This window comes from Microtetraspora malaysiensis (genome assembly GCF_001528665.1).
Taxonomy (GTDB): domain Bacteria; phylum Actinomycetota; class Actinomycetes; order Streptosporangiales; family Streptosporangiaceae; genus Microtetraspora_A; species Microtetraspora_A malaysiensis.
In genome coordinates, this window is the sequence record NZ_BBYJ01000017.1 from 372,690 (window position 1) to 427,351 (window position 54,662).

Below are 54,662 nucleotides of genomic sequence, written 5' to 3' on the forward strand. Positions count from 1 at the left end.
TGGGCACCGGGGTCGGCGGGTTCGTGGGCGCCCGGCTGGGCCGCAGACTGCCCGCCCCGGTGCTGCGCGCCGTGATCGTCTGCATCGGAGTCGTGGCGATCGCCAAGCTGCTCACGTGATCGTCAAGCTGCTCGCCTGATCGGGGGGCGCTCGTCGTATCGCGGGGCGCGGTCGCGCCGGCGAGAGGTCAGCGCGCCTCGCGGCCCAGCTCGGCGCCGACCTCGGCGGCGGTCCGCTTGAGCGCCTCCGCGAGCGGTGAGCGGGTGCCCTCGGGAACGGAGGCGGTCGTCCCGACGATCGCCATGGCGGCGACGAGCGTGTTGCCGCGGAACAGCGGCGCCGCGATGCTGCGTACCCCGTTGACCGACGGGGTGTTGGCCGAGATGTTGTTCCGCCGGATCTTCTCCAGCTCGCGGCGCAACTCGGCGTTCGCCTGCACGTCCTCCGCGAGCCCCGGCACCTCCTCCTCCGGCAGGAACGCGCAGAAGACCCGGCCCTGGGCCGATTCGGTGCGCGACAGCCGAGAGCCGGTGCGCACGCTGACCCGGATGATCCGGTCGGTGTTGTCGTCCACCCGCACCACGACCGCCGTGTCGCCGTCCCAGACGCTCAGCACCACGGTCTCGTCGATCTCGCGCACCAGCCGCTGCATGTACGGCCCGGCGATGCCGACGACCGGCATCCCGGCCCGCGCGGCGGCTGACAGCGTCAGGATCTGCGGGCCGAGGGAGTACAGCGCCTCGCGGTCGTCGTAGCGCAGCAGGTTGCTCTCGCGCAGCGCCTTCGTGTACCGATGCGCGGTCGCCTTGCTGGTGCCCAGGCTGCTGGTGATCTCGTTCAGGCTGAGCTGGGGGCGGCTGACCGTGAACGCGCTGAGGATCAGTGCGGCACGCTGGACGGTCTGGATGGCCGGAGCCGCCTTCGCGTCGGCGGAGTCCTCATGAACGGGCCTGGCGGCATCACCCATGTCAGTTCACCCCGGTCGGTGCGGTTTGTCGTTCGTTGCGTTCTGCGAGACAGCATCCTGTCATCCAGAATATTTCCTGTCGACGGTCGTCGGTCCGATCCGCCGGATCGCACAGGTGATCGATGGTTGTTCGCCGGGTATGTACTTCTTTGTGAAGGGCGACCGGGTAGAAATAGTCATCGATGCGGGCGGCACCCCCCGCACCTACGAAGTGGTCGCGACCAGGGCGGGCAGGCGGGTCGAGATCACCACAGGCCGCGGCATCGTCGAGGTCAGCGAGGTCACGCGGACCGGCACCCCCGTCCGCACCGCGCGTTTCATGTCCAGCCGCATCCTCGCGCTGGTCGAGCATCCCGTGGACGAACGCCGTCCCGACGACTGAGAGGGCCCGGCCGTCACGGCGCGGGGCGGACCTGCACGATGCCGTCCCGGCGGAGGCGAGTCTGGAACGCGGGCTGCCGCGCGGTGGCCGGGCCGTGCGCCACGGTGCCGTCGGAGACGCGGAAGACGCTGCCGTGCCAGGGGCACACCACGCACGCCTCGCCCTCCTCCATGACGAGGCGCCCCTGATGCAGCGGCCCGGCGAGGTGGGAGCAGCGGTCGGCCAGCACGCTCACGCCGTCGCCGAGCCGGAGCACGAACAGGTCGATGTAGCCGAGCCGCCGGGTCACCGGCCGGCCGTTGGGCAGGTCCTTGAGCGCGCACAGGTCGTGCCAGCCGAGCGGTACGAGGTGGCTGAGCGACTCGGCGTGGTTGGCGCCGGCGGCCTGCCGATACGCGAGATGCCCGCCCAGATAGGCGCCTCCGAACGCGGCGCCGAGCCCGGCGAACGAGAGGATTCGGCCCGCCCGATCCTTGCCGGCCATCCGCAGGAGCAGCGACGCGGTGTAGAGGCCGGTCGCGGTCGCGTTCGTCAGCGCGTGGACGAAGCCGACGCGCTGCTGCTCGCGGTGGAGGGTGGACCAGTCGGTCAGGCCGGCGGCCACCGCCGGCAGTGCGGTGCCCAGCCCCGCGGCCACCAGCACCTGGGCCGCCCGCTCGTCCGCGTCGGCCCAGTCGACCACCGCCGCCCCCACCCAGCAGCCGATGGTGATCGTGGCCAGCGAGGGGTGGAGGGGGTGCCCGATGGGGACGCCGTGCAGCAGGTCGCGCACCGGCCCCGGGCCCAGCTTGCGGCGAACGGCCTTCGCGATGACCCGGATCGGCCGGTCGAGGGCCGTGGTGTGCTCAAGTCCGTCGAGGATGTTCCCCGGCGGGATCTTGCGCGCCAGCCGGATCGCCCGTCGCGATCTGGTCGTCTTGTCCATTTTCGCCCCCTTGTACCAGCACTTACCCCCGGCCTGGAGAGGCGAACACCGGTGGACGCTCAGGGGGCGAGGTGCCCCCGGGCGACGGACGACTCGACCATCCGGGCCGCGTAGGCGCCCAGCGTGGCCGAGCCCTCGTGGATGATCCGTACGCTGTCGGCCAGGTGGCGGGCGGTGACCTTGTAGAGGGCCCAGGTCCCTCCCTCGTTGTGGTGGTTGGCCAGGATGGGGGCGAGCCGGTCGAGCGCCTTGGCGAACCGGGCCTCCTGCGTCCGCCGCTCCTCGAACTCGTCCCACAGCGCGCGGAGCCGTACGCGCTGGTCGTGGGGGAGCAGGCCGAAGATGCGGGTCGCCGCGGCGAGCGTGTCCGGGCCGGGGCCGTCCTGCTGGAGGCCGGGCCGCGTCTCGCCGGGCACGTCGTGACGGAAACAGTCTCCTGTGTCTATCTCCACCAGGTCGTGGACGAGCAGCAGGGCGACCACCCGCTCCAGATCCGTTCCGGGAGGGGCGTGCTCACCCATGGTCATCGCCAGCATGCCGACGTGCCAGGAGTGCTCGGCGCCGTTCTCCCGTCGCGACCCGTCGATCAGCGTGTTGCGCCGGATGACGCGCTTGAGCTTGTCGATCTCCATGGCGAAGCTGATCTGTGCGTGCAGGCGATCCTCTTGGGTTGCGATGGTCACCTTGGCAAGCCTAACCTTCGTGATCAACGTACGCCCGGCCCTCAAGCGCTTGTTTACATATCGCGGTCGTATGGTGACCCTGTGCATCCATTGGCGTGATGACGTGGGACGACGATCCGACTGTCGCGCGGTGCCCGGGCGTGGCGTCGTGAGGTTCGGGGTGCGGCGGCGCAATGCGGTCGTGGACACGGGAAAGCCCCGAAGCGAGGCCCCCCAAGCTTCGGGGCTGGCTTGTCCGGCCCTGTCGCGCGGTTACGCGCGCGGCGCGGCCCCCTCAAGTTCGAGCACGAGGTCGAACCGGGGGTCGCGGTAGTGGCGGGCGCCGAATCCGGTACGGGTGACCGTCCAGCCGAGGCGGTGAGCCCACCAATCCTGGTCGACGCAGAGATCCCGGTCGGCCTGGCCGGCGAGGCCGCCAAGCCGGGCCTTGATTCGTAAGAGCCGATTGGTACCGTGGAAATGCATAGGAGACTCCCCTTTCGCCGCTTCGATGAGGAGCTCTCGTTTGTCCGCCGGGTCGGGCGGTGGCAGCCTTCCGGCCCGGCTCTTCTGTGTCTCGATCACTCCCCTGAGTACCCCTGTTGGTTCGATCGTGACGCCGGAGCGATTTCCTTGCAATACTCAACGTAAGGAAACTTGCAACAAACTTCCCGAGATGCGCCGCATGTAACGGTGCAAATTGCATTACGATGCTCGGAGTAGGGGTGTCCGCCCTCGTATGCCTCCACTGCGGGTGAGGAGGTCGACCGAGTTGTCCGAACGCGGGAGTCCTACCCTCCGTCGGCGCAGGCTCGGACAGGAGCTTCGCCGCCTCAGGGAGCGTGCCGAGCTCACCGGGGACCAGGTCGCCGCGCAGCTCGGCTGGTCGGCGGCGAAGGTCAGCCGCATCGAGACCGCCAAGACGTCGCCACGAAAGGCGGACGTCGAGGCGCTCCTGGAGACGTACGAGGTCGATTCGGGTCAGCGCCAAGAGCTGCTCGACCTGCATCGGGACGCCGCGCGAAAGGGCTGGTGGGAGGACTACCAGAGCTCCTTGCCCCATGGGTACACCACTCTGCTGGGGCTGGAGGTGGAGGCCACCTTAGCGCGCAACTGGGAACCCCAGGTGGTGCCCGGCCTTCTCCAGACCGAGGACTACGCTCTCGAGGTCGTCCGGGCGGCCCAGCCGATCACGCGGTTCGCGCAAGGGGGTGTGCGCAGCCGGGTCGAGGCGAGGACCGCCCGGCAGCAGATCATCATGCGCGAGGACGAGCCACTCACCCTGTGGGTGGTCATGGACGAGTCCGTTCTCCTGCGGGGCCTTGGGGGCGCCGCGGTGATGCGGGACCAGCTCGGCCGGTTGGTGACCGTTTCCCGGCAGCCCAATATCCGGATTCAAGTGCTTCCGCTCGACGCCGGACATCCGGTCAACACCGGGTCTTTTCTTCACCTGAAGTTGCCGGAGTTTCGCGACGTCGTGTACCTGGAGTCCCTTTTCGATGCACGCTTCGTCGAAGAAGAGGAGACCGTGTACGGCTATGAGATCGCCTTCGACCGGCTGCAGGCCGAGGCCCTCGACGTCGACGCCAGTCGGGAGCTTATCAAACAAACTATCGAACGCTGGAAGTGAATCTTCCCTGCATCGCCTCAGTGCATCGCCTGAGGGGAAAGACCATAAATGTATTCGATCGATCTCTCCGGTGCGGAATGGCGTAAGAGCATCCGCAGCGCCGGTAACGGAAACTGCGTCGAAGTGGCGGCGCTCCCCGAGGGTCATGTCGGGGTCCGTGACAGCAAGGACCAGGATGGTCCTGTCCTCGTCTTCACACCCGGCGAGTGGGACGCCTTCGTCGGGGGTGTCAAGGACGGCGAGTTCGACCTCTGACCCCATGTGGGTCCACGCCGATCCGGTGAACCGGATCGGCTGAAGCGGCCCGTTCGAAGCGCCGCCGAGTACCCGACCGGCGCGCGGGGCGGGTCCCGCCAGACGAAACCGAGGTCCCCGGCGCAGATCCGCCGGGGACCTCGGTCTTCGGGTGCGTTGCCTTCCTCTCCTGCGTGTCCCTATTCCGGACGCCGTATCCCCGAAGAGTTGAAGAGATAAGCTTTTTTAGATTTACAAGTTTGATGGCGAGAAGATGGCCTATTCCCCAGATATCGCCAAGAGATGGCATGCTCAGATTCCGTGAAGATTCGCGTCGCCGCTTTGGTCGCCCTTACCCTCCTGGTCGCCGCCTGCACGGCCGCGGAAGGTGAGCCCATCCCGGAGGCGTCCAAGAAGACCGGCGCCACAAAAGCCTCGCCCACGCAGGCGGAGCCGGAGCCGACCCCTGAGCCGTACACGATCTCGTTCGCCGGCGACGTGCACTTCGAGGGCGTGCTGCGGACCCGGCTGAACAACGACCCGCGCACCGCGCTCGGCCCGATCGCGAACGTGCTGCGCCGGTCCGACCTGACCGTGCTCAACCTGGAGACCGCGATCACCACGGGTGGCACGCCCGCGCCGGGCAAGCAGTTCACCTTCCGCGCGCCCCCCACCGCCTTCAGCGCGCTCAAGGCCGCCGGCGTGGACGCCGTGACCATGGCGAACAACCACGGCATGGACTACATGGAGAGCGGGCTGCAGGACTCGCTCGCCGCGATCAAGCGCACCAAGTTCCCCGCCATCGGCATCGGGAAGAACGCCGCCGAGGCGTACCGGCCGTTCCGGGCCACCGTGAAGGGCAACCGGGTGGCGGTCATCGGCGCGACGCAGGTGCTCGACTCCGAGTTCATCCAGGCCTGGACGGCCACCGACGACAAGGCGGGCCTCGCCTCCGCCAAGAACGAGCCGCGCCTCCTGCAGGCCGTACGCCAGGCCCGCAAGAACTCCGACACGGTGATCGTGTTCCTGCACTGGGGCGCTGAGCTGGTCAAGTGCCCGACCGATGTCCAGCGCGACCTCGCCACCAAGCTGTCGGAGGCGGGCGCCGACGTGATCGTGGGCAGCCACGCGCACATCCTGCTCGGCGGCGGCTACTCGGGCCGGAGCTACGTTCACTACGGCCTGGGCAACTTCGTCTTCTACAACTGGGGCCCCGAGACCGGGAAGACCGGCGTGCTCACCCTCACGATCAACGGCAGGAAGGTGCTCAAGGACCGGTGGACCCCGGCCCGCATCAACGGCGGCGTGCCCATCCCGGTGATCGGCGAGGCCGGCAAGCAGGCCCTGGCCGAGTACGCGTCGCTGCGCCAGTGCACGGGGCTGACCGCCCGCCCGTCCGGCGAGCAGTGAGACGGCCGCCGGCGCTCCGGGTCGAGGCGCGGCCAGGAAATCGAGTGACTGTCCGGGAGGGGACTGACCGGAAGGCACTGAACGGGCAATATGGAGGGATGTCCACTCAGCTTGAAGAGGACGTCGACCCCGCCGATCCCGACCCGCTCCGCCGTCGCCCGTCCCAGCGCCGCAGCGCCCGGCGCGTCGAACGGATGCTCGACGCGTGCGCCGAGCTGCTGGACGAGATCGGCTACGAGGCGCTCACCACGACCCGCATCGCCGAGCGCGCCGGTGTCGCGATCGGATCGGTCTACCAGTTCTTCCCGGACAAGCGGGCGATCACCCAGGCGCTGACCCGGCGCCATGTCGAGCTCTTCGTCGCCCGGGTGGGCCGCCGGTTCATCACGGAGGACTACACCGGGTGGTGGGACGCCGTGGACGCCATCATCGAGGAGTACGTCGAGATGCACCGGGCCGTTCCGGGGTTCCGGTCGCTGCATTTCGGCGACATCGTGGATCTCAACCTCATCGACTCGGTCGCGGACAACAACACGGTGATCGCCGGACGGCTCCGGGCGCTGCTGCTCAAGGAGTTCGGCCTCGCCGACAGCGAGGAGCTGGACCGCGCCATGCTCGTCGCGGTCGAGGCGGGTGACGCGGTGCTGAAGCTGGCCTTCCGGCGCGATCCCCACGGTGCTCCCGACATCGTCGCCGAAGCGAAGCAACTGGTGCGCGGCTACCTCTCCCGCCAGCTCCGCGCGGGCTGATCCGGCGGTCAGTCGTCCTGACGCGGGCGGAGCCGATCCTCCTCGTCGGACAGGGGGTCGGAGAGCGGCATCAGGCGATAGCGCACCTGGACGGGGACGGCGTGCTTGCGCTTCAGCGGCCGGGCGATCAGGCAGGAGGCGGCGACCGACCGCATCGAGGCTCCGGTGGAGTACATCTCGGACTGCAACCGCGTCAGCTCGGCGCTCGCCCGCTCCAGGGCTTCGGACCTCGCCGTGGCATAACCGACGAGGCCGGGGATCACGGCGGAGAGCGCGATCGCCGAGGCGAAGGTCATACTGACCTGCCTGAACATCCGGATCACCGCCCCCCGCTTGCCATGCGCCATGGCAATATGCCCGATTACCCCCCTCCAAACACACTTCGTAGTTAATCGAGCGCAATTCGTGATATGGGGAATGCGGGCGGATGTCCGGCGAACAGGTGGGCCGCCTCGATAGCCTCGCCTTGTGGCGCATGTGACACATGAACAGCTGGATCGACTGCTCGACCAAGCACTGCTGCTCGACGACCACGGCGCTCTGGCACGCCGGCTCGACACGCTGGCCCGGCTCTACGAGTCCGGAGAGATGTCACGGGCGGCGATACTCGTCATGGCGGCGGAGGAGTGGCGGCAGACGGGCCAAGCCGAGGTGGCCCTCGATCGTTTCCGCGAGGCGGCGCGAGACGGCGGAGAGGTCCTCGTGGACCCGCGCTCAGGCATCGCCGACACGCTCTTCGAACTCGACCGCCTCGACGAGGCGCGAGAGGTCATCGCCGAGATCCGCGACAGCGTCTGGAACCCCGCCACCGCGCTCACCGTCGCCGAGACGCTGGTCGCGTACGGGGACCTGGCGGGCGCGCACGAGTGGGCGACCGAGGGGGCCGCGGCCTGCCCGCCCGACACCACGATGCGGGAGGCCCTGTTGCGCACCAGGTACCGCATCAGGGTCGATCTCGGGCTGCCCGAGGACGACCTGGACGCCTCGCTCGACATCGCCCGCTGACCGGAACATGACGAAGGGGCCGCGACCGCGGCCCCTTCTCGTTTCATCGTCCCCGCCCCCCCGGTGGGCGGACGCGTACGGCCCGCCTATGGCAGGACCGTGGTGTCGATCAGGCGCTTGGCGATCTTGGCGACCGCTCCGTCCTTCTTGGCCGGCCGTGTCTCCGGGGCCTTCGGCGTGTTCTGCGCCTTCGTCGGCGGGGCCGCCGGCTCGGCCTTCGCCCGCGCGGCCCGCTTCGCCGCCTTGCCCGGCTTCTGGTGGGCCGGCTGCGTGGTGCCCGGGACCGGCTGAGCGGTGGGCTGTGTGGCGGGCTGCGTGGCTGGCTGGGCGGACTCGCCGGCGGCGGCGTCGGGCCGCGTGGGGATCGCGGGCAGCGCCGGAACGTCCGGCAGCTCCGGGATCCGCACCGGTACAGCGAGCGGGCTCGGCAGGCCGGACGTCACGGCGGAGACCGACGGGAAGCCGGGCAGGCCGGGGAAGCCCTGGCCCGCGGCCGCGCCGCCCGCGTCGGCGATGCTCAGTACCCCGGTCGCGGAGGAGAGGCCGGGCAGTCCGGCCGCGCGGGCGACCCTGTCGATCGTGATGAGGCGCGCGGCCCGGGCCGGGCCGTTCGCGGTGACGGCCTCGCAGGCGGCGCGCGTCGCACCCGCTGTCGTGCCCGTGCACGGTTCCGCCGCCGCGACCGCCTGACCGCCGGCGAACCAGCTCACGCCGGCGGTCACGGTGGCGAGCGCGGCATGACGCGCTCGGACGCTTCGCGATGCTCCTGACATCGAGTCCCCCCTGATTACGTTGCGTGTCATTACGAACACCGAACGTACCGGCGGGGGCATTCCTAGGGGCGCGCTTGCCGCAATGGTGAGGGATTCCTTACCGAACGGCCCGCACAGCCAGCGTGTCGCCGGCCTCGTCGAGCTCCACGACCACGTCGTCGCCGTCGCGGATCTCCCCGGAGAGCAACGATTTGGCCAGCGTGTCGCCGATCGCCGACTGGATCAGCCGCCGGAGCGGGCGTGCGCCGTACACGGGGTCGTAGCCGGTCATCGCCAGCCACTCACGGGCACCCGGAGTGACGCTCAGCGTGAGCCGGCGGTCGGCGAGCCGCGCCGCCAGACGCGACACCTGCAGGTCGGCGATCTGCGACAGCTCCTCGGTGCCGAGCGCGTCGAACACGATGACGTCGTCGAGCCGGTTGAGGAACTCGGGCTTGAAGGCGCCCCTGACCGCGGTCATCACGGCCTCGCGCTTGGCGCCGTTCTCCATCTTGGGATCGACGAGGAACTGCGACCCGATGTTGGACGTGAGGATCAGGATGGCGTTCCGGAAGTCCACCGTGCGGCCCTGGCCGTCGGTGAGCCGGCCGTCGTCCAGCACCTGCAGCAGCACGTCGAAGACCTCGGGGTGCGCCTTCTCGACCTCGTCGAGCAGCACCACCGTGTACGGCCGGCGGCGGACGGCCTCGGTGAGCTGGCCGCCCTCCTCGTATCCCACGTATCCCGGAGGGGCGCCGACGAGCCGCGCCACGCTGTGCTTCTCGCCGTACTCGCTCATGTCGATGCGGGTCATCGCCCGCTCGTCGTCGAACAGGAACTCGGCCAGCGCCTTGGCCAGCTCGGTCTTGCCGACGCCGGTCGGGCCGAGAAAGAGGAAGGAGCCGGTCGGGCGGTCCGGGTCGGCGATGCCCGCCCGGGCCCGCCGTACCGCGTCGGACACGGCCTGCACGGCCGTGCGCTGGCCGATCAGACGCCCGCCGAGCTCGTCCTCCATCCGCAGCAGCTTGGCGGTCTCCCCTTCGAGCAGCCGGCCGGCCGGGATGCCGGTCCAGGACGAGATGACGTCGGCGATGTCGTCCGGGCCGACCTCCTCCTTCACCATCGGCGGCTCGTCGGCCTCCTCGGCCTCCTCCGCGGCCCTGGTCGCCTCGGCCAGCTCCTTCTCCAGCCGGGGGACCTCGCCGTACATCAGGCGGGACGCCTCTTCGAACTTGCCGTCGCGCTGGGCCCGCTCGGCCGCGCCGCGCGCCTCGTCGAGCTGCTTCTTCAGCTCGCCGACCTTGTTCAGCCCGGCCTTCTCGCGCTCCCATCGGCCGACGAGGCCGTTGAGCTCCTCCTGGCGGTTCGCCAGCTCCTCGCGGAGCTTCTCCAGTCGCTGGCGGCTTCCCTCGTCGGTCTCCTTGACGAGGGCGAGCTCCTCCATCTTGAGCCGGTCCACGATGCGCTGGAGCTCGTCGATCTCCACCGGCCGGGAGTCGATCTCCATGCGCAGCCGCGACATGGACTCGTCGACCAGGTCGATGGCCTTGTCCGGGAGGAACCGCGCGGTGATGTAGCGGTCGGAGAGCGTCGCCGCGGCCACCAGCGCGCTGTCGGAGATCTGCACCTGGTGGTGGGCCTCGTAGCGGCCCTTCAGACCGCGCAGGATCGCGATCGTGTCCTCGACGGTCGGCTCGCCCACGTAGACCTGCTGGAACCGGCGCTCCAGCGCGGGGTCCTTCTCGATGCGTTCGCGGTACTCGTCGAGCGTCGTCGCGCCGATCATGCGGAGTTCGCCGCGCGCCAGCATGGGCTTGAGCATGTTGCCGGCGTCCATCGCGCCCTCGGCCGCGCCCGCGCCCACCATGGTGTGCAGCTCGTCGATGAAGGTGACGATCTGGCCGTTGCTCTCCTTGATCTCGTTGAGCACGGCCTTGAGGCGCTCCTCGAACTCACCGCGGTACTTCGCGCCGGCGACCATCGAGCCGAGGTCCAGCGCGACGAGCCGCTTGTTCCTGAGGCTCTCCGGCACGTCACCGGCGATCATCCGCTGCGCCAGGCCCTCGACCACCGCGGTCTTGCCGACGCCGGGCTCGCCGATCAGCACCGGGTTGTTCTTGGTCCGGCGGGAGAGCACCTGGATGACCCGGCGGATCTCCGTGTCCCGGCCGATGACCGGGTCGAGCTTGCCCGCCCTGGCCCGCTCGGTGAGATCGACGCCGAACTTCTCCAGGGCGCGGTAGGTGTCCTCGGGGGTCTCGCTGGTGACCCGGGCGTGCCCGCGCACCTTCTCGAACGCGTCGAGCAGCGCGCTCGGCGTCGCGCCCTGCGCCTTGAGCAGGTCGGCGACCTGGCCGCCGTCGGCCGCGAGGCTCACCAGCAGGTGTTCGGTCGAGACGTACTCGTCCTCAAGCTGCTTGGCACGCTGGGCGGCGGTGTTCAGCACGGTGAGGAGCTGCCGCGAGCTCGACGGGGCGCTCACCGTGGCGCCCTGCGCCTTGGGCAGCGCGGCGAGCAGCTCCTCGGCCTTGGTCCGGAGCTGCTTCCAGTCCGCGCCCACCGCCTCCAGGAGGGGAACGGCGGTGCCGCCCGTCTGGGCGAGCAGCGTGGTGAGGAGGTGCACGGGGGCCACCTCGGGGTTGCCCTCCGCGGCCGCCCGCCGGACCGCCCCTGCCAGGGCCTCCTGGCTCTTCTGCGTCAGCTTGTAGTCCATGGTGGTTCGTGGCCTCGCTTCGCTCAGCGGGCACGCGAGACCGGCGCGGCGGCTGTTCCTCAACGCCGGACGGTCAAGGGGCGCTGCGCTCCCCGAACCGCTCGGCGCGATCACCGCCGCGCGTCACGCGGGCCCGTGAATTCCCGGATCAGGCTGGTGGAAGTTCGTATCTGACCAGCGCGCGGATCATGGTCAGCTCGCTGCGGAGCCGTCCCACCTCGTCGCGCAGGCGCAGGGTCTCGGTTTCGAGTTCGAGGATGCGTTTGATCCCCGCGAGGTTGATGCCGTCCTCCTGGGAGAGCCGTTGCACCTCGCGCAGCAGCACGATGTCTCGCGTCGAGTAGAGCCGCCCGCGACCGGCCGTGCGTCCCGGACTGACCAGGCCGAGCCGGTCGTACTGCCGGAGTGTCTGCGGATGGAGGCCGGAGAGCTGGGCGGCAACCGAGATGACGTAGACCGGTGTGTCGTCGGACAGATCGAAGAAGTTGGCATCCATACGCTCACTCGCTTCTGGCCTGCTTGATCAGCTCTTCTCTCAGGTCGATGCCCTCGGTGGCGTCGCGGAACTCCTCCAAAGCTGCCCGCGCCTTGTCATCGAGGTGCGGCGGCACCGTCACCTGCACAGTGACGAGCAGGTCGCCCTTGGTGCCGTCCTTGCGGGGGGCTCCCCGGCCGCGCACGCGGAACGTGCGCCCGTTGGGCGTGCCCTCCGGGATGCGCAGGGTGACCGGCATGCCCTTCAGCGTGGGCACCTTGATCTCGGCGCCGAGCGCCGCCTCGGGGAACGTGACCGGCACGATCACGGTGAGGTTCTCCCCCGTACGGCCGAACACCGGGTGCGGCTTGACGTGGACCTGGACGTAGAGGTCGCCGGCGGGACCGCCGTTCTCGCCGGGCGCGCCCTTGGCCTTGAGCCGGATGCGCTGGCCGTCGGCGACCCCCGCCGGGATGCGGGCCTGGATCGTGCGGGTGCTCTTGCCCCGGCCGCTGCCCTCGCAGACCGGGCACGGGTCGTCCACGATGAGACCCCGGCCGCGGCAGTCGCGGCACGGCTCGGAGAAGGCGAAGTTCCCCAGGTTGCGGCTGGCCGCGCCGGTGCCCTCGCAGGTCGGGCAGACGCGCGGCGTGGTGCCGGCCTTGGCGCCCGTGCCGCTGCACGCCCCGCAGGCGGACGAGCTGGTCAGCCGCAGCGAGACCGTGGTGCCTTCGACGGCCTCGCCGAACGACATCGTGACCTCGGACTCGATGTCCTGTCCGCGGCGCGGCCGGGTGGCGCCGGTCGCCGTGGAGCGACCGCCCCGGTTGAACAGGCCGCCGAACAGGTCGCCGATGCGGTCCCCCGCATTGCCGCTCTGCCCGGTGCCGGAGAACAGGTCGCCGAAGTCGAAGTTGAAGCCGCCGCCCCGCGACGCGCCCGTGCCGGCGTATCCGCCGAGCCCGGACCCGAAGAGGGTGCGCGCCTCGTCGTACTCCTTACGGCGCTTGACGTCGGAGAGCACGTCGTAGGCCTCGGAGACCTCCTTGAACTTCTCCTCGGTCTCGGTGTTGCCCTTGTTGGCGTCCGGGTGGTACTGCCTGGCCAGCTTCCGGTACGCCGTCTTGATCTCGGCGGCGGTGGCGGACTTGGGCACACCAAGGACGGCGTAATAGTCCTTCTCCAGGTAGTCCTTGGTGCTCATCTATCGCTTTCCTCCGCGCAAGGGGGTGTGTCTCGGTTTCTCTCCCGATCCTGCCGGATCGGGAGAGAAACCAGGGGTTTCAGTTCTGGTTGGATTCACCGGAATCCGCGGAGTCGGCGGCGCCCGCCGCTTCGGCCGCGGCGGTCTCGTCCGGCTCCGCGACGGCGACCCGGGCCGGGCGCAGGATCTGCTCGCCCATGCGGTAGCCGGGCTGCAGGATCTCCACGCACGTCGGCTCGGAGACGTCGGCGGAGTAGCTGTGCAGGAGCGCCTCGTGCACGTTCGGGTCGAACGGGTCGCCCTTCGCGCCGTACCGCACCAGGCCGAGCTTGCCGAGGGTCGCCTCCAGCAACTCGCTCACCTTGGCGAACCCGCCGGTGAGCTCGCCGTGGTCGCGGGCCCGGCCGATGTCGTCGAGCACGGGCAGCAGCTCGGTGAGGGCACCGCCCACGGCCTGCTCTCGGACGGCGGACCGGTCCCGGTCCACCCGCCTGCGGTAATTGGCGTACTCGGCGTGCAACCGCTGCAGGTCGGCGGTGCGCTCCGCGAGCAGGTCCGCACCGTTGTCGCCGCCCGCCGCGGCCGGCGCCTGCTCCGCCACGGGAGCTCCGGCGTCCTGCCCCGCCCCGTCCGGGGCGGCCGCGCCGGAGGGCTCTCCGGCGCGCGCCGTCCCCGTCTCCGGGTCGATCTTGCGGTGGTCGCGGATCACCGGCTCCTGCTCGGAACCGTTCTCGCGCGCGGTCACTTGTTGCCGCCCTCCCGCTTCGGCTCGTCGTCCACGATCTCGGCCTCGACGACGTCCTCGTCGGCCTTCGCCTGGCCGTCACCGGAGGCCGCCGCGCCTTCGGCGCCGGGCGTGGCCTGGGACTGGGCGTAGATCGCCGACCCCATCTTCTGGCTGACGGTCGCGAGCTTCTCGGCTGCGGCGCGGATCGCGGCCGAGTCGGTGCCCTCAAGGGTCTTCTTCAGCTCGGCGAGCGCGTCGTTGACCTCGGTCTTGACGTCGGCCGGGACCTTGTCGTCGTTGTCGTGCAGGAACTTCTCCGTCTGGTAGACCAGGGCGTCCGCGTTGTTGCGGACCTCGGCCTCCTCGCGGCGCTTCTTGTCCTCTTCGGCGTAGGAGTCCGCCTCGCGCATCATGCGCTCGATGTCGTCCTTGCCGAGCGCGGAGCCGCCGGTGATCGTCATCGACTGCTCCTTGCCGGTGCCGAGGTCCTTGGCGCCGACGTTGACGATGCCGTTCGCGTCGATGTCGAAGGTGACCTCGATCTGCGGGACGCCGCGTGGGGCCGGGGCGATGCCGGTCAGCTCGAACGTGGCCAGCTTCTTGTTGTACGCCGCGATCTCGCGCTCGCCCTGGTAGACCTGGATCTGCACCGACGGCTGGTTGTCCTCGGCGGTGGTGAACACCTCCGACCGCTTGGTCGGGATCGTGGTGTTCCGCTCGATGATCTTGGTGAAGATGCCGCCCTTGGTCTCGATGCCCAGGCTCAGCGGGGTCACGTCGAGCAGCAGGACGTCCTTGACCTCGCCCTTGAGCACGCCGGCCTGGAGCGCGGCGCCGATCGCCACGACCTCGTCCGGGTTGACGCCCTTGTTCGGCTCCTGGCCGCCGGTCAGCTCCTTGACCAGGTCGGTCACGGCGGGCATGCGGGTCGAGCCGCCGACGAGCACCACGTGGGCGATGTCGGAGACCTTGATGCCGGCGTCCTTGATGACCTGGTGGAACGGGTGCTTGCAGCGCTCGAGCAGGTCGGCGGTGACCCGCTGGAACTCGGCGCGGGTCAGCTTCTCCTCGAGGTGCAGCGGGCCCTCGGCCGAAGCGGTGATGTAGGGCAGGTTGATCGTCGTCTCAGTCTGGCTGGACAGCTCGATCTTGGCCTTCTCCGCGGCCTCACGCAGACGCTGGAGGGCCATCTTGTCCTTGGACAGGTCGACGCCGTGCGCGTTCTTGAAGCGGGTCACCAGCTCGTCGACGACGCGCTGGTCCCAGTCGTCGCCGCCGAGGTGGTTGTCACCGCTGGTGGCGCGGACCTCGACGAAGCCGTGGCCGTCCTCCTGGCCGACGTCGAGCAGGGACACGTCGAAGGTGCCGCCGCCGAGGTCGAAGACCAGGATGGTCTGGTCCTTCTCCTTGTCGAGGCCGTAGGCCAGGGCGGCCGAGGTCGGCTCGTTGATGATGCGCAGCACATTGAGGCCCGCGATGGTGCCGGCCTCCTTGGTGGCCTGCCGCTGGGCGTCGTTGAAGTACGCGGGGACGGTGATCACCGCGTCGGTGATCTTCTCACCCAGGTAGGCCTCGGCGTCCTGCTTGAGCTTCTGCAGGACGAAGGCGCTGATCTGCTGGGGAGTGAACTTCTTGCCGTCGATCTCGACGGACCAGTCGGTGCCCATCTCTCGCTTGACCGAGCGGATCGTCCGGTCGACGTTGGTCACGGCCTGACGCTTGGCGACCTCGCCGACCAGCACTTCGCCGTTCTTCGCGAAGGCGACCACGGACGGGGTGGTCCGAGAGCCCTGCGCGTTCGCGATGACGGCGGGCTCACCGCCCTCAAGGATCGAGACGACGGAGTTGGTCGTCCCAAGGTCGATACCTACCGCACGTGCCATGAGTTCGTCCCTGTGGTCAAAGTTGAGTCGGTACGACTCAATATTGGGTCGCCCAACAAGCTTTGTCAAACGACTTGAGCCTAGTGGACTCAACCTCATGGTGCGCGGGCGGAATGCCCGAATCCGCTCCGATCCGTCGAGGGCGTGGGCCGTGCGGTCAGCGCACCGCGCCGTCGACCACCTTGCGGTCGCCGAGCGGGGCCCTGAGCTTCACGATCGTGCTCTTCCGGACGGCGATCATCACGCACATCTGCGCGTCCTTGCCCCGGCCCTCGTAGAGGGTGACCGTGACCTGCTTCCTGGTCTCCTTGACGCGCACCCGGTCGAGCACCGTGCAGGGCTCGACGCCGGACCACCAGGTGACCCGCAGATATCTGCCGTTCCGGATCGGCTTGGCGGACGTCCATCTGACCTTGCGCGGGTCGACGGTGCCGCCCTTGGGCTTCACCGGGGCCGGGGTGCCGGCCGAGGCGGGGAGGTGGGACGCGGGTGTGCCGGAGGCGGGGCCGATGGACGCGGACGCCACGGAGGCCGAGGCCGTTCCGCCGATCGCGATCAGGAGGGTCGCGGCCATCGCCGCGGTTCGTCGAATCGTACGCATGACCGTATTGACGGAGCGGTCTTCCGGCCGGTTCATCATTTGGCGCCGTCGACCACCTCGCGGCCGTCGAGCGGGGCGGCGAGCCGCGCCGTGGTCGTCTTCTCCAGCGCGATGGCGATGCAGGCGGTGTCGGGGTGGCGCGGGTCGCGGCCCTCGTAGAGGGTGACCGTGACCCGCGTGGCGCTCTCCTCCACCTCGACCCGGTCGAGCACGGTGCACGGGGCGACGCCCGACCACCAGACGACCGCGAGCGACCGGCCGTCCGCGGACGGCGTCACGCTGGTCCACGCGATCTTCCGGGGGTTGAGTGTGTGACCCATCGGCGTCTGCGGCGCGGGACTCCCGTGCCCGGGTTCCGTGCCCGCCGGCGCGCTGGTCGGCTGGTCCGCGTCGTGCCCCCCGGGCGGCGGCGCGGACGATGAAGACGATCCGGACGGCGGTTGCCCGCACGCCGCCGCCATGAGCAGGAGCGTTATCGCCAAGAACCTTCGCATATCTCATTAAACGAGATGGCCGTCCGGTCGGTTCGACCCCCTGTTGACGGCGCCCGCGACGCGGGTTTAATTTCAACGCATGATGAATTTACCCGGACCGGCGATCGCCGTACGCGACCTGCGGGTCGTACGGGGCGGGGCCGAGGTCCTGCACGGCCTCACCTTCGAGGTGCCGCGCGGGCAGGTGACCGGCCTGCTCGGGCCCAGCGGATGCGGGAAGACGACGCTGATCCGCTCGATCGTCGGCGTGCAGATCGTCACGAGCGGTGAGGTGACGGTGCTCGGCGAGCCGGCAGGCGGCCCCGCCCTCCGCCGAAAGATCGGTTATTCGACGCAGAGTGCCGCCATATATCGGGATCTGACGGTGCTGGAGAACCTGCGCTACTTCGCGGCGGTCCTCGGGGCGGGCAAGGACGACGCCGAGCGCGTGCTGGAGGAGGTCGGCCTCGCCGGCGCGGGCAGGCAGCTCGCCGGCTCGCTCTCCGGCGGCCAGCTCGGCCGGGCCAGCCTGGCCGTCGCGCTGCTCGGCTCGCCCGAGCTGCTGGTGCTCGACGAGCCGACCGTTGGCCTCGACCCCGTGCTGCGCCAGGACCTCTGGGGGCTCTTCCAGAGCCTCGCGGAGCGCGGTGTGACCCTGGTCGTCTCCAGTCACGTCATGGACGAAGCGGCCCGATGCCAGCGGCTGATCATCCTGCGGGAGGGCGAGATCCTCGCGGACGGAAGCCCCGACGGGCTGCGCGAGCGCGCCGGGACCACGGATTTGGAAGAGGCGTTTCTGCGCCTCGTCAAGGAGAAGGCGGAGCGCGTCCGATGAGCCTGACGATCACCCTCGCCACGGCGGGCCGGATCCTCGCCCAGCTCCGCCACGACCGCCGCACGCTCGCGCTGCTGGTCGGCGTGCCGAGCGTGCTGATGATCCTGCTCAGGTACGTCATCGACGACCCGGCGTCGTTCGACCGGCTGGGGCCGACGCTGCTCGGCATCTTCCCGTTCATCGTGATGTTCATGGTCACCTCGATCACGACCCAGCGTGAGCGGGCGACCGGCACGCTCGAACGGCTGATGGCCGGGCCGCTCGGCCGCTTCGACCTGCTGCTCGGCTACGCCCTCGCGTTCGGGGCGGTGGCCGCGGCCCAGGTCGCGGTGGTGCTCGCCATCTCCCTGACCTGGCTCGGCCTGGAGGTCGCCGGCTCCGTGTGGCTGCTGGTCCTGGTGGCCGTGCTCGACTCGCTGCTGGGCATGGCGCTCGGCCTGTTCTTCAGCGCCTTCGCCCGCACCGAGTTCCAGGCGGTGCAGTTCATGCCCGCGGTCGTGCTGCCGCAGTCGCTGCTGTGCGGGCTCGTCGTCCCCCGTGACGCCATGGCGTCCTGGCTGGAGCGGCTCTCCGACGTCATGCCGCTCTCGTACGCGGTGGAGGCGATGCAGGAGGTCGCGCGGACCGGCGATGTCACCGGCGTGCTGGTCCGCGACATCCTGATCGTGGCCGGGTGCGCGGTCCTGGCGCTCGTCCTCGGCGCGGCCACGCTGCGCCGCCGTACGCCGTGACCTGCGCGCGCCGGGCGCGCCGCCGTCGTCGGTAAGCTGCGGGCGGATGTCCCTACCAGCGAGGAATGGTCATGATCGCGATTCTCGGCACCGGCAAGATGGGCGAGGCGCTGCTCTCCGGGCTGGTTCGGGCCGGGCTGCCGCCGAACGAGATCATGGCGACCGCGCGGCGCGAGGACCGGGCGGCGGCGCTGCGCGAGAGTTACGGCGTGCGCGTCGTCTCCAACGCCGAGGCGGCCAAGGCCGCTGAGACGATCATCCTCGCGGTCAAGCCGCAGGACATGGGGACCCTGCTCGCCGAGATCGCCCCGTACGTCCCCGCCGACCGGCTGGTGATCACGGTGGCGGCGGGGATCACCACGGCCTTCGTGGAGTCCAGGCTGGGCGAGGCGGTGCCGGTGGTCCGCGTCATGTCCAACACGCCGGTCCTGGTCGACGAGGCGATGAGCGTCATCTCGCCCGGAGCGCACGCCGGCGAGCGCCACCTGGAGCGCACGGAGGCCCTGCTCAAGCCGGTCGGCAAGGTCCTGCGCATCCCCGAGTCGCAGCAGGACGCCGCGACCGCGCTGTCGGGCAGCGGCCCGGCCTACTTCTTCTACCTGGTCGAGGCCATGGTGGACGCCGGGATCCTGCTCGGCATGCCGCGCGCCGCCGCCCTCGACATGGTCACCCAGTCGATCGTCGGCGCCGCGATCATGCTGCGCGACTCGGGGGAGCACCCGGTGATCCTGCGCGAGGCGGTCACGTCGCCGGGCGGGACGACCATCGCCGCCATCGCCGAGCTCGAACGCCACAAGGTCCGGGCCGCCTTCCTCGACGCCATCGAGGCGGCCAGGGACCGCAGTCGTCAGCTCGCCTCCGGCTGATCCCGCACAGGTCGTGACGGCCCTCACCGGCAACACGCCGGGAAAACCATTAGGAAACCTTCCGGTCCGGACGGCATGATTCCGCTGCTGGCATCGGGGCGTGAGCGGTGAGGTCGACGTGGCGGGAGCCGTACAGGCGGTGGCGGGGGTGGGGCGGCGACCGCTCTGGACGCCTGATTTCGGGTTCTACTTCACCGGGCGCGCGGTGTCGATGCTCGGCGACACCATGCTGCCCGTCGCGATCTCGCTGGCCGTGCTCGGCGCGGGGTACGGCCCGTCCGGCGTCGGGTTCGTGCTCGCGTCGTGGATGGCGCCGTTCGGCGCGCTGATCCTCTTCGGCGGCGTCTTCGCCGACCGGTTCACCGCCCGGCGGATGATGATCGCCGCCGACCTGGTGCGGCTGGTCAGCCAGTCGGTGATGGCCGCGGCCTTCGCGGCCGGAACGCCGCGGCTGTGGCAGATCGTGGCCCTGTCGGCGATCAGCGGCGCCGCCGCCGCGATGTTCCAACCGGGCGTGAGCAGCATGGTCCCGCACGTGGCGTCGGACCTGCAACGTGCCAACGCCACGCTGCGTGTGGCGGACGCGATCGCCCAGCTGCTCGGCCCCGCGCTGGCGGGCGTCCTCGTCGGCCTCGGCGGCGCCGGGCTGGTCTTCGTCGTGGACGCGGCGACGTTCGCGGTGAGCGCCGTCTGCCTGCTGCTCATGCGCGTACGGCCGCTGCCCAGCACGGAGCCGGGCTCGTCGATGCTGCGCAACCTGCGCGAGGGGTGGGACGAGTTCCGCTCCCGCACCTGGATGTGGAGCGTCATCATCATCTGGTCGGTCTACGGCGTGCTCGTCTTCGGCCCGCTCATCCCCCTGGGCGCGGCGCTGATCACGGAGGGCCACGGCCGCGGCGCGTACGGCTGGATCATGTCGGCGGCCGGGGCGGGAACGGTCGTCGGCGGCCTCGTCGCCGTCTGGTTCCGGCCGTCGCGTCCGCTGATGGCCGGGGCGATCGCGATGACGCTGTACTTCTTCGAGCCGCTCTCCCTCGCCCTGCACATGCCGCTGCCGGTGCTCGCGGCGGCGTTCGCGGTCACCGGATCGGTGTGGGGGTTCTGGTCGGTGATGTGGGCGACCAGCGTGCAGACCCAGGTCAGCCAGGACGTGCTGAACCGGGTGACGGCGTACGAGGTGGCGGGGTCGGTGCTGAGCCTTCCGCTGGGTCAGGCGCTGGCGGGTCCGGCGGCGGAACGGCTCGGCGCGGAGAACGTGCTGGCGGCCGGCTTCGTGGTCGGGCTGGTCGGCATCGCCTTCCTGCTCGGCGTCCCCGCGATCCGGGGCCTCCGTCGCGCCGCCCCGGTCGGGGAGACCGTCCGCTCATAGGCGCTGGGGGAGGAGGCCGGCCTTCCGCGGCGCCACCGCTTTTTGCCGATATTTCGGTACAACTCGGGATGAGTGGCGTATGTCACGAGGGGGCGGAGTCACGGCCGGGCCCGTACGGTAGCGTCACGATCGTGCGGCGAGGAGGCGGCGGCATGATCGAGAGTACCGGCGGGCAAGGATGCGGCTCCGTCCGCGTGCTCTGGGACGACGCGCTGACGTCGTACGACTTCGGCCCCGGCCATCCGCTCGCCCCCGTACGGGTGGAGCTGACCATGGCGCTCGCCCGCGACCTCGGTGTGCTCGACCGCGTCGAGGTGGCCGGATGCGCCCCGGCGAGCGACGACGAGATCGCGCTGGTCCACCGCCGCGACTACATCGAGGCGGTCAAGGCGGTGTCGAAGACCGGCCGGCCCGATCTCGGCTGCGGACTCGGCACGGCAGACAATCCCGCGTTCACCGGGGTTCACGAGGCGTCCGCACTGATCACGGGGGCGTCGATCGAGGCCGCGAGGTCGGTGTGGGCGGGAGAGTCGGCGCACGCCGTCAACGTCGCGGGCGGTCTGCACCACGCGATGGCGGGCATGGCCAGCGGGTTCTGCGTCTACAACGACCCCGCCGTCGCGATCGCCTGGCTGCTCTCCCAGGGAGTGGAGCGGGTGGCGTACGTGGACGTGGACGTCCACCACGGCGACGGCGTGCAGGCCGCGTTCTACGACGACCCCCGGGTGCTCACGATCAGCCTGCACGAGAGCCCGCGCACACTCTTCCCCGGCACCGGCTTCCCGAGCGAGACCGGGGCGGACGGCAGCGCGGTCAACGTGGCGCTGCCCGCGGGGTGCGGGGACGCCGGCTGGCTGCGCGCCTTCCACGCGGTCGTGCCGCCGCTGCTGCGCGAGTTCGGCCCCGAGATCCTCGTCACCCAGCACGGATGCGACAGCCACGCCCTCGACCCGCTGGCCAACCTCATGCTCAGCCTGGACGGCCAGCGCACGGCCTACGCCGCGCTGCACCGGCTCGCGCACGAGACGGCGGGCGGCCGGTGGGTCGTCACCGGCGGCGGGGGATACGAGCTGGTCCAGGTGGTGCCGCGCGCGTGGACCCACCTGATCGCGGAGGCGTCCGGGCACCCCGTCGAGCCGTCCACGCCGACGCCCGCGAGCTGGCGGACCCTGGTCACCGAGCGGACCGGCGAGGTGCCCCCGCTGTCGATGACGGACGGCCGCCACCCGGCGTACTCCGACTTCCGCGACGGCTACGACCCGGCCGACCCGATCGACCGGGCCATCGTGGCCACAAGGAAGGCCGTCTTCCCCCTCCACGGATTGGATCCTCTGCCATGACGGGAATCCCGGCCGCGCCAGGAGCGCTGTGGCACCTGTGAACGCTCCCTCCCGCACCGATCTCCGTGACCACCTGATCAGGACGCGTATCGCGGGCGACGTCGCCACGCCGCGCGAGAACAACCTCGACAACTACCGCTCCCTGGCCAACCGCGACCCCCGCTACACGTTCGGCCTCTCGTTCTCCGGCGAGTGGACCTTCCGGGACGTGCTGGAGCAGATGGCCAAGTCGGTGGGCGTCGCGGCCGACCCGGAGCACCGGGAGGGCCAGGACACCATCGACCCCGACCTCACCATCGACGCGATCGAGGCGATGGGCGACCGCGTCGGCCAGGTGCTGGACAGGGGGAACCCCCGTATCGTCATCGCCACCGGCCACCCCACGGGCCTGCTCACGATCCATCTCGCCCTCGCCCGGTTCGCCCGCTCCCACGGCGCCACTCTCCTCACTCCGGCCGAGAGGTGGAGCTACATGGGGAACGGGCTCGGACGCGTACGGCGGATCCGCTATCTCGACAACGTCGCGATGCTGGACGACGGCGCCGCCCTGGTGCACACGCACGACCCCGACCCGATGCGCGCCATCCTGGCCGAGGCGCGGCCCGACTTCGTGATCGCCGATCACGGCTGGGCGGGCGCCGCGGGCGAGGCGGGCGTCGAGACGGTGGGCTTCGCGGACAGCAACGACCCGGCCCTCTTCATCGGCCAGGCGGAGGGGAAGATCGCTGTCGCGGTGCCGCTCGACGACAACGTGTTGCCGAGATATTACGGTCCGCTGACGGACTACCTCGTGGCCAGGATCGCGTCTCACCTCTGATCGCGCTGCGGACCGTCCGTTTCGCGTATTTCGCACTCCCCTTTGTCGCGCTCTGCCCCACCTTTGCCGACTCTTTCGTGTGCCGGGGCGACTCTTGTGGGAGAGAAGTTGGCTCGTTCCGCGGCCGGGGCAGGGGGCATTTCGCCGTCCGCTACCAGCCACTTTCTCCATATTGGCGGCATAGGGTCGCGGTGACTGATGAAATGGGGGGTTTGCCTTCTCGCAGTCCCGACTTACGCTGACGGAAGTACACGTGCGTGAGCGATGGCACCAGTGGGGATAACCCGGAAACACGTGCGGAAGAGGCGTCCGATGGGTGCAGGCGAAAGACCTCTCAGCGAGGTGAAGTTCCTGACGGTGGCGGAAGTCGCCACGGTCATGCGAGTGTCCAAGATGACGGTGTACCGGCTCGTCCACTCAGGTGAGCTGCCGGCCATCCGTGTCGGCCGATCCTTCAGGGTGCCCGAACAGGCGGTACACGACTATCTCAGAGAGGCGTTCATCGAGGCTGGATGACACGCCGAGGCGGTGCGGACCCGCGCTGACCAGGCGCGGGATCCGGCATCGGCCACGCGGTGTCCCCCAGGGGGCGATCGACCGTGGATCGCCGGTAGTCTGTTGTGCCGGTGTGCGCTCGCGCATCGGTCTGGCATTCTCTACCTTCACCTGGGGGTCCCGTGGGCTCTGTGATCAAGAAGCGCCGCAAGCGCATGGCCAAGAAGAAGCACCGCAAGCTGCTCAAGAAGACCCGCATCCAGCGGCGTAACAAGAAGTAGTAGAAGTACGGAGCGCGCACCGGTCCCGCGGGGCCGGGCGACCGTGAACCGTTATTCCCCCACCAGTCCCCCAGTGAGGCGACGATGACCCACACCGTGCTGGTCACCGGGGTCTCGCGCCACATCGGAGCACGGGTGGCGAGTGCGCTCGCCGCCGAACCGGGCGTCGGTCGGGTCATCGGGGTGGACACGGTTCCACCTCCGTCGGCGGCCCGAGACGGCGGCTGCCATGCCGGTCGCACCGAGTTCGTCCGCGTCGATCTGCGCAGTCCCGATATCGCGCAGGTCATCGCGGCGGCGGACGTCGACGTCGTCGTGCACGTGAGCCTGATGAGCGGTTCCTCGCGGAGCCGTTCCGCCGCGAAAGAGCACAACGTCATCGGCACGATGCAGCTGCTCGGCGCGTGTCAGCGCTCGACGACTGTGCGCAGGGTGGTGGTGCGGTCCACGACCGCCGTCTACGGCTCGGCGCCGAACGACCCCGCCGTCTTCACCGAGGACGGCGAGCCCGTCGAGGCGCCGCCCTCGGGGTACGCCAAGGACGCCGGCGACGTCGAGGGCTACGTCCGGGGCCTCGCCAGGCGGCGTCCCGACGTGGTCACCTCGACGCTGCGTTTCGCCGACTTCATGGGACCCGGGGTGGACACGCCCCTCACCCGGTACTTCACGCAGCCGGTCCCGCCGACCGTGCTCGGCTTCGACCCCCGGTTGCAGTTCGTCCATGAGGACGACGGGGTCGAGGTGCTGCGCCGGATGGCCCTTGAGGACCACCCTGGCACGTTCAACGTGGCGGGCGACGGCGTGCTTCTGCTGTCGCAGTGCCTGCGGCGGGCGGGGCGGTTCTCGCTGCCCGTTCCGTCGCCGCTCTTCCGCCTCCTGGGAGAGGCGGCGCGAGCCGCGGGCCGGGTGGACTTCTCACCCGAGCAGCTCGCGCTGATGTGCCACGGCCGGGTCGTGGACTGCGGGCGGCTCGTCCGAGAGCTCGGATGGCAGCCCAAGTTCGGCACGGCCGCGGCCTTCGAGGACTTCCTCCGTTCGCGCGGCGGCTCCGGCGGGCTCACCGCCGCGCTGGCCGACCGGCTGTCCGATTTCGCGCCGGGGCGGCCGGCTCCGTACAAGGACGAGCAGTAAGGCGTGTGTGACGTGACGCGTACCTCCGAGGAGGGCTCACCCGGCGTTCCCGGGGACGCACGGGAACGGCCCGGCGAGGAGCGGCTCGCCGAGCTGCTGGCCTTCCTGCGCCGCCGCGTCACCGGCGAGTACGAGGTGGACGAGTTCGGGTTCGACCCCGAGCTCAACGACAAGGTCCTGCTCGAACTGCTCCGGCCGTTCTACCGGCACTGGTTCCGGGTCGAGACCAGCGGCCTCCAGAACATTCCCGCCGAGTCGGGGGCGCTGGTCGTCGCGAACCACTCGGGGACGCTGCCGGTCGACGCGCTGATGCTGCAGGTCGCGCTGCACGATGAGGCGCACCGGCCGGTCCGGCTGCTCGGGGCCGACCTCGTCTACCAGCTCCCCGTCCTCGCCCATCTGGCCCGCAAGAACGGGCACACGCTCGCCTGCCCCGAGGACGCCGACCGTCTGCTGCGCAAGGGCGAGCTGGTCGGCGTCTTCCCCGAGGGGTTCAAAGGCGTCGGCAAGCCGTTCTCCGATCGGTACAAGCTGCAGCGGTTCGGCAGGGGCGGCTTCGCCGCGTCGGCGATCCGGGCCGGTGTGCCGATCATCCCGTGCGCGATCGTCGGCGCCGAGGAGATCTATCCCAAGGTCGGCGATGTTCCCGCGCTGGCCCGGCTGCTCGGCCTGCCGTACCTGCCGATCACGCCGTTCTTCCCGTGGCTCGGGCCGCTCGGGCTGGTGCCGCTGCCGTCCAAGTGGCTGATCGAGTTCGGCGAGCCGATCATGACTGACCACTACGACCCCATCGACGCCGATGACCCCATGCTGGTCTTCAACCTCACGGACCAGGTGCGCGAGACGATCCAGAGCCGGGTCGACGCGCTGCGGCTGCGCCGTGGCCCCGCCTTCCCGTCGTTCTTCTGACATGACAGCGGATCACGCGCTGCCCTAGTGTGGATCGGGAAGCGCCGGTGCTTCGCGAGGCTTTCCCCATTCCAGCACCGCCATTCGACGGGGGCGTACGGATGACGGCATCAGATGGTCTGCAGCCAGGCGATCCCCCGTCCATCGGTCCCTACCGGCTGATCCGGCGCCTCGGGGCCGGAGGGCAGGGCATCGTCTATCTCGGGACGGACGGCGGAGGGGCCGCCGTGGCGGTCAAGATTCTCCGACCAGAGATCGCCCACGACGACACGACCCGCGAGCGCTTCGCCCGGGAGGTGACCGTCGCGCAGCGGGTGGCCTCCTTCTGCACCGCCCAGTTCCTCACCGCGGACCTCTGGTCGAACCCGCCGTACATCGTCACCGAGTTCGTGGACGGCCCGTCCCTCCAGGACGACGTGAACCGGAACGGTCCGCGAAGCGGGGCGGCCCTGCACCGGCTCGCCGTCGGGACCGCCACCGCTCTCACGGCCATCCACGAGACGGGGTTGGTGCATCGGGACTTCAAGCCCGGAAACGTGCTGCTCAGCCAGGACGGCCCACGAGTGATCGACTTCGGGATCGCCCGAGCCCTCGACGCGACGGCCACGGTCAGCAGCCAGGTCATCGGAACTCCGGCGTACATGGCGCCCGAGCAGATCGCCGGGGCCCCGATCGGTCCCTCGGTCGACGTCTTCGCCTGGGGAGCGGTGGTCGCGTTCGCCGCCACGGGGCGCTCTCCCTTCGCGGCCGACTCGGCTCCCGCGGCCCTTTACCGGGTGATCAACGCCGAGCCCGAGATCGACGGGGTGCCGGAGCCGTTGCGCTCCCTGGTGCGCCGGTGCCTGGCCAAGGAACCGGCGGAGCGTCCGGCCATGCAGGAAGTGCTGATGCGGCTGCTCGGGTCGGCCGAGCCTACGGCCGCCTCCGCCTCCGCCTCCGTGCCGCGGGACGCGTCACGCTCCGCCGAGAGTCCCGCCGGGCGAAGGCAACGGGCGGGTCGGGTCAATCGGGGGTACGTCCTCGCCGGCGGCGCCGCCGTTCTCGCGCTCGCGGCGGGAGCCGCCTTCTGGCTCACGAGGGTGCCCGCCGGGACCGGGCAGGCCGCGAGCGTCACCGGCGGCACCGTCCCCCCCACTCCCGCGGCAGCGAAGGCGTCCGCGTCCGCGGACCCGGCGACGTACCGCTTCTCCCGTGCCTTCGAGGGCGTGTGGAAGGGGGCGCTGGCGCAGAGCAACGGCAAGACCAGGCCCATGGTCGTGACCATCCGGACCGGTTCCCGCACGGCGGCCGTCAGATATCCGGACCTGGGGTGCAGCGGGGGTCTCGTCCTGACCGGCCGCGCCCCGGACGGGCAGTTCACCCTGCACGAGACCATCACCGAAGGCGCCAGGTGTAGCCAGGAGGGCGACTTCACGATGAAGGCGAGCCGCCAGGCCCTCGCGCTGACGTACATTCCGCAAGGGGACCGCGACGCCACCTACACCGCGAACGTCACTTTGTTCCGCGCCTCCGGCCTCCCGGCAGATGACTCCGGCTGACGCCTCGGGCCTCTGATCTGGCGATTTTTACCCGGGCTTATGGGTCCATGGGGCTAACAATGCCAGCTACCGGTCGCTATGGTGTTCCTCACCAAGAGGAGCACATCATGCACCAAAGCGGGATAAAACGGAAAGTACTGCTCGCCGGCATGGCACTGGGGTACGCCGCCGGAGTCGTCCGGCGGCGGGCGGAGACCGTACCGGACGTGGTGGACGACTCCCGGCTCGGCTGCCTCGTGGGCAAGCCGATGACCGTGATCACCGATGATGGTGTGCACCTCGCCGCCGACGTCGACGAGCATCCGGATCCCGAGGTGGCCGTGGTGTTCGCGCACGGCTGGATGATGAACCGCCACTGCTGGCACCTCCAGCGCGAGGCCCTGGCCGGCCATCCGGCCACGCTCGTCTTCTACGACCAGCGCGGGCACGGCGCCTCCTCCGCCGGGCCGATCGACGACTGCACGATCGACCGGCTGGGCGACGACCTGGCGGCGGTCATCGAGCAGGCCGTACCCGAAGGGGTGCCGGTGGTGCTGGTCGGCCACTCGATGGGCGGCATGAGCATCATGGCGTTCGCCGCCCGGCATCCGGAGCTGCTCGCCTCCCGGGTGAAGGGTGTCGCCCTGCTGAGCACGTCGTCCGGGGACCTGTCCCGGCACGCGTTCGGCCTTCCTTGGCCGGTGGGACGGATCGCCGGGCTGATCACCCCGATCGTGTTCGACGGCATGCTCGCCCGCGCGGACTGGATCGACCGCAGCGTGGCGCTGAAGACCCGCGCCCACACGCCGGTCGCGCGGTTCATGGCGTTCGGCGGCGGCGCGCGCCCCGACCACGTGCGGTTCGTCACCGACATCGCGGCGGCGACGCCGACCGAGGTGATGGTCGGCTTCTTCCGCGGCCTCCGCGTCCACGACAAGCTGGCCGCGCTCGCGGCGCTCCGTCCGATCGAGACGCTCGTCATGGTCGGGGAGGACGACCGCGTCACCCCTCCCTCTCACAGCCGCAGGATCGCCGAGTCGCTGCCCGGCGCGCGGCTGACGATCGTCCCCGGCGCCGGTCACATGATCGGGTTCGAGCGGCCGGACGTCGTCAACGAGGTGCTGGACGACTTCCTCGACCGGACCGCCCGGCTCGCGTCCTGGTGACTCTTCGCCCCTGAACGACGGTCAGGACGAGCGGTAGTGCTTGCGCAGCGCGATGCCGGCCGCGATGCCCCCCGCCACCGCGCCCGCCGTCGCGGCGATCGGCAGGCCGATCAGCGTCGCCTTCCGCCCGGTGCGGAAGTCGCGGATCCGCCAGCCGTTCTCCTTCGCGTGCTCGCGCAGTTCGCTGTCGGGGTTGACCGCGCAGGGGCTGCCGACCAGCGACAGCATGGGCAGGTCGTTGGCCGAGTCGCTGTAGGCCGAGCAGTGGGACAGGTCGAGGCCCTCCCTGCGGGCCAGCGCCCGAATCGCCTCCGCCTTGGCCGGGCCGTGCAGCAGGTCGCCGACGAGCCTGCCGGTGTAGACGCCGTCCGCCGTCTCGGCCACCGTGCCGAGCGCGCCGGTCAGGCCGAGCCGCTGGGCGATCACCCGGGCCAGCTCGACCGGGGTCGCGGTGACCAGCCACACCCGCTGGCCCAGATCCAGGTGGGCCTGCGCCAGCGCGCGGGTCCCGGCCCAGATGCGGTCGGACATGACCTCGTCGTAGATCTCCTCGCCGAGGTGCACCACCTCGTCGACCTTGAGACCGGCGACGAAGGCCAGCGCCGTCTCCTTCGCCTTGGCGATGTGGTCGGGGTTCTCGTTGCCCCGCACCCGGAACCAGGCCTGGCCGAGGGCGAACCGCACCAGGTCGTTCGTGGTGAACAGACCGCGCGCGGCCAGGCCGCGCGCGAAGTGGTAGATCGAGGCGCCGCGCATCATCGTGTTGTCCACGTCGAAGAACGCCGCCGCCGTCGGGTCCGGCTCAACGCTCGGAGTGGGGACCACCGCCGCGGCCGCCACCTCGCCCGCGATCTCCGCCGCTTCCCGTCGTCGCATTAGCCGCCTCATAGGGCCTCAGCTTAACCGGCCGGATGCCGGATGACGGTGTACGCGGTGTTAGCACCGAGTGACCGTATTCCATGGTGATTCCACACGACCGGTATCACTGGACGGGAGTGCTGAAGGTGTCGATATAGGTGAGGTATTTGGTCGCCTTGTCGCGGTTCTCCTGATCGAGCTTAGGAAGGATCGGCTCCACCATCGTCCGCTGCTCGCGGGCGAACCGCCCCACCTCCTTGTCGGGCTTGTCGCCGCGCGGCTTGACCCGGCCGAGCGCGGACCGGGTCGTACGCGCCATGTCGTCGAGGGCCTGGGTGATGAGCCGGTCCCGGTCGGGTCCCTCCGCGCCGGCCAGTGTCGCCGCCTCCGCCGCCCGCTGCCGCGCGGCCGTCATCTCCCGCCTGGCCAGCTCGGCGTCGCTCACCGCCAGCCGCAGCACGGTCGCCTCCGCCGCCCGCTTCAGCGGGTAGAGCAGGTCCCCGGGCACCGAGTCGTACGCGCGGGCGCCGGTGGCGAACATCACGCCCAGGAGCACGGAGAACACCGCGAGCGGGCGGAGCCGTACGAGGAGGGAGGGGCGGCGGCGCGGCTCGGGCCGCTCGGCGGGGGGCTCGGCGACGGGCCCGCGCTCGGCGGCGTGCGCCTTCATCAGGTCCGCGCGGAGGCGGGCGCGGAAGTCGGGGCGGGGGCCGTCGCCGGCCCGTGAGCCGGCGTCGGCGATCCGCGCGGCGACCCGGTCGGCGGCACGCCCCGTCCGCCTGGCCCGTCGCCGGCGCCCCGGCCGCCACCAGCCCATGAACGCTCCCGAGATCCCCCGTTGCCGATCCACGCCTGTGCCCTGCCCAACGAGGTGACCGGGCCAGGGTTACGGCACGTGAGCTAACCGAGATCTTTGGGCAGCGCGCGGGCCAGGGCCTTGATCGCGCGGAACTGGAGCGCCTTGATCGCGCCGCTCTGCTTGCCCATGATCATGGCGGTCTCCGCAAGTGACATACCGTGCAGGAAGCGCAGCACGACGCACTCCTGCTGCTCGGGATTGAGTCGTTTGATCGCCCGGAGCACGTGCTCGTTCACCATGCTGGCGACGACGGCGTTCTCCGGGATGTGCTGGCCGTCGAGGGGGGTGTCCTGGATTTCGGCCGTACAGACTTCGAGCCGGCTCCGTCCGGACTTGAAGTGGTCGGTGACCAGGTTCCTGGCGATGGTGACCAGCCAGGCGCCGAAGTCGCGCCCCTGCCAGGTGAAGTCGGCGATGCCGCGCAGGGCGCGCAGGAAGGTGTCGCTCGTCAGGTCCTCGGCGAGCGCGTGCGAGCCCACCCGGAAGAAGACGTAGCGGTAGACGAGGTCGACGTAACGGTCGTAGAGCACACCGAACGCCTCGGTGTCGCCGGTCTTGGCGCGCAGGACCAGCGTGCGCATCTCGTCGTGTTCGAGCTGCGCCGCCGCGGGGGCGGCGGGGGGCGCCAGCCGCACCACTCCAGCGGCTGGAGGGGAGAGCCCGGCGAACGGCCACGATGTCGGCATCCGGTTATCCCATTGGGGGAGGGGAGTCGGCGTGCTCGAACACTCTAGAAATCATCGCGAGATAACACAATCCGCCGCTAACCGTAATCACTTCGCGTAACGGGGCGATCCATCGGCTACCAGTCGGCGCGCGAAGTCCGGCAGCATAAGGTCCACCATGGAAGTCCTTGTCGCTGTCATCGCGTTCGCCGGCGCCGTTCTCGCCGCCATCACCACCGGCGTCGTCGTCGGTCGTATCCGCGAGAAGCCGTCGGGATGGCTGGTCGCGTGGGGTGTCACCACGGGGGCGACATGCCTCTCGCTGGGATTGATCGCCGTAGGCCAGTTGCTCGGGTACGGGGTCGTGATCTTCCGGTTGTTCCAGATCACCGGATCGCTCGTCGCCCCGCTCTGGCTCGCCGTCGGCATCGCCCAGCTCATCGCCAGGAAGCCGTTCCCCCGTTTCGCCGCATGGCTCTTCGGCGGCGCGTTGACGGGCCTGGGCGCGGTCATCATGCTGATCGACCCGGTCACCCAGGCGTTCACGAAGGAGTTCCCGGCGGCCGATGTCTTCTGGGACATCTGGCCCGAGTGGCTTCTGCGCGCCGTCCACATCGGCGTCATCGGGATGCTGGTGATCTGGCTCGTGATCGCGGTGCTGCGCGGGCGCAACGGCGACGACTACGACCTCGACAACATGAACGCGACGGTCGCGCTCGCGCCGGGCGGCATCGCCGTCTCCGCCGCGCTGGAGTTCACGCTCCCCGGGATCGTCGTGGTCGCCGCGATGGCCGCCACCGTCGGAGGCGTCTGGTTCGCTCTCGCCCGGCCGCTCGCGCCGTACGAGGACGAGGAAGAAGACGCCGGGGCCGAGCAGCCGGAGGACGGCTGGTCGCGGCGGGGCGCGCGGGGGGCCGAAAGCCGGGCCGAAAACCGGGCCGAGCCGTCGGCGTCGGCTCCTCCGCGACGCTCCGGGCTCGGGGACCTCGTCGCCGAATATCGCGCGGGCGAGCAGGGCGACGTCGACTACGCGGCGCGCATGCAGCCGTCGGACGGGTTCGCCGCCCGGCCCGCCGGCCCTCAGGCCGGGCAGGACGCGTACGGCGGCGCGCGCGGACGGGAGTACACGATGCCGCCCCAGGCGGCGGAGGCCGACCGCCCGGCGCCCCAGGGCGGGCCGGAGTACACCATGCCGCCGGGCCCCTCGGAGCACGGCCGGCCGCAGGGTGGCCGCCCCGAGTACACCATGCCCGCCACCGGCACGATGCTCCCCGGCGCGGACCCGGCGGCCGGCATGGGGGCCGGCATGGCGGCCGGCTTCGCCGGCGCGGCCGCCGCCTCCCGGGGACAGGGCGGCTCGGTCCGGCCGTCGCCCAATATCTACGGCCTGCTCACCGTGTTCACGCTGATGGACGGGGCGGGTGACGCGTTCGACAAGCTCGCCGAGGAGACGGTCGAGGCCGTGCTGCGCAACGAGCCGGACACGCTCGTCTTCGTCTGCCACAGCGTGAAGTCGGCGCCGCTCCAGCGCATCGTGTACGAGCTCTACCGTGACGAGGTGGGATACACCGAGCACCAGCGCCAGCCGCACATGGAGCGGTTCGCCACCGAGCGCACCGCGCTGGTCCTGGCCGCCAACGTCATCGAGCTGAGCGTGAACGCCGCCAAGGTGGTTCCTCTCCCGACCGCGTTCAGGTAGGCGGGGGAGCGGCTGCCGGTACTCACCTTCGGGACGCGCCCGGATCCCCTCGTCCCGAAGGTGTGACCGTCAGGCGGTCAGCGCCGCGCGCAGGCGGGCCTCGTCCACCCGCCAGAAGTCGTGCTGGACCCCGTCGACCAGGGTGACCGGGATCATCTCCCAGTACTTGGCGTAATCCTCCTCAGAGGCGGTGATGTCCCGCTCCTCCCACGGCACGCCGAGTTCCGCGGCCACGCGCTCGATGACGGCGCGCGCGTCGTCGCAGAGGTGACAGCCGGGTTTGCCGAGGAGAGTGATCCGATGCTCGCGGGGTGCCATGCGGCCAGCCTATTGGGCGCTCCCCGCGGTCCTTTCGCGATGCTGTGCCCACGCCGAGCCCACGCCGAGCCCGTGCCGTGCCGCTGCCGTGCCGTGCCCGGCGACGGCGCGGTGCGTGCGCGGGGCAGAGGCGACCTCAGGGCGAGTTGGAGACCGCACACCTGCTTTGGGACAGTGAACGGGACACCGACTTTGTGCATCTCTTCACAAAGGCACTAACCTGTAGGAACGCGAAATCGGTTACATCCGCTCGTACGGCCGGGGGGCGTCCTCCGGCAGTCCGTCCCCCTGGAGCACCGGCAAGTGACCCGCCGTATCCCTCAAGCGCGTGAGCGTGGCATTCCCGATGCGACGGTCGCGAGACTGCCGCTCTATCTGCGTGCGTTGAACGGGCTCGCTGAGCGCGGCACCGCCACAGTGAGCTCGGAGGACCTGGCGGTCGCGGCCGGGGTGAACTCGGCGAAGCTCCGCAAGGACCTCTCCCACCTCGGCTCGTACGGCACGCGCGGGGTCGGATACGACGTCCAGTACCTGATCTACCAGATCTCCCGTGAGCTAGGTCTCACCCAGGATTGGGCCGTCGCCATCGTGGGGGTGGGTAACCTCGGGCGAGCGCTCGCGAACTATGGGGGGTTCGTGTCCCGCGGCTTCCGGGTCGCGGGCCTCTTCGACGCCGACCCCGCGGTGGTGGGTGAGCGCATCGCCGGGCTCGTGGTGGAACATGCCGACGGCCTGGAGTCAGTGATCAGGAAGCGCGGGGTGTCCATCGTGGTGATCGCGACGCCGGCGACGGCGGCGCAGCAGGTCTGTGACCGCGTCATCGCCGCAGGGGTCACCAGTATTTTGAACTTCGCCCCCGTGGTGCTGACGGTGCCGGATGACGTTGATGTCCGTAAAGTCGATTTGTCCATTGAACTGCAGATTCTTGCGTTCCACGAGCAGCGTAAGGCGAGTGGAGGGCCCATGATGGGCGATGAGTGGCCCGATGAGGTGGTCGTAGTGAGTGAGCGCGGGGCGGCGCTGGGCGAGGCGAGCCAATGAGCATCCTCGTCGTCGGCCTCAGCCACCGCACGGCTCCGGTGGCCCTCCTCGAACGCGTCTCCGTGAGCGGGGACGCCCTCGTCAAGCTGCTCCTCGACGTGCGCGACGAGGCCACCGTGTCCGAGGTGATGGTCGTCTCGACCTGCAACCGGGTCGAGATCTACGCCGACGTGGACCGCTTCCACGGAGCGGTGACGGCCGTCACCGACCTGCTCGCCAACCACTGCGGCATCCCGCAGGAGCAGCTCACCCCGCACCTCTACGTGCAGTACGAGGACCGCGCCGTGCACCACCTGTTCTCGGTGGCCTGCGGCCTCGACTCGATGGTCGTCGGCGAGGGGCAGATCCTCGGTCAGATCCGCGTGGCGCTCAAGCTGGCCCAGGATCAGGACACCGTGGGCTCGATTCTCAACGAGCTCTTCCAGCAGGCCCTGCGCGTCGGCAAGCGCGCGCACGCCGACACCGCCATCGACCGGGCGGGCGCGTCGCTCGTCGGCGTCGGCCTGACCCTCGCCGAGCGCGAGCTCGGCCCGATCACCGGGATGCGGGCGCTGGTCGTCGGGGCGGGCTCGATGAGCGCGCTGGCGGCGGCCACCCTGGTCCGTTCCGGCGTGACCGACATCGTCATCGCCAACCGCACCTACGAGCGCGCCGTACGGCTGGCCGAGTCCGTCGCCGGGCGCGCGGTGCGCCTGGACGACGTCGCCGCCGAGATCGCGGAGGCTGATCTCGTCATCTCCTGCACCGGCGCCGGGACGTGCCTGATCACCCCGGACACGGTCGCCGGCGCGGTGGGCCGCGGCCGCGACCTGTTCCTCCTCGACCTGGCCCTGCCGCACGACGTCGACCCCGACGTACGGGCGCTGCCCGGCGTGACGCTGGTCGACCTGGAGTCCATGCAGCAGGCCGGGGTCGCCGACGACATCGGCGACGGCGGCCGGGCCGAGGCCATCGCGGCGGTTCAGGCGATCGTCACCGAGGAGGTGGCCGCCTACCTGGAGGCCGCGCGCGCGGCCCGGGTGACGCCCACGGTGGTGGCGCTGCGCAGCAAGGCCGCCGAGGTGGTCGAGGCCGAGATGGGCCGGCTGATCTCCCGCGTCCCCGAACTGGAGGGACGTCTGCGCGACGAGGTCACGCAGACCGTCAACCGGGTCGTGGACAAGCTGCTCCACGAGCCGACCGTACGCGTGAAGCGGCTGGCGTCCTCGCCCGGCGGCGACCAGTACGCGGACGCGCTCCGTGAGCTGTTCAACCTGGACCCGTTGAAGCCCGAGGCCGTGTCACGGATGGAGGTCGAGTCATGACCGCTCCTTTGAGGATGGGTACCCGCAAGAGCGAGTTGGCCACGACCCAGTCGGGCCTGGTGGCCAAGCGGCTCACCGAGCTGACCGGGCGCGCGGTGGAACTCGTCGGCATCACCACGTTCGGTGACGTCTCCCGGGCGAACCTCACCCAGCTCGGCGGCACCGGCGTGTTCGTCAGCGAACTGCGCAACAAGCTGATCGACGGTGAGATCGACTTCGCCGTCCACTCGCTCAAGGACCTCCCGACGGCCGACGATCCCCGGATCACGCTCGTCGCCACGGCGCTGCGCGAGGATCCGCGTGACGCGCTGGTGAGCTCCGCCAAGCTGGCCGACCTGGCGCCCGGCGCCAGGGTGGGCACCGGGTCGCCGCGCCGTGTCGCGCAGCTCCGTGCCCTGCGGCCGGATCTCCACTACGTCCCGATCAGGGGAAACGCGCCCACACGGATCGGCAAGATCGCCGCCGGTGAGCTGGACGCCGTCGTGCTGGCCACCGCCGGCCTGCGCCGTCTGGGGCGCGACGGCGAGATCTCGCAGATCTTCGAGGTCGACGAGGTGCTTCCGGCGCCCGGTCAGGGGGCGCTCGCGGTCGAGTGCTCGTCCGACCGCGCCGACCTGATCGAGTTGCTGGGCGTCCTCGACGACCCGCGAACCCGCACGGCGGTTACCGCGGAGCGCGCCGTGCTTTCCGCCCTCGAAGCCGGTTGTGCGGCACCAGTAGGTGCTTTCGCCTCGGATGACGGGCACATTCTCAACCTGACCGCGACCGTCGTCGCCATCGACGGCGTGCGGTCAGTGCGCAAGTCCACCTCCGGACCCCGTCTGGCGGCCATGGACCTCGGCCGTGATCTCGCGGCCGCCATGATCGCCGAGGGGGCCGGCACATTGATGGGGGAGCAGGCCCATTGAGCCCCAATACCGTTCCAGAGCCCCGATCGGGTTTCGTCGCCTTCGTCGGCGCCGGCCCCGGTGACGAGAACCTGCTCACATTGCGTGGCGCCGACCTGCTGGGCAGGGCGGACGTCGTTGTGCTCGACCAGCAGGCGCACGCCCCGCTGCTGCGGCACTGCCGCGAGGGCGTCGAAGTGGTGGACATCTCCGCGGACGCCGCGGAGAACTCGATATCGCTGAAGACGCTGCAGGACGCCAAGTCCGGACGGACGGTCGTGCGGGTGTGCCCGGGCGACCCGTCGTTCTTCTCCTCCGTGGTGGAGGAGGTCGCGGCCTGCGCCAAGGCCGACGTGGACTTCGAGATCGTTCCCGGGGTCCCGCCGGCGACGGCCGTGCTCACCTACGCGGGCATCCCGCCAGCGGTGGCCGTCTCCGAGTTCCGCATCGTCGACGCCGCCCAGGTGGACGACTGGGCGCGGCACGCCGGGTGCGAGGGCACCCTGGTGATCTACAACGGCGTCGCCGAGGCCGTGCCGATCGCCAAGGCGCTGATCGCCGCGGGCAAGCCGGACACCACGCCGGTTGCGGTGACCAGCGAGGGCACCACCACCGAGCAGTTCACCGTCGTGTCGTCGCTCGGCCGCCTCGGCCCCGACCTCAAGCACGCGGGCATGACCGAGCCGGCGCTCATCGTCGTCGGCGACGCGGTCGGCATGCGTGACCGCCTGTCGTGGTTCGAGACCAAGCCGCTGTTCGGCTGGCGAGTCCTGGTGCCGCGCACCAAGGAGCAGGCCGAGGGCCTGTCCGAGCAGCTCCGTTCGTACGGCGCGGTACCGGAGGAGGTGCCGACGATCTCCGTCGAGCCGCCCCGGACGCCGCAGCAGATGGACCGCGCCATCAAGGGCCTGGTCACCGGCCGCTACGAGTGGGTCGCCTTCACCAGCGCCAACGCGGTCAAGGCGGTGCGGGAGAAGTTCGAGGAGTACGGCCTGGACGCGCGGGCGTTCGCCGGGCTGAAGGTCGCCGCCGTCGGCGGCGCGACGTCCCGGGCCCTCGTCGAGTTCGGCGTGAGGCCCGACCTGGTCCCGACCGGCGAGCAGTCGTCCGAGGGCCTGCTCGCGGAGTGGCCGCCGTACGACTCGATGCTCGACCCGATCAACCGCGTCCTGCTGCCCCGGGCGGACATCGCGACCGAGACGCTGGTCGCGGGCCTCACCGAGCTGGGCTGGGAGTGCGACGACGTGACCGCGTACCGCACGGTGCGCGCGGCGCCGCCGCCGGCCCCGATCCGGGAGGCGATCAAGGGCGGCGGCTTCGACGCGGTGCTGTTCACCTCGTCGTCCACGGTGCGGAACCTGGTCGGCATCGCCGGCAAGCCGCACAACGTGACCGTGATCGCCGTGATCGGGCCGCAGACGGCCAAGACCGCCGAGGAGTTCGGGCTGCGGGTCGACGTGATGGCCGACAGGCCGTCCGCCTCCGCGCTCGCGGCGGCCCTGGCGGAGTACGGTGCCAAGCAGCGGCACGCGGCCATCTCGGCCGGTGAGATGCCGCGCAGGCCCTCACAGAACCGCAGAGGGGCGCGCCGGCGCTTCAAGTGATGTCACCTCGCCGGTGACCGCGCCGGCGCCGGTCCGGGTCCGTCCAGTCCGAGTGGAGAAGACGATCGTGAACGCTGAATTTCCGGCGGCCCGGCCGCGTCGGCTGCGCCGTACCGCCTCGATGCGCCGCCTGGTCGCCGGGACGCGTCTGCACCCGGCCGACCTGATCCTGCCCGTGTTCGTCAAGGAGGGCGTCGCCGACCCGCAGCCGGTGGCGTCCATGCCGGGGGTCGTCCAGCACACCCGCGACTCGCTGCGCAAGGCCGTTCACGAGGCGGCGGAGGCGGGCGTCGGCGGGGTCATCCTGTTCGGCATCCCCCTGCACAAGGACGCGCGCGGCTCGGCGGCCGACGACCCGCAGGGGATCGTCCAACTCGCGCTCGCCGATCTCGCCTCCGAGATCGGCGACGCGCTGGTCCTGATGACCGACACCTGCCTCGACGAGTACACCGACCACGGCCACTGCGGCCTGCTGACCGACTCCGGCGAGGTGGACAACGACGCCACGCTGGAGCGGTACGCCTCCGCGGCCGTCGCCCAGGCGCGGGCGGGGTCACGGGTGATCGCGCCGAGCGGCATGATGGACGGCCAGGTCGGCGCGATCAGGCGGGCGCTCGACGCCGAGGGCTTCGCCGACGTGCCGATCCTCGCCTACTCGGCGAAGTACGCCTCCGCGTTCTACGGGCCGTTCCGCGACGCCGCCGAATGCGCGCCGCAGTTCGGCGATCGCAGCGCGTACCAGCAGGACCCGGCCGGACCGGTCGGCGAGGCGCTGCGGGAGGTGCGGCTCGACCTCGCCGAGGGCGCGGACGCGGTGATGGTCAAGCCCGCGCTGCCGTACCTGGACATCCTCCGCCAGGTGCGCGACACGGTCGAGGTGCCCGTGGCGGCCTACCAGGTGAGCGGCGAGTACGCGATGATCGAGGCGGCGGCGGCGAACGGCTGGATCGACCGCGAGCGGACCATCATGGAGTCGCTCGTCGCGATCCGCAGGGCCGGCGCCGACATGATCCTGACCTACTGGGCCACCGAGGTCGCGCGGCGGCTCCGGGCATAGCGCGCGTTCCACGGGGGGTGGCGCTGCGCGCGCTGATCCGTCAAGGGCATTATCAGGTACAGCAAACGAGCATCCGTGGGGGAGGAGCACGATGGTGGGGGCACCGCTGGTCCGCCGTACGAAACGACGTGCGCATCGAAAGCCACGGAAAATCACATCTGTACTTGAATACGCCCAGCTCGGCTGGGCGAGCTGTCTTGGCGCCCACCCGCTCAGTGAGGGTGGGCGCGCCTGTTCCTGCGACCGGGTCGGCTGTCCCGACCCGGGCGCGCACCCGCTGTCCCCGGCGTGGCAGATGGAGGCGACGGTGGACTCCGCCCGCCTCACGCGCTGGTGGGAGCACAACCCCGACGCGAACGTGATCCTGCCCACGGGCCGGGTGTTCGACGTGTTCGACGTACCGTCCACCGCCGGAATGGCGGCCCTGGCCGCCATGGACGCCACCGGACAGGCCACGGGCCCGGTCGCCGAGAACGGCGACCGGGTCCTTTTCTATGTGGCCACCAGGGGCGCCCCCGAGGACGAGGACGAGTGGTGGTCCTGCCACCTCGACTGCGACCCGGCGACGATCGAGGCCTCCCCGGGACTGCGCTGGCACTGCCGCGACAGCTATGTGCTCGCCCCGCCCTCGACGCTGCTGAGCGGCGCGACGGCGAGCTGGCTGCGGCCGCCGGACGGGCGTCCCCTCCCCGACCCGCTCCGCGTCCTGGACCTGCTCGTCGACGCCTGCGAGTGAGAGGTCGTCATGCGCCGCCCGTAGGCTGGGAGGCGTGAGCCGTACGGAGAAGTCAGCGGAACTGTTCGAGCGGGCGCGGCGGATCGTGCCCGGTGGCGTCAACTCCCCGGTGCGCGCGTTCGGCGCGGTCGGGGGAGTGCCGAGGTTCATGGCCTCGGGCCAGGGGCCCTACATCACCGACGTGGACGGCAACCGCTACGTCGATCTGGTGTGCTCCTGGGGGCCGATGATCCTCGGCCATCGCCATCCGGCCGTGATGGAGGCCGTCGAGGGCGCGCTGGCGCGGGGGTTGTCGTTCGGTACGGCGACCGAGGGCGAGGTCCTGCTCGCCGAGGAGATCGCCTCCCGGGTCGCCCCCGTGGAGAAGGTCCGGCTGGTCAGCTCCGGCACCGAGGCCACCATGTCGGCGGTGCGGCTCGCCCGTGGCTTCACCGGCCGATCGAAGATCATCAAGTTCGCCGGCTGCTACCACGGGCACGTGGACGCCCTGCTGGCGTCGGCGGGCTCGGGGCTGGTGACGTTCGGCCTCCCGGACACGCCCGGTGTGACCGGCGCGTCGGCCGCCGACACGATCGTCCTGCCGTACAACTCGGTCGAGGCGGTCGAGGAGGCGTTCCGCGCGTTCGAGATCGCGTGCGTCATCACCGAGGCGTGCCCGGCCAACATGGGCGTGGTCCCGCCGCTGCCCGGCTTCAACCAGCGGCTGCGCGAGCTGTGCACCGAGCACGGCGCGCTGCTGATCATCGACGAGGTGCTGACCGGTTTCCGCGTCTCCGCCGCCGGTTGGTACGGCCTCGACCCGGTCGAGGCCGATCTCATGACGTTCGGCAAGGTCATGGGCGGCGGGATGCCGGCCGCGGCCTTCGGCGGCCGGGCCGAGGTGATGGCGCTGCTCGCGCCGGAGGGGCCGGTCTACCAGGCGGGGACGCTCGCCGGCAACCCGCTCGCCTCCGCCGCCGGCCTGGCGACGCTGCGGGCCTGCGACGCGAGCGTGTACGAGCGGGTGGACGCCGCCGCGCTGGCCGTCGGTCAGGCCGCGTCCGACGCGCTGGCGGCCGAGGGCGTGCCGCACAGCCTGCAGCGGGCCGGCAACCTGTTCTCGATCTTCTTCACCGACAGGCCGGTGCACGACTTCGCCGCGGCGAAGGTGCAGAGCGCGGAGGCGTACCGGGCGTTCTTCCACGGGATGCTCGACCAGGGCGTGTACCTCCCGCCGTCGGCGTTCGAGGCGTGGTTCCTGTCCGCCGCCCACGATGAGGAGGCGCTGACCCAGGTCGTCGAGGCGCTGCCGCTCGCCGCCAAGGCCGCCGCCGCCACGCTGTAAAGCGACAGTTCAGCGGCACCGGGCTAAAACCGCCTCAACCGTTTAGACTGACTTACATGTTGGACCTGAACCGGTTGAAGGCGCTGCACGCGGTGGCCGTCTACGGTTCCGTGGCGGCCGCCGCCGAGGCGCTGATGGTGACCCCGTCGGCGATCTCGCAGCAGCTCGCCAAGCTCGAACGCGAGACCGGGGCGGTCCTGGTCGAGCGCAACGGGCGCGGCGTCAAGCTCACCGACGCGGCCGGGCTGCTCGCCGACCACGCGGAGAAGATCCTCGCCCTGGTCGAGACGGCCGAGGCCGACTTCGAGGCGCTACGCGGCGCTGTGGTGGGGCGGCTCGTCCTGGCCGCGTTCCCGACCGCGGCCCGGGGGATCATGCCCCAGGCGCTGGCGACGATCAAGCAACAGCATCCCGACCTCGACGTGGTCATGTACGAGCGCGAGCCCGAGCGGCAGATGCGCGAGGTGACCCGGGGCGAGATCGACCTCGCCGTGGTCCAGGACTGGATGAACCGGCCGATGGCCATCCCGGACGGGCTGTCCCGCGCCCCGCTGCTCGACGACATCGCGGACGTGGCGGTGCCCGCCGGCCACCCGCTGGCGGACAAGCGGGAGATCGAGCTGGCCGACCTCCCGGGCGAGGGCTGGATCAGCAGCTCGTCCGGCACCGTCTGCCACGACTTCCTGATGTTCCTGCTCAGGTCCGCCGAGAAAGAGCCGAAGATCGTCTGCATGGCCGACGAGTACCCGACGCAGCTCGCGCTCGTCGCCGCGGGCCACGGATGCGCCCTCATCCCCCGCCTCGGACGCGGCCGGCTGCCCGAGGGCGTGCGCGCCATCCCCGTCGTGCCCCGGCTCCAGCGCCGCATCTACGCCCTGTGGCGCACCGACGCCGCCCGCCGCCCCGCCATCAGGGCCGCCGTGGACGCGCTGATGCGCGCCGCGTGCGCCGCATGACCGGCGGGTAGGCTCACCTGCCATGACCGAGACCACCGTCGTCCACCTGCTCCGTCACGGCGAGGTTCACAACCCCGAAGGCATCCTGTACGGCAGGCTGCCCGGCTACCACCTGTCTGAGAACGGCCGCCTGATGGCCGAGACCGTCGCCAAGGCGATCGGCGGGCGCGACATCGTCGTCCTGCGCAGCTCCCCGATGGAACGGGCCCAGGAGACCGCGGCGCCCCTGGCGGCCGTCCTCGACCTGGAGGTCGTCCTCGACGAGCGGCTGATCGAGGCGGCCAACGTCTTCGAGGGGATGCGGGTGGCCGGCGGCAACGGCGTCTTCCGCGACGTGCGCGCCTACCGCCACTTCGTGAACCCGTTCCGCCCGTCCTGGGGCGAGCCGTACGACGAGGTGGTCCGGCGGATGAAGGTGGCCATCGACGACGCAAGGGCGGCGGCCCGAGGGCACGAGGCGCTGCTGGTCAGCCACCAGCTGCCCATCTGGATCATCCGTCTGGCGGCCGAGCGGCGGCGGCTGTGGCACGACCCGCGCCGCCGCCAGTGTTCCCTCGCCAGCCTCACCAGTTTCACGTTCGAGGGCGACCGGCTGGCCAGCATCGGCTACAGCGAGCCCGCCGGGGCCCTGCTGCACGACAATCCTGTTCCCGGAGCGTGAGCCCCGCGACGGGAGCACCGGATCCGCTGGGTAGAGTTACAGCTCTACCGGTTGTAGTTTTAGGAGATACTCCCGCGTGTCCGCCAAGAGTTTGTCTCTGATCGCGGCGAGCATCGCTCTGGCCGTGACAGCCCTCGCGGGTTGTGCCGGGAACCAGGAGGCGCAGCCGCAGTCCGGTGACACCCGCTTCGTCCCCGGTGACGGCAAAGTCCAGGTCTTCGACGCCGCGAGCCGCACCACGGCGCCGGCCATCGAGGGCACGACCCTCGACGGCGCGACGGAGAAGCTCGGCAGCGGCAAGGTCTACGTCCTGAACTTCTGGGCGTCCTGGTGCGCGCCGTGCCGCGCCGAGGGGCCGGTGCTCAAGGACATCGCGGCCAAGACCAAGGAGAAGGGCGTCCAGTTCCTCGGCGTCAACTTCAAGGACCAGAAGGCGGCCGCCCAGGCGTACGACCGCTCGCTGCAGCCCGGATATCCCAGCATCTTCGATCAGGCGGGCCGGGTCCTGCTCTCCTTCCAGGGCACGGTCCCGCCCGCCGCCATCCCGTCCACGCTGATCATCGACGGGCAGGGGCGGATCGCCGCCCGGGCCCTCGGCGCGGTGAAGTACAACGACCTGCTCGCCGCGATCGACAAGGTCAGCGATGAGCGCGGCTGACCTGGCCTCCACCGTCGCGTCCGGCTCGCTGCTGGTCGCGGTGCCGATCGCGGTCGCGGCCGGCGTGGTGTCCTTCCTGTCGCCGTGCGTGCTGCCGCTCGTGCCGGGCTACCTGTCGTACGTCACGGGCATGAGCAGCGATCCCAGGCGCGGGCGGATGGTGCTGGGCAGCGCCCTGTTCGTCCTCGGGTTCGCCGCGGTGTTCGTGCTCGGGGGCGCGCTCTTCGGCGGCCTCGGCGGTGTCCTGTTCGGCAACATGGAGCTGATCACGCGGGTGCTCGGCGTGGTCACGATCGTTCTCGGGCTGGCCTTCATCGGGCTGGTGCCCGGCCTCCAGCGCGACGTCCGCATCCACAAGGTGCCCTCCGCCGGGCTCGCCGGAGCACCGCTGCTCGGCGTCGTCTTCGGCCTCGGCTGGACCCCGTGCATCGGGCCCACGCTCGCCGTGGTCCTCGCGCTCTCGGTCGACCAGGGCAGCGCGGCCCGCGGCGCCGCGCTCGCTTTCGCGTACGCGCTGGGGCTGGGGCTGCCCTTCGTGCTCGCCGGGCTCGCCTACCGCCGGGCGCTGCACGCGTTCAAGGCGGTCCGCCGCCACTCACGGCTGATCACCAGGATCGGCGGCGCGATGCTCGTGGCCGTCGGGATCCTCCTGGTGACCGGGCTCTGGGGTGACCTCATCGCCGGCCTGCAGGTGTGGGTGGGCGGATTCAAGCCGGTGATCTGAGATGACCAAGAAGAACGAGACGACCGAGGCGACCGAGCCGAGCGATGCGACCGGGGCCACCGAGGAGCGGGAGACGCGGCCCGTCGGGCTCGGCGTGGTCGGCTGGCTGCGGTGGGGCTGGCGGACGCTCACGTCCATGCGCACCGCCCTGATCCTGCTGTTCCTGTTCGCGCTCGGTTCGGTGCCCGGGTCGATCTACCCGCAGCGGAGCGTCGATCCCGGCCGGGTCGCGCGGTACTTCCAGAACAGCCCGACCGAGGCCGAGTGGCTGGACCGGTTCTGGATGTTCGACGTCTTCACGTCGCCCTGGTTCGCCGCGATCTACCTGCTGCTTTTCCTCTCGCTCGCCGGATGCGTCTTCCCGCGGGTGGTCGTCCACTTCAAGGAACTGCGCAAGAAGCCGCCGGCCGCGCCGCGCAACCTGCGCCGGCTCCCGCAGAACGCGGCCTTCGACGGCGACCTGACCGTCGAGGAGGCGGCGGCGCGGCTGCGCCGCGACCGGTTCCGCGTGGTCACCGGCCCCGACTGGGTCGCGGCCGAGAAGGGCTACCTGCGTGAGACGGGCAACCTGCTCTTCCACGTCTCGCTGCTCGCGCTGCTGTTCGCGGTCGGCGCGGGTGCGCTGTTCGGCTACCGGGGCAACGTCCTGGTCGTGGAGGGCGAGGGCTTCTCGAACACGGTGGCCGCCTACGACCGCTTCATCCCGGGACAGCAGGTGTCGGCCGAGTCGCTCGAGCCGTTCTCGTTCACGGTGCAGGACTTCCAGGCGACGTACATCGCGTCGGGGGAGAAGCGGGGCCAGCCGCTCGACTACTCGGCCACGCTGTCGGTGCAGGACACACCCACCTCGGGCCCGCGTGACGTCGAGCTGAAGGTCAACGAGCCGCTCGACGTGAACGGCACGCTGACCTACCTCATCGGCCACGGCTACGCGCCCACGTTCAAGGTCGTCGACGGCAAGGGCAACACGGCATTCGAGGGGCCGGTCCCCTGCCTGGCGGGCGACCAGATGACCTACACCTCCGAGTGCGTCATCAAGGTCCCGGACGCCCAGCCCGACCAACTCGGCTTCCTGGTCCGCTTCCTGCCGTCCACCGTGCCCAACGGCAAGGCGTGGGTATCGGTCTTCCCCGGCGCGGCCAACCCGACCGTCCAGATCTTCCCGTTCTCGGGTGATCTCGGATTGAAGTCCGGGCAGCCCCAGTCGGTCTACCAGCTCGACACCAAGAGCCTGAAGCCGCTGGGCAAGATGTCCGCCCAGCCCACCCCGCTCAACGTCGGGGACACCAAGGAACTCGCCGACGGCGCCGGGACGATCCAGTTCACCGGCGTCAAGGAGTGGATCAGCCTGCAGATGGCCTACGACCCGGGCCGGCTGCCCGCCCTGATCGCCGCCGCCCTGGCCGTGATCGGCCTGGTGCTGTCGCTGACCGTGCAGCGCCGCCGCGTGTGGGTGCGGATGAAGGGCCGACAGGTCACGGTGGGAGGATTGACCCGCACCGAGGGCGGTGGAGCGAGCTTCGCGGAGGAGTTCGCCGAGATCGTCACGAAGCTTCGCGGTGCCACCCCCTCCGGGCCCTCCGAGCACCCTCAGCCGGAGGACCGGTCCGAGGACGTCTCCGCGCCCGACCGCGAACCCGTTTCGCCGAGCACTCGCTCGTCCGAGGAGTAGAAGATGCCGCCCGCCCAGGTCAACGAGGGCCTCGCCACGCTGAGCGACCAGCTCATCCTGGTGACCGTCCTGCTCTACCTCGCCGCCATGATCGCCTACGCGCTGGAGCTGGCCTTCGGCAGGGCCCGCACGGCCGTCGCCCCGGCAAAGAGCCGCCGGCTCGTCGCCGTCGGCGCGGGAGCGGACTCCTCCGCCCCCGCAGAGCCGGCGGACGAGGACGCCGGCCCCGCCACGACGGTCCCGCCCGCGGGCTGGGCGATCAAGTCCGGCGCGGTCGCGGTCGCCGTCTCCTGGCTCGGCTGGGCGACCAACCTGGGCGGCATCCTCACCCGCGGCATCGCGGTGGACCGCTGGCCCTGGGGCAACATGTACGAGTTCGTCGTGGCGCTGTGCTTCGCCTCGGTGACCGTGTTCCTCATCCTGCTCACCAGGCAGCCGATCCGGTTCCTCGGCGCGTTCGTGACGGTGGCGGCGGCGCTCGGCCTCGGCTTCGCCGTCCTCTTCCTGCACGTCCAGGCGGGCCCGGTGATGCCCGCGCTGAACTCGTACTGGATCGCGATCCACGTGACCGCCGCCGTCATCGCGGGCGGGCTGTTCCTGGTCTCCGGGGTGAGCGCCGCCCTCTACCTGGTGCGCAACGACGGGCGGCTGTCGGTGCTGCCGTCGAAGGAGCAGCTCGACCGCATCGCGCACCGTGCGATCGTGATCGCGTTCCCCATCTGGACGTTCGCCGTCATCGCGGGGGCGCTGTGGGCCGACCGCGCCTGGGGCCGTTACTGGGGCTGGGACCCCAAGGAAGTCTGGTCCTTCATCACCTGGATCGCCTACGCGGCGTACCTGCACGCCCGGGCGACCGCCGGATGGCGCGGCAAGGCGGCCATGATCGTGTCGCTGGTGGCGTTCGGCTGCCTGCTGTTCAACCTGGTCGGCGTCAACATCTTCTTCAGCGGGCTGCACTCCTACGCGGACGTCCCCAAGTAGGCGGCGGCCCCGCCGCACGCGGGGCCGGGCCGCCCGGCCCCCGCGCAGCTCACCCGGTCTCGGGTCAGTCCTCGTTCCGCAGCCGGCGCTCCAGCGCGCGCAGGAACTCCGGGTCGTCGTCCGGCCCCCGTGGCGCCTCGGCGCGCGGGGGCCGCTGCCATGTCTCGTCCCGCCCTCCGGACGGCACCGCTCCGCCCAGCACGGCGTCGCCGCTCCTGGGACGTCCGAGGGCCAGCCAGAACACGCCACCGAGCGCGGCCAGGAACAGCACGATCAGCACCCACAGAAGTTTGGGGAGGTTGCGCGCCGCGTCATCCGGTGTCGTGATCACGTCGAACAGGCAGTAGAGCCAGAAGGCCAACAGCGCCAAACCGAGAATCACGCTAGGCATGCCCACACGGTAAGCCATGCCGCCGCTTGATCGGGCCGCGTCGCCGTAGCGGTAGGGGTTTTCACGCGCGACGGACGGCCTTACCGGGGGGATGACGAGGCCCGGACCCGCAACGTACGGTGGACCGGTACCGCGCCCCCCGGATCACACCCGGGCCCGGCGCGGCGGTGGGCACCGCCCAGAGCGAGGGACGGGTGAGCACATGAGCACCGTAGGCGGACTGATCCCGCCGGGGCGCGAGACGGAGGGGGCGCCGCACAGGGCCGCTCCCGACGAGGCGACGGGCGGGGGCCATGGCGCAGTCGGGAGATAGGGGCCGCCACCGGCGCGGCCCGCGATGGTGGCAGCGCGGCGGGTACACGCAGCAGGGGCGGGGCGCGGACGCGCCGGAGCGTTCCCCTGAGCGCGTGCGCGAACGCCTCCAGGAGCGCTTCCCGGAGGGACGGGAGCGTGTGCAGGAACGCTCCCCCGAGCGGCTGGCGGAGCGTGTCCACGCGGTCACCGCCCCGGTCGTGGACCGGCCCCAGTACACGTGGGGCGACTTCGAGCTGGACGACGCGCCCACGGCGCGACCGCACCGGCCGGACGCCCCGGACCTGCGGGACGGCCGACGGCACTGCGGGCCGCTCGAACGCGTGCTCCACCGTGAGTGGGACGCCGCCGACGGCCCGCCCTCGGCGGACGCCGTACGGGCGGTGGAGAGCCTCGCCCGACTCCCGGAGAACCTCAAGTTGATGCTCGCCACGACGCTGGACGGCATCTACGTGGGCCGCGGCGGCGTCCCCGACCTCGACGACATGGGCTACCTGCGTGGAGCCCCGCTGCCGTCCGGCCGGGCCACCTGGGACGCCTGCGCCGGCGCGTACGGCGATCGCAAGATCGTGGTGGGCGATCGCCCGTCCCCGACACCGGACGTGATGATGCACGAAGTCGGCCATGCTCTGGACGACGTGGGCGCGCATCCGGGAGAGTGGGTCTCCGACTCACCCGAGTTCGCCGCGCTGTACGAGGAATGCTTCCCGCTGTTCGCCTCGGCGTTCCACCGGCAGCCCGGTGGGCTGGGGCGCAAGGAGTTCTTCGCCGACGCGTTCGCGGCGATCGCATCCCGGCAGCGTCCGGCCCTGGTCGACATGCTGGGCGGTGACACGCGTGCGGCGCTGAACGTGATGCTGTTCTTCAACCGGCGCTATGGAATCTAGGTGATCGTGGATGTACGTGATCCGGCTCACTGACGGGACACTGCGCGTGCCGCAATCACTGACGAGCGACGACGGCCGCCTGATCGGCAACGCGTACGTCGACGTCGTCCCGGGGGAGCCGGACTACGAACGGTGGCTCGCCGAGTCGGTCACCGAGGAGGAGGACGCCGAACGGCGGCGCCGGTGGCGTGAGGAGAACGACGACCTGGAGCGGGAGTTCCTCGCTTTCAAGGCCGATGCCGAGGCGTCAACCGGCGGCGATGAGCAGGAGATCGCCGACCCCGAGGGGACCGGACCCGCGCGTCGGGAGAACACGCGCCGAGGCCACGCGGATGGGCAGGACGTGCGCTGAGAGGCGCGATGGCGCCGCGTGGCGTACGAAGGCGAGGCATGACGCCATGAGAACGGCGCCGGGAGGACAGGCACCAGCCTGCGGGCCCGGGAGAGCGGCCCAGGGGAAGGTACTGACTCGGGTGACCCTGCGGCATCCGGGTGGCACGCAGGATCACCTGGTCGGTGTATCAGACCCGAGGTGAGTCGCCGTTCGGCCGTTCGGCCGTCAGAACGTCCTCTCCACGGAGGAGGGCGTGCACTTCCGACTCTCGGAACCGCCGATGCCCCCCGGGGGTACGGATGCTGCTGATTCGTCCCGCCGCGGCCCAACGTGTCACGGTCTTCGGGTCAACCCGGAAGAGGGCGGCAACCTCTCCAGGGGTCAGCAGTCGCTCGCTGCTACTCTCCACAATCTCTCCCCCTCGCATCCCGCGTCCTGCAGCGGGCGGACAGGTAACCAGTGTGCCGAGCGAAGCCTGATTTATCCGTGGTTTTCGTAGAAGATCACGGGTTGTTATCGGCTCAGTGCCCGATTGTTATATGATAGAGCCTCTTTGGGGTGCTCATGGGTGTTTCTTTACAAAAGGCCCCTCTTGGGCACACTAGCAGCGGTCGCACGGGATGCGAAGAGAGTCACTCGCCTCCGTGGCGTAACCTCGACGGTGTGCGTCCGGTTGTCGTTTACACGCTCTCCCGCCTCGGCCTGTTCGCCGTGGCCCTCGCGGTCCTGTATCTGCTCGGGCTGCGCACGTTCTGGCTGCTGATCGCGGCCTTCGTCGTGAGTGGCCTGGCCAGCTACGTGCTCCTGTCCAAGCAGCGTGACGCTGTCAGCGCCCAGATGGCGCAGAAACGTCACCCGCCATCTGGAAACTAGGGCATCGGGAACATACCGACCCGGGCATGGTACTCATGCCCGAGCTTCGTCGTGTCACTTCCCACCAAAAGGCCGCTCTTTGTCGTCAGGAACGCCTTTACTCCGATTCCCCGGGTGCGTGTGGGGTTCCAGGCGAGGGCCTTGCCGGTGGTCGGGTGGATCGCGCCGATGCCCGGCCTTTGGACCGCTCCAGAACCGGCGCTGTCAGCGCCCTTGGGGTTGTCGAGCCAGCGCTGGTGGCCGCCCACGTAGACCGCCGCGCCGGTCACCGCGACCGAGTAGAGCGAGTCGCCGCCGGTCAGGTTGACCCAGGTCGGCCGCACGTCGTTTCCCTTGGTGTACGTCTCGAACCTGGCGGCGGAGTCGCACAGCTTCCCGGTGTCCGGGGCCGGGCCGCCCGTCGTGACGACGACGAAGAACTTGCCGTCCGGTGAGAAGTCGAGGCCGCGCACGTACCAGGGGAACACCGCCATGCAGGACGGCGCGTACGCCTCGGTGCGCCAGTCGGCCACCCGGCCGCGGGCCAGGTCGATCAGCGCGACCTGCGGCCGGCGCAGCCCGTTCACCGTGGTGAACGAGCCGTCGATGGCGAGCCGGTCACCGGTGGCGGCCATGGCGTAGACCTTGACGGTCGCCCCGCGCGGATTGCCGGGTTCGATGGTGAACGTCGGGTCCACGGCCCCCGTGGCGGCGTCGAGGCGGGCCAGCGCGGTGCGGGGCGTGCCGCCGATCATGGCGAAGTCGCCGCCGACATAGAGCCGGCCGCCCTGGCGGACGAGGGCGGAGACGCCGCCGCCGTACGCGGGAGCGTCGAAGGAGGCGACGGCCGAGCCGTCGGCCAGGCTGATCCGCGCCAGCGCGCTTGCGGGGACGTCGAACGAGCCGCCGGCGTAGACGGTGGCGTCGTCCCCGGCGGCCAGGGCGTAGACGGGGCCGCTCATCTCGGGGGCGAAGCCGCGCAGGACCCGGCCGGTCCGCAGGTCGTAGGCGAAGAGGTTCTTCCGGGAGAGCCGCGTGTTGCTGCCGGCGTCGCTGACGGCGCTGAAGTCGCCGCCGACGACCACCGTGCCGCCGACGAGGGCGATCGCGTTCACGATGCCGTCCAGCACGTGGGGGGTGTTGGCGACCGGCTTCTGTGAGACGACGGCAGGCTGCCGGACACCGGCCTGTGCTGTGCCGGCGGGGAGCGCGGGGACTACGGCGAGCGCCGCGAGCAGCAGCGCGGTGGAGTGTCTGGCAAGCATTCCCGAAGTATTAGCACACTCTTCGTAATCAATGAGCTACGTTCCGTGCATTCGGTGCGGGTGTGGAGATGGTGTCCCGGGTGCCGCCTAGGCTTGCCTCCATGACGCGCGCTTCCCTGGACAAGCAGCCGCACGAGGTCGCGGCGATGTTCGATCGCACGGCCCGGCGCTACGACCTGGTCAACGACGTCCTCTCACTTGGGCAGGACCGGTTGTGGCGCAAGGCCACGTCCGCCGCGATCGACGCGGGTCCGGGCGAGCTGGTGCTGGATCTGGCCGCCGGCACCGGGACCTCGACGGACGCCTTCACCCTCCTGGGGGCGCGCGCGATCGCCTGTGACTTCTCTCTCGGCATGCTGCGCACCGGTGTGGAGCGGCGCGGCGGTGCCGGGCTCTCCGGCGGCGGAGTGCGCGGTGTCACATTCGTCGCGGGCGACGGGTTGCGGCTGCCCTTCGCCGACGGGGCGTTCGACGCGGTCACGATCTCGTTCGGGCTGCGCAACATGGCCGACACCCACGAGGCGCTCCGTGAGCTGCTGCGGGTGACCAGGCCGGGCGGCCGCCTCGTTATCTGCGAGTTCTCCAGGCCGCAGATCAAGCCCTTCGAGCTGGTCTACTCGCAGTACCTCATGAAGCTGCTCCCGCCGGTCGCGCGTATGGTCAGCTCCAACCCCGACTCGTACGAGTACCTCGCGGAGTCGATCCAGGAGTGGCCGGACCAGGCGGCGCTCGCGCGCATCATCCAGGAGTCGGGCTGGGGGAAGGTGGCCTGGCGTAACCTCTCGCTCGGTATCGTGGCGCTTCACCGCGCGGTGAAGCCGCAAATTACCGACCGGTAGTCAGACCCCTCTGACATGGAACGCACAAGAGGGGTTAGACTTCGGCCGACAGTTTGTGAAGTTGTTCACAAAGGCACGAAGGTCCCGTACCAGTGAGATCTTCGCCCGAGGACAGGAATCAGGTCCCCCGTGAGCGAGTCAGCCCCTGCGCGGCCGAGATCGGCGCCGTTCCACCGGACGTCGGCCTCTGAAAGCGGACGAGACGCCGACGTCATCGTCGTCGGCGCCGGCCCCGCGGGATCGACGACCGCCTTTTACCTCGCCCAGGCCGGTCTGACCGTCCTCCTCCTGGAGAAGACCCGCTTCCCGCGCGAGAAGGTGTGCGGCGACGGGCTCACGCCGAGGGCGGTCAAGCAGCTCATCGACATGGGCGTCGACATCGACGCCCCGGGCTGGATCAGGAACCGGGGCCTGCGGGTCGTCGGCGGCGGCCTGCGCTTCGAGCTCGACTGGCCCGAGCTGTCCAGCTTCCCCGACTTCGGCCTGGTCCGCACCCGCAAGGACTTCGACCAGATCGTGGCCGACAACGCCGTGCGCGCCGGCGTCACGCTGCTGCAGGGCGTCAACGTCACCGGCCCGATCCTCGACGAGCGCAGCGGCCACGTCGTGGGCGTCACCGCCAAGCAGGACGGCGAGGAGGTCGCCTTCCGCTCGCGCCTGGTCGTCGCGGCCGACGGCAACTCCACCCGGCTCTCCCTGGCCATGGGGCTGCACAAGCGGCAGGACCGCCCGATGGGCGTCGCCGTACGGACCTACTTCACCAGCCCCCGGCACGACGACGACTACCTGGAGACGTGGCTGGAGCTGTGGGACGGCGACACGCTCCTCCCCGGCTACGGCTGGATCTTCGGCGTCGGCGACGGCACCTCGAACGTCGGTCTCGGGCTGCTGAACACCAGTGACGCGTTCAAGAACATCGATTACCGCGACCTGCTCAAGCGCTGGGTGAAGAACATGCCCGCGGAGTGGGGGTACAGCGAGGAGAACATGATCGGCCCCGTCCGGGGGGCGGCCCTGCCGATGGGCTTCAACCGGCAGCCGCACTACACTCGGGGCCTGGTCTTGGTCGGCGACGCCGGCGGCATGATCAACCCGTTCAACGGCGAGGGCATCGCGTACGCCATGGAGACCGGCCGGACCGCGGCAGACGCCGTGGTCACCGCGCTTTCCCAGCCCACGCCCGCCCGCCGGGAACGGGTGCTGCGGGCCTACCCGCAGATCCTCAAGGACGCCTATGGTGGCTATTTCACGCTTGGCAGGTATTTTGTCGAGGCCATCGGCAGGCCCGGCGTGATGAACTTCGCCACGCGGCATGCCATGCCGCACCCGCGGTTGATGAGGTTCGCCCTGAAGCTCCTGGGCAATCTCACCGACCCGCGGGGTGACGCGTCCGACCGGATCATCAACGCACTCTCCAAGGTGGCTCCGTCCGCATGAGATCGATCACCCTTTTCCACCGAGCAAACGAGGACATGTAGCCATGGAGCTGTATGTGCCCATCCTGGTGCTCGCGGTCCTCGCGGCGGGATTCGCCGCGTTCTCCGTCAGCATCGCCCCCTTCACCGGGCCGAAGCGCTGGAACCGCGCCAAGCTGGACGCCTACGAGTGCGGCATCGAGCCGACCCCGCAGCCCGTCGGCGGTGGACGCTTCCCGCTGAAGTACATGATCACAGCGATGCTGTTCATCGTGTTCGACATCGAGATCATCTTCCTCTATCCGTGGGCGGTCGCGTTCGACAGTCTCGGCCTGTTCGGGCTGGTCGAGATGGTGCTGTTCATTGTCACCGTCCTCGTGGCGTACGCCTATGTGTGGCGCCGCCGCGGTCTTGATTGGGATTAGCCATGGGTCTTGAAGAGAAACTGCCGAGCGGCTTCATCCTGACGACGGTCGAGCAGGTGGCCGGCTGGGCGCGGAAGAGTTCGGTCTGGCCCGCGACGTTCGGTCTCGCGTGCTGCGCGATCGAGCTGATGGCGACCGGCGCCGCCAAGCACGACCTCGCGCGGTTCGGCATGGAGCGGGCCTCCGCCTCGCCGCGTCAGGCCGACCTGATGATCGTGGCAGGCCGCCTGTCGCAGAAGATGGCGCCCGTGCTGCGTCAGATCTACGACCAGATGGCCGAGCCCAAGTGGGTCATCGCGATGGGTGTCTGCGCGTCCAGTGGCGGCATGTTCAACAACTACGCCATCGTGCAGGGCGTGGACCACGTCGTGCCGGTCGACATCTACCTGCCGGGCTGCCCGCCCCGGCCCGAGATGCTGATCGACGCCATCGTGAAGCTGCACGACAAGATCCAGAACATGAAGTTCGGCGCCCACCGCGCCAAGCAGATCGACGAGCTCGAGCTTCAGGCACTGCGGACGCTGCCGTTGATCGACCAGGGAGCGGACAGATGAGCGCGAACGCGAGGAACGAACGCTTCGTGCGGAATTCGTGGAGCGGAGCCACCAGATGAGCAGCGACAACCTCCCCGGCGTGCCGCAGGGCGAGGCGACGGAACAGGCCGCCGAGCGCGTCGCCCGCACGGGCATGTTCGGCGCCAAGGGCACCGGCGACACCTCCGGTTACGGCCGCCTGGTCGTCCGGCACGCGCCCCAGCTGGCCAGCGAGCGGCCGTACGGGTCCTACTTCGACGAGGTGGCCGACGCGCTGGAGCCCGTCGCCGGCGACGCGATCGAGCGCGTGGTCGTGGATCGCGACGAGATCACCTTCCACATCGCGCGTGAGCGTCTCGTCGAGGCGATGCGCCACCTGCGCGACGACCCGGCGCTGCGGTTCGAGCTTTCGCTCGGCGTCTCCGGCGTCCACTACCCGGACGAGACGGGCGCCGAGCTGCGCGCCGTCTACCACCTGTGCTCGATCACGCACAACCGGCGGGTCCGCGTCGAGGTCTCCTGCCCCGACTCCGATCGGCACATCCCGTCCACCGTTTCTGTCTACCCGACGCACGACTGGCACGAGCGGGAGACGTACGACTTTTTCGGGATCATCTTCGACGGGCACCCGGCACTGACTCGCATCGAGATGCCCGACGACTGGGAGGGTCACCCCCAGCGCAAGGACTACCCCCTCGGCGGCATCCCGGTGGAGTACCGCGGCGCCGAGACCCCCGCGCCGGACCAGAGGAGGTCGTACGCATGAGTACAACGACGACCGAGGGCAAGGTCTACGACGTCGCCGGTCAGGACTGGGACGAGCTGGTCGAGACGGTCACCGAGACCGCCGAAGAGCGCCTGGTCATCAACATGGGCCCGCAGCACCCGTCCACGCACGGCGTGCTCCGGCTGGTCCTGACGCTCGACGGCGAGACGGTGACCGAGGCCCGGACGGTGATCGGGTACCTCCACACCGGCATCGAGAAGAACATGGAGTTCCGGACGTGGACCCAGGGGGTCACGTTCGTCACCCGCATGGACTACCTCGCGCCGATCTTCAATGAGACGGCGTACTGCATGGGCGTCGAGAAGCTCCTCGGCATCACCGATCGGATCCCCGAGCGGGCCCAGGCGATCCGCGTGATGATGATGGAGC

62 protein-coding genes (2 of these 62 cut by a window edge) are annotated in these 54,662 nt (G+C 70.5%); 42 read left to right on the forward strand and 20 right to left on the reverse strand.

Going from position 1 to position 54,662, the window contains the following annotated elements; all coding sequences use genetic code 11:
• Positions 1–119 carry the 3' portion of a sulfite exporter TauE/SafE family protein gene (locus AWQ71_RS23350; RefSeq protein ID WP_067136604.1) on the forward strand. Its footprint begins 628 nt before the window's first position, so only the last 119 of its 747 coding nucleotides appear in the window; the start codon falls outside the window, past its left edge; it ends in the stop codon at positions 117–119.
• Between the two features lie 68 nt (positions 120–187).
• On the opposite strand, the gene AWQ71_RS23355 is transcribed toward AWQ71_RS23350, so the two are convergent.
• Complete coding sequence (locus tag AWQ71_RS23355; protein WP_067136609.1) at positions 188–967, reverse strand: IclR family transcriptional regulator; 780 nt, start codon at positions 965–967, stop codon at positions 188–190.
• Positions 968–992: 25 nt separating this feature from the next.
• Here AWQ71_RS23355 and AWQ71_RS23360 point away from each other — a divergent pair, with 25 nt between their 5' ends.
• On the forward strand, positions 993–1,349 hold the full coding sequence (locus tag AWQ71_RS23360; protein ID WP_245658424.1) for a DUF8836 family protein: 357 nt from the start codon (positions 993–995) through the stop codon (positions 1,347–1,349).
• A 13-nt stretch (positions 1,350–1,362) separates the two neighbouring features.
• Here the strand turns inward: AWQ71_RS23360 and AWQ71_RS23365 are convergent, their stop codons facing one another.
• From AWQ71_RS23365 to AWQ71_RS23375, 3 genes are all read right to left on the reverse strand, one after another.
• Positions 1,363–2,274 (reverse strand): Rieske (2Fe-2S) protein, encoded by a 912-nt coding sequence (locus AWQ71_RS23365; RefSeq protein WP_067136611.1) that lies wholly within the window; start codon positions 2,272–2,274, stop codon positions 1,363–1,365.
• A gap of 59 nt (positions 2,275–2,333) precedes the next feature.
• A complete protein-coding gene (locus AWQ71_RS23370) occupies positions 2,334–2,906 on the reverse strand; it encodes an HD domain-containing protein (RefSeq protein WP_067136858.1) in 573 nt (190 codons plus the stop codon).
• A gap of 303 nt (positions 2,907–3,209) precedes the next feature.
• A complete protein-coding gene (locus AWQ71_RS23375) occupies positions 3,210–3,422 on the reverse strand; it encodes a hypothetical protein (protein WP_067136613.1) in 213 nt (70 codons plus the stop codon).
• 286 nt (positions 3,423–3,708) lie between these two features.
• Here AWQ71_RS23375 and AWQ71_RS23380 point away from each other — a divergent pair, with 286 nt between their 5' ends.
• The 4 genes from AWQ71_RS23380 to AWQ71_RS23395 all read left to right on the forward strand — a co-directional run bounded on the left by AWQ71_RS23380 (position 3,709) and on the right by AWQ71_RS23395 (position 6,959).
• Positions 3,709–4,566, forward strand: a complete 858-nt coding sequence (locus AWQ71_RS23380; protein ID WP_084259210.1) for a helix-turn-helix domain-containing protein — start codon at positions 3,709–3,711, stop codon at positions 4,564–4,566.
• A 48-nt stretch (positions 4,567–4,614) separates the two neighbouring features.
• Positions 4,615–4,821, forward strand: a complete 207-nt coding sequence (locus tag AWQ71_RS23385; RefSeq protein WP_067136621.1) for a DUF397 domain-containing protein — start codon at positions 4,615–4,617, stop codon at positions 4,819–4,821.
• 282 nt (positions 4,822–5,103) lie between these two features.
• On the forward strand, positions 5,104–6,210 hold the full coding sequence (locus AWQ71_RS23390; protein WP_067136623.1) for a CapA family protein: 1,107 nt from the start codon (positions 5,104–5,106) through the stop codon (positions 6,208–6,210).
• Between the two features lie 98 nt (positions 6,211–6,308).
• Entirely contained in the window at positions 6,309–6,959 is a 651-nt protein-coding gene (locus tag AWQ71_RS23395) for a TetR/AcrR family transcriptional regulator (RefSeq protein ID WP_067136625.1), read from the forward strand.
• An 8-nt stretch (positions 6,960–6,967) separates the two neighbouring features.
• Here AWQ71_RS23395 and AWQ71_RS23400 read toward each other — a convergent pair whose 3' ends face one another.
• Positions 6,968–7,273, reverse strand: a complete 306-nt coding sequence (locus tag AWQ71_RS23400; protein ID WP_157570506.1) for a hypothetical protein — start codon at positions 7,271–7,273, stop codon at positions 6,968–6,970.
• A 154-nt stretch (positions 7,274–7,427) separates the two neighbouring features.
• Between AWQ71_RS23400 and AWQ71_RS23405 the strand changes: the two genes are divergently transcribed.
• The gene (locus AWQ71_RS23405; RefSeq protein WP_067136629.1) at positions 7,428–7,964 is read left to right on the forward strand and encodes a hypothetical protein; all 537 of its coding nucleotides are present in this window, start codon (positions 7,428–7,430) and stop codon (positions 7,962–7,964) included.
• Between the two features lie 86 nt (positions 7,965–8,050).
• On the opposite strand, the gene AWQ71_RS23410 is transcribed toward AWQ71_RS23405, so the two are convergent.
• From AWQ71_RS23410 to AWQ71_RS23445, 8 genes are all read right to left on the reverse strand, one after another.
• Complete coding sequence (locus AWQ71_RS23410; RefSeq protein WP_157570507.1) at positions 8,051–8,674, reverse strand: hypothetical protein; 624 nt, start codon at positions 8,672–8,674, stop codon at positions 8,051–8,053.
• A gap of 160 nt (positions 8,675–8,834) precedes the next feature.
• Complete coding sequence (clpB, locus tag AWQ71_RS23415) at positions 8,835–11,429, reverse strand: ATP-dependent chaperone ClpB (RefSeq protein ID WP_067136635.1); 2,595 nt, start codon at positions 11,427–11,429, stop codon at positions 8,835–8,837.
• A gap of 148 nt (positions 11,430–11,577) precedes the next feature.
• Positions 11,578–11,925 (reverse strand): heat shock protein transcriptional repressor HspR, encoded by a 348-nt coding sequence (locus AWQ71_RS23420; protein ID WP_067136640.1) that lies wholly within the window; start codon positions 11,923–11,925, stop codon positions 11,578–11,580.
• Positions 11,926–11,929: 4 nt separating this feature from the next.
• Complete coding sequence (dnaJ, locus tag AWQ71_RS23425; RefSeq protein ID WP_067136642.1) at positions 11,930–13,108, reverse strand: molecular chaperone DnaJ; 1,179 nt, start codon at positions 13,106–13,108, stop codon at positions 11,930–11,932.
• A gap of 79 nt (positions 13,109–13,187) precedes the next feature.
• The gene (grpE, locus tag AWQ71_RS23430) at positions 13,188–13,853 is read right to left on the reverse strand and encodes a nucleotide exchange factor GrpE (protein ID WP_067136644.1); all 666 of its coding nucleotides are present in this window, start codon (positions 13,851–13,853) and stop codon (positions 13,188–13,190) included.
• Positions 13,850–15,718, reverse strand: coding sequence for a molecular chaperone DnaK (gene dnaK, locus AWQ71_RS23435; protein ID WP_067136646.1), 1,869 nt, complete (start codon positions 15,716–15,718; stop codon positions 13,850–13,852). Before dnaK ends, grpE begins: the two co-directional genes overlap by 4 nt.
• 157 nt (positions 15,719–15,875) lie before the next feature.
• Positions 15,876–16,292 carry a hypothetical protein gene (locus tag AWQ71_RS23440; protein WP_067136648.1) on the reverse strand — a complete coding sequence of 139 codons (417 nt, stop codon included), beginning with the start codon at positions 16,290–16,292 and terminating at the stop codon, positions 15,876–15,878.
• A 62-nt stretch (positions 16,293–16,354) separates the two neighbouring features.
• On the reverse strand, positions 16,355–16,639 hold the full coding sequence (locus AWQ71_RS23445) for a hypothetical protein (RefSeq protein ID WP_174550752.1): 285 nt from the start codon (positions 16,637–16,639) through the stop codon (positions 16,355–16,357).
• Between the two features lie 253 nt (positions 16,640–16,892).
• On the opposite strand from AWQ71_RS23445, the gene AWQ71_RS23450 reads away from it, so the two are divergent.
• The 12 genes from AWQ71_RS23450 (at position 16,893) to AWQ71_RS23500 (ending at position 28,249) form a co-directional block, all read left to right on the forward strand.
• Positions 16,893–17,627 carry an ABC transporter ATP-binding protein gene (locus tag AWQ71_RS23450; RefSeq protein ID WP_218001919.1) on the forward strand — a complete coding sequence of 245 codons (735 nt, stop codon included), beginning with the start codon at positions 16,893–16,895 and terminating at the stop codon, positions 17,625–17,627.
• Positions 17,624–18,358 carry an ABC transporter permease gene (locus tag AWQ71_RS23455; protein WP_067136650.1) on the forward strand — a complete coding sequence of 245 codons (735 nt, stop codon included), beginning with the start codon at positions 17,624–17,626 and terminating at the stop codon, positions 18,356–18,358. The genes AWQ71_RS23450 and AWQ71_RS23455 overlap by 4 nt, the downstream gene beginning before the upstream one ends.
• A 71-nt stretch (positions 18,359–18,429) precedes the next feature.
• Positions 18,430–19,224, forward strand: coding sequence for a pyrroline-5-carboxylate reductase (gene proC / locus AWQ71_RS23460; protein ID WP_084259187.1), 795 nt, complete (start codon positions 18,430–18,432; stop codon positions 19,222–19,224).
• A 100-nt stretch (positions 19,225–19,324) separates the two neighbouring features.
• Positions 19,325–20,593 (forward strand): MFS transporter, encoded by a 1,269-nt coding sequence (locus tag AWQ71_RS23465; protein WP_245658426.1) that lies wholly within the window; start codon positions 19,325–19,327, stop codon positions 20,591–20,593.
• 152 nt (positions 20,594–20,745) lie between these two features.
• On the forward strand, positions 20,746–21,933 hold the full coding sequence (locus AWQ71_RS23470) for an acetoin utilization protein AcuC (protein WP_439650374.1): 1,188 nt from the start codon (positions 20,746–20,748) through the stop codon (positions 21,931–21,933).
• 37 nt (positions 21,934–21,970) lie between these two features.
• Complete coding sequence (locus AWQ71_RS23475) at positions 21,971–22,750, forward strand: phosphatase (protein ID WP_157570509.1); 780 nt, start codon at positions 21,971–21,973, stop codon at positions 22,748–22,750.
• Positions 22,751–23,062: 312 nt separating this feature from the next.
• A complete protein-coding gene (locus tag AWQ71_RS23480; protein WP_067136656.1) occupies positions 23,063–23,266 on the forward strand; it encodes a helix-turn-helix domain-containing protein in 204 nt (67 codons plus the stop codon).
• Positions 23,267–23,427: 161 nt separating this feature from the next.
• Positions 23,428–23,526 (forward strand): 30S ribosomal protein bS22, encoded by a 99-nt coding sequence (locus AWQ71_RS40460; RefSeq protein ID WP_018654693.1) that lies wholly within the window; start codon positions 23,428–23,430, stop codon positions 23,524–23,526.
• A gap of 84 nt (positions 23,527–23,610) precedes the next feature.
• Positions 23,611–24,657: an NAD-dependent epimerase/dehydratase family protein gene (locus AWQ71_RS23485; protein WP_067136658.1), complete on the forward strand. Its 1,047-nt coding sequence runs from the start codon at positions 23,611–23,613 to the stop codon at positions 24,655–24,657.
• 12 nt (positions 24,658–24,669) lie between these two features.
• Positions 24,670–25,566, forward strand: coding sequence for a lysophospholipid acyltransferase family protein (locus AWQ71_RS23490; RefSeq protein WP_067136660.1), 897 nt, complete (start codon positions 24,670–24,672; stop codon positions 25,564–25,566).
• 101 nt (positions 25,567–25,667) lie between these two features.
• Positions 25,668–27,104, forward strand: coding sequence for a serine/threonine-protein kinase (locus tag AWQ71_RS23495; RefSeq protein WP_067136662.1), 1,437 nt, complete (start codon positions 25,668–25,670; stop codon positions 27,102–27,104).
• A 107-nt stretch (positions 27,105–27,211) separates the two neighbouring features.
• On the forward strand, positions 27,212–28,249 hold the full coding sequence (locus AWQ71_RS23500; protein WP_067136664.1) for an alpha/beta fold hydrolase: 1,038 nt from the start codon (positions 27,212–27,214) through the stop codon (positions 28,247–28,249).
• A 21-nt stretch (positions 28,250–28,270) separates the two neighbouring features.
• On the opposite strand, the gene AWQ71_RS23505 is transcribed toward AWQ71_RS23500, so the two are convergent.
• The 3 genes from AWQ71_RS23505 to AWQ71_RS23515 form a co-directional block, all read right to left on the reverse strand.
• On the reverse strand, positions 28,271–29,137 hold the full coding sequence (locus AWQ71_RS23505) for an HAD family hydrolase (RefSeq protein WP_067136667.1): 867 nt from the start codon (positions 29,135–29,137) through the stop codon (positions 28,271–28,273).
• A 94-nt stretch (positions 29,138–29,231) separates the two neighbouring features.
• Positions 29,232–29,957, reverse strand: a complete 726-nt coding sequence (locus AWQ71_RS23510) for a DUF5667 domain-containing protein (RefSeq protein WP_157570511.1) — start codon at positions 29,955–29,957, stop codon at positions 29,232–29,234.
• 50 nt (positions 29,958–30,007) lie between these two features.
• On the reverse strand, positions 30,008–30,652 hold the full coding sequence (locus AWQ71_RS23515) for a sigma-70 family RNA polymerase sigma factor (RefSeq protein ID WP_067136671.1): 645 nt from the start codon (positions 30,650–30,652) through the stop codon (positions 30,008–30,010).
• A gap of 157 nt (positions 30,653–30,809) precedes the next feature.
• On the opposite strand from AWQ71_RS23515, the gene AWQ71_RS23520 reads away from it, so the two are divergent.
• Positions 30,810–32,330 carry a putative quinol monooxygenase gene (locus AWQ71_RS23520; protein WP_067136673.1) on the forward strand — a complete coding sequence of 507 codons (1,521 nt, stop codon included), beginning with the start codon at positions 30,810–30,812 and terminating at the stop codon, positions 32,328–32,330.
• A 69-nt stretch (positions 32,331–32,399) separates the two neighbouring features.
• Here the strand turns inward: AWQ71_RS23520 and AWQ71_RS23525 are convergent, their stop codons facing one another.
• Entirely contained in the window at positions 32,400–32,648 is a 249-nt protein-coding gene (locus AWQ71_RS23525) for a glutaredoxin family protein (protein ID WP_067136675.1), read from the reverse strand.
• A gap of 303 nt (positions 32,649–32,951) precedes the next feature.
• Here AWQ71_RS23525 and AWQ71_RS23530 point away from each other — a divergent pair, with 303 nt between their 5' ends.
• The 13 genes from AWQ71_RS23530 to ccsB all read left to right on the forward strand — a co-directional run bounded on the left by AWQ71_RS23530 (position 32,952) and on the right by ccsB (position 46,253).
• Positions 32,952–33,689 (forward strand): redox-sensing transcriptional repressor Rex, encoded by a 738-nt coding sequence (locus tag AWQ71_RS23530; protein WP_067136678.1) that lies wholly within the window; start codon positions 32,952–32,954, stop codon positions 33,687–33,689.
• Positions 33,686–34,993 (forward strand): glutamyl-tRNA reductase, encoded by a 1,308-nt coding sequence (locus AWQ71_RS23535; RefSeq protein WP_067136685.1) that lies wholly within the window; start codon positions 33,686–33,688, stop codon positions 34,991–34,993. The genes AWQ71_RS23530 and AWQ71_RS23535 overlap by 4 nt, the downstream gene beginning before the upstream one ends.
• Positions 34,990–35,901, forward strand: coding sequence for a hydroxymethylbilane synthase (hemC, locus tag AWQ71_RS23540; protein ID WP_067136687.1), 912 nt, complete (start codon positions 34,990–34,992; stop codon positions 35,899–35,901). Before AWQ71_RS23535 ends, hemC begins: the two co-directional genes overlap by 4 nt.
• The gene (locus AWQ71_RS23545; RefSeq protein ID WP_067136689.1) at positions 35,898–37,484 is read left to right on the forward strand and encodes a bifunctional uroporphyrinogen-III C-methyltransferase/uroporphyrinogen-III synthase; all 1,587 of its coding nucleotides are present in this window, start codon (positions 35,898–35,900) and stop codon (positions 37,482–37,484) included. Before hemC ends, AWQ71_RS23545 begins: the two co-directional genes overlap by 4 nt.
• Before the next feature lie 67 nt (positions 37,485–37,551).
• A complete protein-coding gene (gene hemB, locus AWQ71_RS23550; protein WP_067136864.1) occupies positions 37,552–38,541 on the forward strand; it encodes a porphobilinogen synthase in 990 nt (329 codons plus the stop codon).
• Between the two features lie 91 nt (positions 38,542–38,632).
• A complete protein-coding gene (locus tag AWQ71_RS23555; protein ID WP_067136691.1) occupies positions 38,633–39,277 on the forward strand; it encodes a bifunctional DNA primase/polymerase in 645 nt (214 codons plus the stop codon).
• Between the two features lie 34 nt (positions 39,278–39,311).
• On the forward strand, positions 39,312–40,601 hold the full coding sequence (gene hemL, locus AWQ71_RS23560; protein WP_067136695.1) for a glutamate-1-semialdehyde 2,1-aminomutase: 1,290 nt from the start codon (positions 39,312–39,314) through the stop codon (positions 40,599–40,601).
• Between the two features lie 56 nt (positions 40,602–40,657).
• Positions 40,658–41,557 carry a LysR family transcriptional regulator gene (locus AWQ71_RS23565; protein ID WP_067136697.1) on the forward strand — a complete coding sequence of 300 codons (900 nt, stop codon included), beginning with the start codon at positions 40,658–40,660 and terminating at the stop codon, positions 41,555–41,557.
• A gap of 22 nt (positions 41,558–41,579) precedes the next feature.
• Entirely contained in the window at positions 41,580–42,218 is a 639-nt protein-coding gene (locus AWQ71_RS23570) for a histidine phosphatase family protein (RefSeq protein ID WP_067136699.1), read from the forward strand.
• Between the two features lie 76 nt (positions 42,219–42,294).
• Positions 42,295–42,876 carry a TlpA family protein disulfide reductase gene (locus tag AWQ71_RS23575; RefSeq protein WP_157570512.1) on the forward strand — a complete coding sequence of 194 codons (582 nt, stop codon included), beginning with the start codon at positions 42,295–42,297 and terminating at the stop codon, positions 42,874–42,876.
• Positions 42,863–43,600: a cytochrome c biogenesis CcdA family protein gene (locus tag AWQ71_RS23580; RefSeq protein ID WP_067136701.1), complete on the forward strand. Its 738-nt coding sequence runs from the start codon at positions 42,863–42,865 to the stop codon at positions 43,598–43,600. The genes AWQ71_RS23575 and AWQ71_RS23580 overlap by 14 nt, the downstream gene beginning before the upstream one ends.
• Before the next feature lies 1 nt (position 43,601).
• Complete coding sequence (gene resB / locus AWQ71_RS23585; protein WP_067136703.1) at positions 43,602–45,272, forward strand: cytochrome c biogenesis protein ResB; 1,671 nt, start codon at positions 43,602–43,604, stop codon at positions 45,270–45,272.
• Positions 45,273–45,275: 3 nt separating this feature from the next.
• A complete protein-coding gene (gene ccsB / locus AWQ71_RS23590; protein WP_067136705.1) occupies positions 45,276–46,253 on the forward strand; it encodes a c-type cytochrome biogenesis protein CcsB in 978 nt (325 codons plus the stop codon).
• 64 nt (positions 46,254–46,317) lie between these two features.
• On the opposite strand, the gene AWQ71_RS23595 is transcribed toward ccsB, so the two are convergent.
• Positions 46,318–46,644 (reverse strand): PLD nuclease N-terminal domain-containing protein, encoded by a 327-nt coding sequence (locus AWQ71_RS23595; protein WP_067136870.1) that lies wholly within the window; start codon positions 46,642–46,644, stop codon positions 46,318–46,320.
• 407 nt (positions 46,645–47,051) lie between these two features.
• Between AWQ71_RS23595 and AWQ71_RS23600 the strand changes: the two genes are divergently transcribed.
• Both AWQ71_RS23600 and AWQ71_RS23605 read left to right on the forward strand, forming a co-directional pair.
• Positions 47,052–47,843: a hypothetical protein gene (locus AWQ71_RS23600; RefSeq protein ID WP_245658428.1), complete on the forward strand. Its 792-nt coding sequence runs from the start codon at positions 47,052–47,054 to the stop codon at positions 47,841–47,843.
• A gap of 10 nt (positions 47,844–47,853) precedes the next feature.
• Positions 47,854–48,195, forward strand: coding sequence for a hypothetical protein (locus tag AWQ71_RS23605; protein WP_245658429.1), 342 nt, complete (start codon positions 47,854–47,856; stop codon positions 48,193–48,195).
• A gap of 169 nt (positions 48,196–48,364) precedes the next feature.
• Here the strand turns inward: AWQ71_RS23605 and AWQ71_RS40465 are convergent, their stop codons facing one another.
• Entirely contained in the window at positions 48,365–48,604 is a 240-nt protein-coding gene (locus AWQ71_RS40465; protein ID WP_084259189.1) for a BldC family transcriptional regulator, read from the reverse strand.
• A gap of 236 nt (positions 48,605–48,840) precedes the next feature.
• On the opposite strand from AWQ71_RS40465, the gene AWQ71_RS23610 reads away from it, so the two are divergent.
• Positions 48,841–49,050 (forward strand): DUF4229 domain-containing protein, encoded by a 210-nt coding sequence (locus AWQ71_RS23610; protein WP_067136709.1) that lies wholly within the window; start codon positions 48,841–48,843, stop codon positions 49,048–49,050.
• Here AWQ71_RS23610 and AWQ71_RS23615 read toward each other — a convergent pair.
• A complete protein-coding gene (locus AWQ71_RS23615; protein WP_067136711.1) occupies positions 49,047–50,294 on the reverse strand; it encodes a delta-60 repeat domain-containing protein in 1,248 nt (415 codons plus the stop codon). The genes AWQ71_RS23610 and AWQ71_RS23615 overlap by 4 nt on opposite strands.
• 101 nt (positions 50,295–50,395) lie before the next feature.
• On the opposite strand from AWQ71_RS23615, the gene AWQ71_RS23620 reads away from it, so the two are divergent.
• The 6 genes from AWQ71_RS23620 to AWQ71_RS23645 all read left to right on the forward strand — a co-directional run.
• Positions 50,396–51,133 (forward strand): demethylmenaquinone methyltransferase, encoded by a 738-nt coding sequence (locus AWQ71_RS23620; RefSeq protein WP_067136713.1) that lies wholly within the window; start codon positions 50,396–50,398, stop codon positions 51,131–51,133.
• Between the two features lie 129 nt (positions 51,134–51,262).
• Positions 51,263–52,570, forward strand: coding sequence for a geranylgeranyl reductase family protein (locus tag AWQ71_RS23625; protein ID WP_084259190.1), 1,308 nt, complete (start codon positions 51,263–51,265; stop codon positions 52,568–52,570).
• 43 nt (positions 52,571–52,613) lie between these two features.
• On the forward strand, positions 52,614–52,973 hold the full coding sequence (locus AWQ71_RS23630) for an NADH-quinone oxidoreductase subunit A (protein WP_067136715.1): 360 nt from the start codon (positions 52,614–52,616) through the stop codon (positions 52,971–52,973).
• Between the two features lie 2 nt (positions 52,974–52,975).
• Positions 52,976–53,527, forward strand: coding sequence for a NuoB/complex I 20 kDa subunit family protein (locus tag AWQ71_RS23635; RefSeq protein ID WP_067136717.1), 552 nt, complete (start codon positions 52,976–52,978; stop codon positions 53,525–53,527).
• A gap of 55 nt (positions 53,528–53,582) precedes the next feature.
• The gene (locus tag AWQ71_RS23640; RefSeq protein WP_067136719.1) at positions 53,583–54,272 is read left to right on the forward strand and encodes an NADH-quinone oxidoreductase subunit C; all 690 of its coding nucleotides are present in this window, start codon (positions 53,583–53,585) and stop codon (positions 54,270–54,272) included.
• Positions 54,269–54,662 carry the 5' portion of an NADH-quinone oxidoreductase subunit D gene (locus tag AWQ71_RS23645; protein ID WP_067136721.1) on the forward strand. It continues 923 nt past the right edge of the window, so the window shows 394 of its 1,317 coding nt (coding positions 1–394); the start codon lies at positions 54,269–54,271; the stop codon falls past the right edge of the window. Before AWQ71_RS23640 ends, AWQ71_RS23645 begins: the two co-directional genes overlap by 4 nt.

Bases quoted from the DNA above. Each gene is read 5' to 3' on its own strand.
- AWQ71_RS23355 (WP_067136609.1), bottom strand. From the start codon at position 967: ATGGGTGATGCCGCCAGGCCCGTTCATGAGGACTCCGCCGACGCGAAG.
- AWQ71_RS23365 (WP_067136611.1), bottom strand. From the start codon at position 2,274: ATGGACAAGACGACCAGATCGCGACGGGCGATCCGGCTGGCGCGCAAG.
- AWQ71_RS23370 (WP_067136858.1), bottom strand. From the start codon at position 2,906: ATGGAGATCGACAAGCTCAAGCGCGTCATCCGGCGCAACACGCTGATC.
- AWQ71_RS23375 (WP_067136613.1), bottom strand. From the start codon at position 3,422: ATGCATTTCCACGGTACCAATCGGCTCTTACGAATCAAGGCCCGGCTT.
- AWQ71_RS23385 (WP_067136621.1), top strand. From the start codon at position 4,615: ATGTATTCGATCGATCTCTCCGGTGCGGAATGGCGTAAGAGCATCCGC.
- AWQ71_RS23390 (WP_067136623.1), top strand. From the start codon at position 5,104: ATGGCATGCTCAGATTCCGTGAAGATTCGCGTCGCCGCTTTGGTCGCC.
- AWQ71_RS23395 (WP_067136625.1), top strand. From the start codon at position 6,309: ATGTCCACTCAGCTTGAAGAGGACGTCGACCCCGCCGATCCCGACCCG.
- AWQ71_RS23400 (WP_157570506.1), bottom strand. From the start codon at position 7,273: ATGTTCAGGCAGGTCAGTATGACCTTCGCCTCGGCGATCGCGCTCTCC.
- clpB (WP_067136635.1), bottom strand. From the start codon at position 11,429: ATGGACTACAAGCTGACGCAGAAGAGCCAGGAGGCCCTGGCAGGGGCG.
- AWQ71_RS23420 (WP_067136640.1), bottom strand. From the start codon at position 11,925: ATGGATGCCAACTTCTTCGATCTGTCCGACGACACACCGGTCTACGTC.
- dnaJ (WP_067136642.1), bottom strand. From the start codon at position 13,108: ATGAGCACCAAGGACTACCTGGAGAAGGACTATTACGCCGTCCTTGGT.
- dnaK (WP_067136646.1), bottom strand. From the start codon at position 15,718: ATGGCACGTGCGGTAGGTATCGACCTTGGGACGACCAACTCCGTCGTC.
- AWQ71_RS23440 (WP_067136648.1), bottom strand. From the start codon at position 16,292: ATGGCCGCGACCCTCCTGATCGCGATCGGCGGAACGGCCTCGGCCTCC.
- AWQ71_RS23445 (WP_174550752.1), bottom strand. From the start codon at position 16,639: ATGGGTCACACACTCAACCCCCGGAAGATCGCGTGGACCAGCGTGACG.
- AWQ71_RS23450 (WP_218001919.1), top strand. From the start codon at position 16,893: ATGATGAATTTACCCGGACCGGCGATCGCCGTACGCGACCTGCGGGTC.
- AWQ71_RS23455 (WP_067136650.1), top strand. From the start codon at position 17,624: ATGAGCCTGACGATCACCCTCGCCACGGCGGGCCGGATCCTCGCCCAG.
- proC (WP_084259187.1), top strand. From the start codon at position 18,430: ATGATCGCGATTCTCGGCACCGGCAAGATGGGCGAGGCGCTGCTCTCC.
- AWQ71_RS23470 (WP_439650374.1), top strand. From the start codon at position 20,746: ATGATCGAGAGTACCGGCGGGCAAGGATGCGGCTCCGTCCGCGTGCTC.
- AWQ71_RS23480 (WP_067136656.1), top strand. From the start codon at position 23,063: ATGGGTGCAGGCGAAAGACCTCTCAGCGAGGTGAAGTTCCTGACGGTG.
- AWQ71_RS23485 (WP_067136658.1), top strand. From the start codon at position 23,611: ATGACCCACACCGTGCTGGTCACCGGGGTCTCGCGCCACATCGGAGCA.
- AWQ71_RS23495 (WP_067136662.1), top strand. From the start codon at position 25,668: ATGACGGCATCAGATGGTCTGCAGCCAGGCGATCCCCCGTCCATCGGT.
- AWQ71_RS23500 (WP_067136664.1), top strand. From the start codon at position 27,212: ATGCACCAAAGCGGGATAAAACGGAAAGTACTGCTCGCCGGCATGGCA.
- AWQ71_RS23505 (WP_067136667.1), bottom strand. From the start codon at position 29,137: ATGAGGCGGCTAATGCGACGACGGGAAGCGGCGGAGATCGCGGGCGAG.
- AWQ71_RS23515 (WP_067136671.1), bottom strand. From the start codon at position 30,652: ATGCCGACATCGTGGCCGTTCGCCGGGCTCTCCCCTCCAGCCGCTGGA.
- AWQ71_RS23520 (WP_067136673.1), top strand. From the start codon at position 30,810: ATGGAAGTCCTTGTCGCTGTCATCGCGTTCGCCGGCGCCGTTCTCGCC.
- AWQ71_RS23525 (WP_067136675.1), bottom strand. From the start codon at position 32,648: ATGGCACCCCGCGAGCATCGGATCACTCTCCTCGGCAAACCCGGCTGT.
- AWQ71_RS23535 (WP_067136685.1), top strand. From the start codon at position 33,686: ATGAGCATCCTCGTCGTCGGCCTCAGCCACCGCACGGCTCCGGTGGCC.
- hemC (WP_067136687.1), top strand. From the start codon at position 34,990: ATGACCGCTCCTTTGAGGATGGGTACCCGCAAGAGCGAGTTGGCCACG.
- AWQ71_RS23555 (WP_067136691.1), top strand. From the start codon at position 38,633: ATGGTGGGGGCACCGCTGGTCCGCCGTACGAAACGACGTGCGCATCGA.
- AWQ71_RS23565 (WP_067136697.1), top strand. From the start codon at position 40,658: ATGTTGGACCTGAACCGGTTGAAGGCGCTGCACGCGGTGGCCGTCTAC.
- AWQ71_RS23570 (WP_067136699.1), top strand. From the start codon at position 41,580: ATGACCGAGACCACCGTCGTCCACCTGCTCCGTCACGGCGAGGTTCAC.
- AWQ71_RS23580 (WP_067136701.1), top strand. From the start codon at position 42,863: ATGAGCGCGGCTGACCTGGCCTCCACCGTCGCGTCCGGCTCGCTGCTG.
- resB (WP_067136703.1), top strand. From the start codon at position 43,602: ATGACCAAGAAGAACGAGACGACCGAGGCGACCGAGCCGAGCGATGCG.
- ccsB (WP_067136705.1), top strand. From the start codon at position 45,276: ATGCCGCCCGCCCAGGTCAACGAGGGCCTCGCCACGCTGAGCGACCAG.
- AWQ71_RS23595 (WP_067136870.1), bottom strand. From the start codon at position 46,644: ATGCCTAGCGTGATTCTCGGTTTGGCGCTGTTGGCCTTCTGGCTCTAC.
- AWQ71_RS23605 (WP_245658429.1), top strand. From the start codon at position 47,854: ATGTACGTGATCCGGCTCACTGACGGGACACTGCGCGTGCCGCAATCA.
- AWQ71_RS40465 (WP_084259189.1), bottom strand. From the start codon at position 48,604: ATGCGAGGGGGAGAGATTGTGGAGAGTAGCAGCGAGCGACTGCTGACC.
- AWQ71_RS23615 (WP_067136711.1), bottom strand. From the start codon at position 50,294: ATGCTTGCCAGACACTCCACCGCGCTGCTGCTCGCGGCGCTCGCCGTA.
- AWQ71_RS23620 (WP_067136713.1), top strand. From the start codon at position 50,396: ATGACGCGCGCTTCCCTGGACAAGCAGCCGCACGAGGTCGCGGCGATG.
- AWQ71_RS23630 (WP_067136715.1), top strand. From the start codon at position 52,614: ATGGAGCTGTATGTGCCCATCCTGGTGCTCGCGGTCCTCGCGGCGGGA.
- AWQ71_RS23635 (WP_067136717.1), top strand. From the start codon at position 52,976: ATGGGTCTTGAAGAGAAACTGCCGAGCGGCTTCATCCTGACGACGGTC.
- AWQ71_RS23640 (WP_067136719.1), top strand. From the start codon at position 53,583: ATGAGCAGCGACAACCTCCCCGGCGTGCCGCAGGGCGAGGCGACGGAA.